At 73.3% G+C, this 55,647-nt stretch carries 51 protein-coding genes (2 of these 51 only partly in view); 23 read left to right on the plus strand and 28 right to left on the minus strand.

Annotated elements, in window-relative coordinates:
* Together D3273_RS02375 and D3273_RS02380 are read left to right on the plus strand one after the other, a co-directional pair.
* Positions 1 to 1,170 carry the 3' portion of a DHA2 family efflux MFS transporter permease subunit gene (locus D3273_RS02375; protein WP_129223135.1) on the plus strand. The gene continues 414 nt to the left of window position 1, outside the view, so the window shows 1,170 of its 1,584 coding nt (coding positions 415–1,584); the start codon falls outside the window, past its left edge; the stop codon is at positions 1,168 to 1,170.
* A gap of 2 nt (positions 1,171 to 1,172) precedes the next feature.
* Entirely contained in the window at positions 1,173 to 2,759 is a 1,587-nt protein-coding gene (locus D3273_RS02380; protein WP_129223137.1) for an efflux transporter outer membrane subunit, read from the plus strand.
* Positions 2,760 to 2,777: 18 nt separating this feature from the next.
* Here D3273_RS02380 and D3273_RS02385 read toward each other — a convergent pair whose 3' ends face one another.
* Positions 2,778 to 3,026 (minus strand): hypothetical protein, encoded by a 249-nt coding sequence (locus D3273_RS02385; protein WP_129223139.1) that lies wholly within the window; start codon positions 3,024 to 3,026, stop codon positions 2,778 to 2,780.
* 172 nt (positions 3,027 to 3,198) lie between these two features.
* Between D3273_RS02385 and D3273_RS02390 the strand changes: the two genes are divergently transcribed.
* Positions 3,199 to 5,316, plus strand: coding sequence for a PA5441 family protein (locus D3273_RS02390; RefSeq protein WP_129223141.1), 2,118 nt, complete (start codon positions 3,199 to 3,201; stop codon positions 5,314 to 5,316).
* Positions 5,313 to 6,044 (plus strand): DUF3142 domain-containing protein, encoded by a 732-nt coding sequence (locus tag D3273_RS02395; protein ID WP_245500949.1) that lies wholly within the window; start codon positions 5,313 to 5,315, stop codon positions 6,042 to 6,044. Before D3273_RS02390 ends, D3273_RS02395 begins: the two co-directional genes overlap by 4 nt.
* A gap of 19 nt (positions 6,045 to 6,063) precedes the next feature.
* On the opposite strand, the gene leuC is transcribed toward D3273_RS02395, so the two are convergent.
* The 4 genes from leuC to D3273_RS02415 all read right to left on the minus strand — a co-directional run bounded on the left by leuC (position 6,064) and on the right by D3273_RS02415 (position 10,610).
* Positions 6,064 to 7,494, minus strand: coding sequence for a 3-isopropylmalate dehydratase large subunit (gene leuC, locus D3273_RS02400; protein ID WP_129223145.1), 1,431 nt, complete (start codon positions 7,492 to 7,494; stop codon positions 6,064 to 6,066).
* Between the two features lie 161 nt (positions 7,495 to 7,655).
* Positions 7,656 to 8,081 (minus strand): 50S ribosomal protein L19, encoded by a 426-nt coding sequence (gene rplS / locus D3273_RS02405; RefSeq protein ID WP_129223147.1) that lies wholly within the window; start codon positions 8,079 to 8,081, stop codon positions 7,656 to 7,658.
* A gap of 72 nt (positions 8,082 to 8,153) precedes the next feature.
* Positions 8,154 to 9,395 (minus strand): MFS transporter, encoded by a 1,242-nt coding sequence (locus D3273_RS02410; RefSeq protein ID WP_129223149.1) that lies wholly within the window; start codon positions 9,393 to 9,395, stop codon positions 8,154 to 8,156.
* Between the two features lie 6 nt (positions 9,396 to 9,401).
* Positions 9,402 to 10,610 carry an MFS transporter gene (locus D3273_RS02415; protein WP_129223151.1) on the minus strand — a complete coding sequence of 403 codons (1,209 nt, stop codon included), beginning with the start codon at positions 10,608 to 10,610 and terminating at the stop codon, positions 9,402 to 9,404.
* Between the two features lie 202 nt (positions 10,611 to 10,812).
* On the opposite strand from D3273_RS02415, the gene D3273_RS02420 reads away from it, so the two are divergent.
* Positions 10,813 to 11,052 carry a hypothetical protein gene (locus tag D3273_RS02420; RefSeq protein ID WP_129223153.1) on the plus strand — a complete coding sequence of 80 codons (240 nt, stop codon included), beginning with the start codon at positions 10,813 to 10,815 and terminating at the stop codon, positions 11,050 to 11,052.
* Between the two features lie 46 nt (positions 11,053 to 11,098).
* On the opposite strand, the gene D3273_RS02425 is transcribed toward D3273_RS02420, so the two are convergent.
* The 6 genes from D3273_RS02425 to D3273_RS02450 form a co-directional block, all read right to left on the minus strand.
* Complete coding sequence (locus D3273_RS02425; RefSeq protein ID WP_129223155.1) at positions 11,099 to 11,395, minus strand: hypothetical protein; 297 nt, start codon at positions 11,393 to 11,395, stop codon at positions 11,099 to 11,101.
* 278 nt (positions 11,396 to 11,673) lie between these two features.
* The gene (locus D3273_RS02430) at positions 11,674 to 11,910 is read right to left on the minus strand and encodes a hypothetical protein (protein WP_129223156.1); all 237 of its coding nucleotides are present in this window, start codon (positions 11,908 to 11,910) and stop codon (positions 11,674 to 11,676) included.
* A gap of 338 nt (positions 11,911 to 12,248) precedes the next feature.
* Positions 12,249 to 13,712: an MFS transporter gene (locus D3273_RS02435; protein ID WP_207210639.1), complete on the minus strand. Its 1,464-nt coding sequence runs from the start codon at positions 13,710 to 13,712 to the stop codon at positions 12,249 to 12,251.
* A 97-nt stretch (positions 13,713 to 13,809) separates the two neighbouring features.
* The gene (locus tag D3273_RS02440; protein ID WP_129223160.1) at positions 13,810 to 15,057 is read right to left on the minus strand and encodes an MFS transporter; all 1,248 of its coding nucleotides are present in this window, start codon (positions 15,055 to 15,057) and stop codon (positions 13,810 to 13,812) included.
* A 75-nt stretch (positions 15,058 to 15,132) separates the two neighbouring features.
* Positions 15,133 to 15,714: a DNA-3-methyladenine glycosylase gene (locus D3273_RS02445; RefSeq protein WP_129223162.1), complete on the minus strand. Its 582-nt coding sequence runs from the start codon at positions 15,712 to 15,714 to the stop codon at positions 15,133 to 15,135.
* Positions 15,711 to 16,220 (minus strand): DUF421 domain-containing protein, encoded by a 510-nt coding sequence (locus D3273_RS02450; RefSeq protein ID WP_129223164.1) that lies wholly within the window; start codon positions 16,218 to 16,220, stop codon positions 15,711 to 15,713. The genes D3273_RS02445 and D3273_RS02450 overlap by 4 nt, the downstream gene beginning before the upstream one ends.
* A 164-nt stretch (positions 16,221 to 16,384) precedes the next feature.
* Here D3273_RS02450 and D3273_RS02455 point away from each other — a divergent pair, with 164 nt between their 5' ends.
* Positions 16,385 to 17,728: a sodium:proton antiporter gene (locus D3273_RS02455; protein WP_129223166.1), complete on the plus strand. Its 1,344-nt coding sequence runs from the start codon at positions 16,385 to 16,387 to the stop codon at positions 17,726 to 17,728.
* Positions 17,729 to 17,768: 40 nt separating this feature from the next.
* On the opposite strand, the gene D3273_RS02460 is transcribed toward D3273_RS02455, so the two are convergent.
* Both D3273_RS02460 and D3273_RS02465 read right to left on the minus strand, forming a co-directional pair.
* Positions 17,769 to 19,562 (minus strand): ABC transporter ATP-binding protein/permease, encoded by a 1,794-nt coding sequence (locus D3273_RS02460; RefSeq protein ID WP_129223168.1) that lies wholly within the window; start codon positions 19,560 to 19,562, stop codon positions 17,769 to 17,771.
* Positions 19,563 to 19,703: 141 nt separating this feature from the next.
* Entirely contained in the window at positions 19,704 to 20,138 is a 435-nt protein-coding gene (locus tag D3273_RS02465) for a protein tyrosine phosphatase family protein (protein ID WP_129223170.1), read from the minus strand.
* Between the two features lie 161 nt (positions 20,139 to 20,299).
* On the opposite strand from D3273_RS02465, the gene msrP reads away from it, so the two are divergent.
* A complete protein-coding gene (msrP, locus tag D3273_RS02470; RefSeq protein ID WP_129223172.1) occupies positions 20,300 to 21,295 on the plus strand; it encodes a protein-methionine-sulfoxide reductase catalytic subunit MsrP in 996 nt (331 codons plus the stop codon).
* Positions 21,296 to 21,331: 36 nt separating this feature from the next.
* On the opposite strand, the gene D3273_RS02475 is transcribed toward msrP, so the two are convergent.
* The 6 genes from D3273_RS02475 to D3273_RS02500 form a co-directional block, all read right to left on the minus strand.
* The gene (locus tag D3273_RS02475; protein WP_129223174.1) at positions 21,332 to 23,659 is read right to left on the minus strand and encodes an FG-GAP-like repeat-containing protein; all 2,328 of its coding nucleotides are present in this window, start codon (positions 23,657 to 23,659) and stop codon (positions 21,332 to 21,334) included.
* A 217-nt stretch (positions 23,660 to 23,876) separates the two neighbouring features.
* Positions 23,877 to 24,986, minus strand: coding sequence for a helix-turn-helix transcriptional regulator (locus D3273_RS02480; RefSeq protein WP_129223176.1), 1,110 nt, complete (start codon positions 24,984 to 24,986; stop codon positions 23,877 to 23,879).
* Positions 24,987 to 25,093: 107 nt separating this feature from the next.
* Complete coding sequence (locus D3273_RS02485) at positions 25,094 to 27,190, minus strand: hypothetical protein (protein WP_129223178.1); 2,097 nt, start codon at positions 27,188 to 27,190, stop codon at positions 25,094 to 25,096.
* Positions 27,191 to 27,275: 85 nt separating this feature from the next.
* Positions 27,276 to 30,149 (minus strand): DUF4159 domain-containing protein, encoded by a 2,874-nt coding sequence (locus D3273_RS02490; RefSeq protein ID WP_129223180.1) that lies wholly within the window; start codon positions 30,147 to 30,149, stop codon positions 27,276 to 27,278.
* 9 nt (positions 30,150 to 30,158) lie between these two features.
* The gene (locus tag D3273_RS02495; RefSeq protein ID WP_129223182.1) at positions 30,159 to 31,079 is read right to left on the minus strand and encodes a DUF58 domain-containing protein; all 921 of its coding nucleotides are present in this window, start codon (positions 31,077 to 31,079) and stop codon (positions 30,159 to 30,161) included.
* A 5-nt stretch (positions 31,080 to 31,084) separates the two neighbouring features.
* Positions 31,085 to 32,101, minus strand: a complete 1,017-nt coding sequence (locus D3273_RS02500; RefSeq protein WP_129223184.1) for an AAA family ATPase — start codon at positions 32,099 to 32,101, stop codon at positions 31,085 to 31,087.
* A 140-nt stretch (positions 32,102 to 32,241) separates the two neighbouring features.
* On the opposite strand from D3273_RS02500, the gene D3273_RS02505 reads away from it, so the two are divergent.
* The 13 genes from D3273_RS02505 (at position 32,242) to D3273_RS02565 (ending at position 43,614) form a co-directional block, all read left to right on the plus strand.
* A complete protein-coding gene (locus D3273_RS02505; protein ID WP_129223186.1) occupies positions 32,242 to 32,850 on the plus strand; it encodes a DUF1285 domain-containing protein in 609 nt (202 codons plus the stop codon).
* Entirely contained in the window at positions 32,843 to 33,511 is a 669-nt protein-coding gene (locus D3273_RS02510; RefSeq protein WP_245500950.1) for a CoA pyrophosphatase, read from the plus strand. The genes D3273_RS02505 and D3273_RS02510 overlap by 8 nt, the downstream gene beginning before the upstream one ends.
* Positions 33,511 to 33,771 carry a DUF6111 family protein gene (locus D3273_RS02515; RefSeq protein WP_129223188.1) on the plus strand — a complete coding sequence of 87 codons (261 nt, stop codon included), beginning with the start codon at positions 33,511 to 33,513 and terminating at the stop codon, positions 33,769 to 33,771. The genes D3273_RS02510 and D3273_RS02515 overlap by 1 nt, the downstream gene beginning before the upstream one ends.
* Before the next feature lie 156 nt (positions 33,772 to 33,927).
* The gene (locus D3273_RS02520) at positions 33,928 to 34,362 is read left to right on the plus strand and encodes a YbaK/EbsC family protein (protein ID WP_207210641.1); all 435 of its coding nucleotides are present in this window, start codon (positions 33,928 to 33,930) and stop codon (positions 34,360 to 34,362) included.
* A 90-nt stretch (positions 34,363 to 34,452) separates the two neighbouring features.
* Positions 34,453 to 35,628 (plus strand): oxidoreductase, encoded by a 1,176-nt coding sequence (locus tag D3273_RS02525; RefSeq protein ID WP_129223192.1) that lies wholly within the window; start codon positions 34,453 to 34,455, stop codon positions 35,626 to 35,628.
* Positions 35,629 to 35,813: 185 nt separating this feature from the next.
* Positions 35,814 to 37,154 carry a sn-glycerol-3-phosphate ABC transporter substrate-binding protein UgpB gene (gene ugpB, locus D3273_RS02530; protein WP_129223194.1) on the plus strand — a complete coding sequence of 447 codons (1,341 nt, stop codon included), beginning with the start codon at positions 35,814 to 35,816 and terminating at the stop codon, positions 37,152 to 37,154.
* 13 nt (positions 37,155 to 37,167) lie between these two features.
* A complete protein-coding gene (locus D3273_RS02535) occupies positions 37,168 to 38,049 on the plus strand; it encodes an ABC transporter permease subunit (protein ID WP_129223196.1) in 882 nt (293 codons plus the stop codon).
* A gap of 121 nt (positions 38,050 to 38,170) precedes the next feature.
* Positions 38,171 to 38,995 carry a sn-glycerol-3-phosphate ABC transporter permease UgpE gene (gene ugpE, locus D3273_RS02540; protein ID WP_129223198.1) on the plus strand — a complete coding sequence of 275 codons (825 nt, stop codon included), beginning with the start codon at positions 38,171 to 38,173 and terminating at the stop codon, positions 38,993 to 38,995.
* Positions 38,995 to 40,071, plus strand: a complete 1,077-nt coding sequence (locus D3273_RS02545) for an ABC transporter ATP-binding protein (RefSeq protein WP_129223200.1) — start codon at positions 38,995 to 38,997, stop codon at positions 40,069 to 40,071. The genes ugpE and D3273_RS02545 overlap by 1 nt, the downstream gene beginning before the upstream one ends.
* 207 nt (positions 40,072 to 40,278) lie before the next feature.
* The gene (locus tag D3273_RS02550) at positions 40,279 to 40,641 is read left to right on the plus strand and encodes a winged helix-turn-helix domain-containing protein (RefSeq protein WP_129223202.1); all 363 of its coding nucleotides are present in this window, start codon (positions 40,279 to 40,281) and stop codon (positions 40,639 to 40,641) included.
* Positions 40,642 to 40,740: 99 nt separating this feature from the next.
* Positions 40,741 to 41,748: a TRAP transporter substrate-binding protein gene (locus D3273_RS02555; protein WP_129223204.1), complete on the plus strand. Its 1,008-nt coding sequence runs from the start codon at positions 40,741 to 40,743 to the stop codon at positions 41,746 to 41,748.
* Between the two features lie 19 nt (positions 41,749 to 41,767).
* Entirely contained in the window at positions 41,768 to 42,334 is a 567-nt protein-coding gene (locus tag D3273_RS02560; protein WP_129223206.1) for a TRAP transporter small permease, read from the plus strand.
* Entirely contained in the window at positions 42,331 to 43,614 is a 1,284-nt protein-coding gene (locus D3273_RS02565; protein ID WP_129223208.1) for a TRAP transporter large permease, read from the plus strand. Before D3273_RS02560 ends, D3273_RS02565 begins: the two co-directional genes overlap by 4 nt.
* Positions 43,615 to 43,630: 16 nt before the next feature.
* On the opposite strand, the gene D3273_RS02570 is transcribed toward D3273_RS02565, so the two are convergent.
* From D3273_RS02570 to D3273_RS02580, 3 genes are all read right to left on the minus strand, one after another.
* A complete protein-coding gene (locus D3273_RS02570; RefSeq protein ID WP_129223210.1) occupies positions 43,631 to 45,136 on the minus strand; it encodes a sensor domain-containing diguanylate cyclase in 1,506 nt (501 codons plus the stop codon).
* Positions 45,133 to 47,313, minus strand: coding sequence for a putative bifunctional diguanylate cyclase/phosphodiesterase (locus tag D3273_RS02575; RefSeq protein WP_129223212.1), 2,181 nt, complete (start codon positions 47,311 to 47,313; stop codon positions 45,133 to 45,135). Before D3273_RS02575 ends, D3273_RS02570 begins: the two co-directional genes overlap by 4 nt.
* A 340-nt stretch (positions 47,314 to 47,653) precedes the next feature.
* Complete coding sequence (locus D3273_RS02580) at positions 47,654 to 48,418, minus strand: class I SAM-dependent methyltransferase (RefSeq protein ID WP_245500951.1); 765 nt, start codon at positions 48,416 to 48,418, stop codon at positions 47,654 to 47,656.
* A gap of 93 nt (positions 48,419 to 48,511) precedes the next feature.
* On the opposite strand from D3273_RS02580, the gene D3273_RS02585 reads away from it, so the two are divergent.
* Positions 48,512 to 49,294 (plus strand): helix-turn-helix transcriptional regulator, encoded by a 783-nt coding sequence (locus D3273_RS02585; RefSeq protein ID WP_129223214.1) that lies wholly within the window; start codon positions 48,512 to 48,514, stop codon positions 49,292 to 49,294.
* Positions 49,291 to 50,559, plus strand: a complete 1,269-nt coding sequence (locus D3273_RS02590) for a CCA tRNA nucleotidyltransferase (protein WP_129223216.1) — start codon at positions 49,291 to 49,293, stop codon at positions 50,557 to 50,559. Before D3273_RS02585 ends, D3273_RS02590 begins: the two co-directional genes overlap by 4 nt.
* Before the next feature lie 54 nt (positions 50,560 to 50,613).
* Here D3273_RS02590 and D3273_RS02595 read toward each other — a convergent pair whose 3' ends face one another.
* From D3273_RS02595 to D3273_RS02605, 3 genes are all read right to left on the minus strand, one after another.
* Positions 50,614 to 51,069: a host attachment family protein gene (locus tag D3273_RS02595; RefSeq protein ID WP_207210643.1), complete on the minus strand. Its 456-nt coding sequence runs from the start codon at positions 51,067 to 51,069 to the stop codon at positions 50,614 to 50,616.
* A 112-nt stretch (positions 51,070 to 51,181) separates the two neighbouring features.
* Complete coding sequence (locus tag D3273_RS02600; protein WP_129223218.1) at positions 51,182 to 51,712, minus strand: GNAT family N-acetyltransferase; 531 nt, start codon at positions 51,710 to 51,712, stop codon at positions 51,182 to 51,184.
* Between the two features lie 58 nt (positions 51,713 to 51,770).
* Positions 51,771 to 52,265 (minus strand): NUDIX domain-containing protein, encoded by a 495-nt coding sequence (locus D3273_RS02605; protein ID WP_129223220.1) that lies wholly within the window; start codon positions 52,263 to 52,265, stop codon positions 51,771 to 51,773.
* A gap of 185 nt (positions 52,266 to 52,450) precedes the next feature.
* Here D3273_RS02605 and D3273_RS02610 point away from each other — a divergent pair, with 185 nt between their 5' ends.
* On the plus strand, positions 52,451 to 53,347 hold the full coding sequence (locus tag D3273_RS02610; RefSeq protein ID WP_129223222.1) for a metallophosphoesterase family protein: 897 nt from the start codon (positions 52,451 to 52,453) through the stop codon (positions 53,345 to 53,347).
* A gap of 63 nt (positions 53,348 to 53,410) precedes the next feature.
* On the opposite strand, the gene D3273_RS02615 is transcribed toward D3273_RS02610, so the two are convergent.
* The 3 genes from D3273_RS02615 to D3273_RS02625 all read right to left on the minus strand — a co-directional run.
* Positions 53,411 to 54,520, minus strand: a complete 1,110-nt coding sequence (locus D3273_RS02615) for a GNAT family N-acetyltransferase (protein WP_165359350.1) — start codon at positions 54,518 to 54,520, stop codon at positions 53,411 to 53,413.
* A 161-nt stretch (positions 54,521 to 54,681) separates the two neighbouring features.
* Positions 54,682 to 55,341, minus strand: a complete 660-nt coding sequence (locus tag D3273_RS02620; protein WP_129223226.1) for a hypothetical protein — start codon at positions 55,339 to 55,341, stop codon at positions 54,682 to 54,684.
* Positions 55,342 to 55,392: 51 nt separating this feature from the next.
* On the minus strand, positions 55,393 to 55,647 hold the end of the coding sequence (locus tag D3273_RS02625; protein ID WP_129223228.1) for a mannitol dehydrogenase family protein. The gene runs 1,227 nt beyond the window's last position; the window shows 255 of its 1,482 coding nt (coding positions 1,228–1,482); its start codon lies off the right edge, out of view — the gene reads right to left on this strand; the stop codon is at positions 55,393 to 55,395.

Below are 55,647 nucleotides of genomic sequence, written 5' to 3' on the forward strand. Positions count from 1 at the left end.
AAGCGCGGCGCCGCCTTCGCGGTGACCGCCATCGCCACCATCGTGGCGCCGGTGCTCGGGCCGACGCTCGGCGGCTACCTCATCGAGCACCTCGACTGGCGCTGGATCTTCTTCGTCAACATCCCCTTCGGCGCCGTGGCGGTCTTCGCCAACTTCGTGCTCGTCGAGGACCCGCCGTGGGAAAAGGAGAAGGCCAAGAAGAAGGGCCGCGGCATCGACTACGTGGGCCTGGCGCTCATCTCGCTCGGCCTCGGCTGCATGCAGATCGCGCTCGACCGCGGCGAGGACGACGACTGGTTCGGATCGCGCTTCATCGTGATCATGTCGGTGCTCGCCTTCATCGGCATCTTCGGCGCCATCTGCTGGCTGCTCACCGCCAAGAAGCCGATCATCGACCTCGACGTGTTCAAGGACCGGAACTTCGCCATGGGCTGCGTGCTGATCGCCGCCATGGGCATGATCCTCTACGCCTCCGCGGTGCTGATCCCGCAGTTCTCCCAGCAGGAGCTCGGCTACACGGCGCTGCTGTCCGGCCTCATCCTGTCGCCGGGAGGCATCGTGGTGATCATGCTGATCCCCATCGTGGGGCGGCTGATGAAGGTGGTGCCGACGCGCTACATCGTGATGACGGGTTTCACCATCATGGGCTTCGCGCTCATGTATTCGAGCCGGCTCGTCACCTCCATCGACTATTGGACGCTGGTGAAGATGCGCTCGGCGCAGACGGCGGCGCTGGGCTTCCTGTTCGTGCCCATCTCCACCATCGCCTACCTGACGCTGCCGCAGAAGTACCGGTCGGACGGGGCGGCGCTGTTCTCGATGTTCCGCAACGTGGGCGGCGCGGTGGGGATCTCGGTCGCCACCGCGCTGGTGACGGAGCGCCGCCAGGCCGACCAGGCCCACCTGTCGAAGTTCATGACGCCGCTGAACCAGGGCTACAACGAGTTGATCCAGAAGTCGGAGGCGACGCTGCGCACGCTCGGCCGCGCCGCGGGCTCGGTCCACGACGAGGCCGTGTCGCACACCTATCAGACGTACATGCACCAGTCGGCCGTGCTGGCCTACAACAACGTGTTCCAGTATTCGGCCGTGGTGGCGTTCCTGGTGGTGCCCCTGTGCTTCTTCATCTCCAAGAAGACCGCCCAGGGCGGCGGCGGCGGGGGCCACTGACGATGACCGAGCGTTTCCGCCTCCTGTCCGCCCTCCTCGTGGGGTCCACCCTCGCGGGCTGCACGATGGGCCCCGAATACGTGTCGCCGCTGCCGCCCATCGTCGACGCCAAAAGCTACGTCGACAACGGCACGAAGGTGAAGGTGCCGCTGAAGGTGCTGGCCGGCACCACGGCGGCCGAGCCCGACGCCGAATGGTGGCGCGTGTTCCGCGACCCCATCCTGTCCAAGCTCGAGGCCCGCGTCGCCGAGCAGAACCTCGACGTGCAGACGGCCTCGCTGCGCCTGCGCGAAAGCCGCGCGCAGCTCGGCACCGCCGCCGCGGCGGCGCTGCCGAGCGTCAACGGCGCCAGCAGCGCCTACCGGCAGCAATACAGCCAGAACGGCATCATCAGCCTGATCCCGTCGAACGTGCTGAACGGCGGCTCCTCCGGCACCGGTTCCGGCGCCGGCACGTCGCTCGGCAACCCGTTCGAAAGCTACACGGCGGGCTTCGACGCCTCGTGGGAGCTCGACCTGTGGGGCCGCGTCCGGCGCAACATCGAGGCTTCCGAGGCCCTGGTGGACGCTTCGGCCGAAAGCCGGCGCTCGACGCTCGTGTCGGTGCTGGCGGAGCTCGCGCGCGACTACGTGCAGCTGCGCGGCATCCAGGAACAGATCCGCATCCAGCAGGCCAACGCCAAGGTGAACCAGGACATCCTGGACATCGTGCAGACGCGCGCCAAGGGCGGCCTCGTCACCGGGCTCGACGTGGCCAGCGCGGCCCAGCAGGTGGAAGGCATCCGCGCCAACATCCCGCAGCTCCAGCAGCAGGAGATCCAGGCCGTCGACGCCATCGGGCTGCTGCTCGCCCAGCCGCCGCTGACGCTGAGCCAGGAGCTGGTGCCCTCGAAGGCGATCCCGCCCGTGCCGCCCAAGGTGCCGGTCGGCGTGCCGTCGAGCCTGATCATCCGCCGGCCGGACATCCGCATGGCGGACGCGCAGCTCCACGCCGCCGTGGCGGAGATCGGCGTGGCGGAGGCGGAGTTCTTCCCCACCGTGACCATCACGGGGTCGCCGTCCTTCAACGCCCTCGACCCCAACAAGGTGTTCCGCGGCAACTCGCTGCAATACATGAACGTCGGGCCGGCGATCTCCATCCCGATCTTCGACGGCGGCCGGTTGAAATCGAACCTCGTGCTCACCCAGGCGCGCCAGCAGGAAGCCGCCATCGCCTACCAGAAGGCGGTGCTGCAGGCCTGGCACGACGTCGTCAACGGGCTCGCGGCGCTGAAGGGCGACGAGGGGCGACGCTCCTTCCTGCTGAAGCAGGTGGCCGACGCGCGGCGCGGCCTGTCCCTCGCCCGCACGCGCTACAGCCAGGGCGTCGACACCTTCACGACCGTGCTGCAGAACAGCCAGAACGTGCTCAGCGCCGAGGTGAACCTCAGCCAGGCGACCGCCAATATCTCGACCGACTTCGTGGCGCTCTACAAGGCGCTGGGCGGCGGGTGGGAAACCACCTTCCCGGACAAGCCCGTGCCGCAGCTCGACCTCGCCGACGTCACCATCCCGCAGGGAGACCTCGCGCTCAAGCCCGACGGGCCGTGAGCGCCTGAGGGCCGCCGCTCAGGCAGCGAGGCGGGCCGCGGAGGACCGCGCCCGGGCCAGCAGTTCGGGATCGGCGATGACGGCGGCGATGTCGTCGCCGACCGCGCGGGTCACCTCGGGCGTCGTCGGGATGCCGAGCACCCGCAGGGCGATGACGGCCTGGCCGAGCGCGACGTCGGCCAGCCGAGCCGGATCGCCGCCCTCGTTCCAGGCGACGGATTCGAGGGCGATGCGGGCGAGGACGCGGTCCTCGACGACGGTGATCATGGGATGCGGCTCCGGCGCTCTGGTCTTCGTCCCATCAAACGCCGCCAGGGTTAACGGATGGTGGATGCGGCGGGGCGCGGACCATCGGGGCGTGTGCCGCCCGGCCGGGCTCCCGGCGGAGGTTGCGCCCGGCGCGCGCCCGAGTAGCATGGCGGGCGTCCCCGAGGGATCCATGACCGCACCGCGCCGTTTCGCCGCCCTGCTCGGCCTCGCCTTCCCGCTCGGGTGGCTGGCCGCCTCGCCGGCCTGGGCCAGCGGCGACCTGTGCGAGCCGCGCTGGCGCATCGAAACCGCATCGCTCGGCGAATGCGACACGGTCGCGGCCCTGACGCCGGGCAACGACACGCGCGCCAACCTGCTGATGCTGCTCTTCGACCGGCATGGCCTTCCCGCGTCGCCGCCGGCCGCCACGGCCAAGCCGATCCTGGGCTGGCGCGATTACCGGGACGCCTTCGCGCCGGGAGGACCGCCGAACGGGAGCACCTATGCGGCGGGCGAGGGCTCGCGATGCCGCACCAACGACGGAGGCACCGCCACTTTCGACGCCGCGGTCGACGCCACGGCCGCCCTGCCCCCGGAGGAGCGCGTCGCCCTGGCCTCGGCGCGCGCGTCCCTGAAGCCGGATTGCGCGGCGGCACCGGCTTCGGGGGCGCCGGCCGCCGCGCCGCCCGTTTCGTCCCCGGTCGCCGCCCTCACGGCGGCCGTCCGCTCGGAGGCCGGCCGCGGCTTCGCCACCTATCTCAGGGGGACGGAAGCCTTCTATGCGGCGCGGTTCGACGACGCCGAGCGGGCCTTCGAGCTCGAGCGGACCAGCCCGCTGCCCTGGCTCGCCGACACCGCCGCCTACATGGTGGCCCGCACCGGGGTGAACCGGCTGCAGGCGGACGCCTTCGACGACTACGGCACGCTGAAGGACGGCTTCGTCGCCGAACCGGCCGCGGCGGCGCGCGTCGAGGCCAGCCTCGACGCCTACCTGGCGGCCCATCCGGACGGGCGCTACGCCGTGTCGGCGCGGGGGCTCCTGCGCCGGGTCGACTGGCTGGCGGGGTGGACCGAGAAGCTCGCGGGCCGCTATGCCGCCCTGCTGGCGCGGCCCGCCGCAGCCCGGGGCATCGACGACCTGTCCCTCGTCGAGGAGATCGACGCCAAGCTGTTGCCCCGGCTCACGCCGGCGATGACGCGGGATCCGCTGCTCCTGGCCGTGATGGACCTGAAGGCGATGCGCCGGCTTGGCGCCAAGCCCGGCGCCCCGCCCGTCCGGCCGGACCTCGACGGCCAGCGCGACGCCTTCGCCGCCCTGCCGGCGCTCCACGCGTTCCTCCTGGCGTCCGCGGCCTTCGCCGTCGACGGCGCGACCGCCCCGGTCCTCGGCGGGCTGCCCGACGACACGCGGCGGCGGGACGGCGATTACCTCTGGTTCAGCCGCCAGTTCCTGCGCGGCCAGGCTCTCGAAGCGGCGGGGGACCGCAACGCCCGCGGCTTCTGGCGAGAGCTCGTCCCCGGGGCGGGGCGCCCGCTCACCCGCTCGCTCGTCGAACTGGCCCTGGCGCTCCACGACCAAGCGCGGGGACGGCTCGACGACGTGTTCGCGCCGGACTCGCTCGTCACCGACCCCACGATGCGGGCCATCCTGCTCGAGCGCGTCGCCGGCCCGGCGCTGTTGCGCGCGCGGGCGCGGGACAGCGCGGGCCCGGAGCGCGAGCGCGCGGTCGCGCTCTTCACGCTGCTCTACAAGGGCGTGACGCGCGGGGCCTACGCGGATGTGCTCGGCGACCTCGCCGACGTTCCCCCCGCCGCGGCCGTCGCGGGCGACACGTCGCCGGGCGTGGATGCGACGGAGGTCCCCCCGCTCGGCGTCTTCGCCCGGGGCGAGTCGGCCGGCGAGATCGGCTGCCCACCGCTGCCCGCCACCGTGGCGAAGCTCGCCGCCGAACCGGACTCCGTGCGCGACCGCCTGTGCCTCGCGGAATTCGTCCGGCTGAACGGCATGGACGGGGACAGCCTCGACCGGCCGCTCCCGAAGGGCGACCTCGGCGGCGTGCCCAGCGCCTTCCCGGGAAAGCCCTACGCCCGCTCGGCCACCTATGCGGCGATCATCGCGGACCGTGCCGCCCCCGCCGACGACCGCGCCTACGCGCTCTACCGCGCGGTGCGGTGCTACGAGCCCTCGGGAAATACGCAATGCGGCGGCCCCGACGCGCCCAAGGCGACGCGCCACGGCTGGTACGACGCCCTGAAGCGAGACTATCCCGGCTCCCGTTGGGCCAAGCGCCTGTCGCTCTGGTGGTGAGGGGAGCGGCCCGGGCCGCCGCGGCGCTGGCCGTCGCGGCCTGCTCGGCGGCGGCGTCCCCCGGTGCCGGGCCGCCCGCAGCGCCCGAGATCGTCGAGGCGGGCCGCTACCGCGCCTTCTGGCTCTGGGCGGGCGTGCGCCCCCAGCCGGCGCTCGCCGGGGCCGAGGCCGTCTACCTGCTGCAGGGCGAGGTCGAGGACGGGCCGGTCGTGCGCCTCGCGTCGCGCCGCGCGGCCATCCCGCATGTCCGGGGATCGGACGTGTGGCTGGTGGTGCGGGCCGCGACCCTCGCCTGGCCCCCCGCCGTCTACGCGCAGGTGCTCCGCGCCCTGGCGGACTGGCGCGCGGCCGGGGACCGCGTCGTCGGGGTGCAGATCGACTTCGACGCCCGCACCCGCGGCCTGGCCGGCTACGCGGCCTTCTTGAAGGACCTGCGCGGGCGCCTGCCGGCGGACTGCCGGCTCGGCATCACCGGACTGCTCGACTGGAGCGCCAACGGCGACCCGGCCGGGCTCGCCGCTCTGGCCGGCACGGTCGACGAGGTCGTGCTGCAGATCTACCAGGGCCGGCACGTCATCCCGGGCTACGCAGCCTACCTCGGCACCCTCGGCCGCATGACGGTGCCGTTCCGCATCGGGCTGCTGCAGGGCGCCGAATGGCGCCCCCCCGAGGGGCTGGAGCGACGGCCGCTGTTCCGCGGCTACGTCGTGTTCCTGCGCAACGGGTGACGGGGGCGGCGTGCCCTCGTCAGTGGGCCGACTGCATCTCGCGCACGTCGACGAAGTGCCCCGCGATCGCGGCCGCGGCCGCCATGGCGGGCGACACGAGGTGGGAACGGCCCTTGTGGCCCTGGCGACCCTCGAAGTTGCGGTTCGAGGTCGTGGCGCAGCGCTCGTAGGGGCTGAGCTTGTCGGGGTTCATGCCGAGGCACATGGAGCAGCCCGGCTCGCGCCAGTCGAAGCCGGCCTCCTTGAAGATGCGGTCGAGCCCTTCGCGCTCCGCCTGCAGCTTCACGAGGCCCGAGCCCGGGACGATCATGGCGCTGACCGAGGACGCGACGCGCTGGCCTTCCACGATGCGGGCCACCGCCCGCAGGTCCTCGATGCGCCCGTTGGTGCAGGAGCCGATGAAGACGCGGTCGAGGTGGAGGTCGGTCATCCGCTCCCCGCCCTTCAGCCCCATGTAGTCGAGCGCCCGGCGCATGTTGTCGCGCTTGGTTTCGTCGGCGATCTCCTCGGGGTGCGGCACCGTGCCGGCCACCGACACCACGTCCTGCGGGCTCGTGCCCCAGGACACGATGGGCGGCAGGGCGGCGGCGTCGAGGCGCACGACCTTGTCGAAATGCGCCCCCTCGTCCGTGTGCAGCGTCGACCAATAGTCGACGGCCGCGTCCCAGGTGTCGCCCGTGGGGGACTTCGGGCGGCCCTTGAGATAGGCGAAGGTCTTGTCGTCGGGCGCCACCAGGCCGGCGCGGGCGCCGCCCTCGATCGACATGTTGCAGATCGTCATGCGGCCTTCCATCGACAGCGCGCGGATCGCCTCGCCCGCGTATTCGATGACGTAGCCGGTGCCGCCGGCGGTGCCGATCTCGCCGATGATGGCGAGGATGATGTCCTTGGCGGTGACGCCGGGCGGCAGCTGCCCGTCGACCTGGACCAGCATGTTCTTGGCCTTGGCCTGGATCAGCGTCTGGGTGGCGAGCACGTGCTCGACCTCGGAGGTGCCGATGCCGTGCGCCAGCGCCCCGAAGGCGCCGTGGGTCGAGGTGTGGCTGTCGCCGCACACGATGGTGGTGCCGGGCAGCGTGAAGCCCTGCTCGGGGCCGATGATGTGGACGATGCCCTGGCGCGCGTCGAACTGGTCGTAATATTCGATGCCGAACTCGCGCACGTTCTCGGCCAGCGTTTCCACCTGCAGGCGGGACTCCGGCTCCTTGATGCCGCCCCGGCGGTCGGAGGTCTGGATGTTGTGGTCGACGACTGCCAGCGTGCGGGACGGCGAGCGCACCACCCGCCCCGTCATGCGCAGGCCCTCGAAGGCCTGCGGGCTCGTCACCTCGTGGACGAGGTGGCGGTCGATGTAGAGCAGGCAGGTGCCGTCGGCCTGCCGGTCGACCACGTGGTCGTCCCAGATCTTGTCGTACAGGGTGCGGGGCTTCCGCGGCGCGTTCTCGTCCATGGTCTCGTCCCCATGGCCGTCGTGTCAGACGACCGGCCGGGCAGACCGGTGTCGGGTCTGCCCGGCCGGTCGCCGATGTTCCAGATAAGGGTGCCGCTCACTCGGCGGCAGTGCCGAGGATGCCGCCGCTCACTCGGCGGCGGTGCCGAGGAAGCCGCCGCTCACTCGGCGGCAGTGGTCTTCGCGTTCTTCTGCTTGGCCTTGGCGAGGTTCTTGGCCTTGGCCACGGTGTCGACGCGCTCGGCGATGCGGGCCGACTTGCCGCGGCGGTCGCGCAGGTAATACAGCTTGGCGCGGCGCACCTTGCCGCGACGGACGACCTTGATGGAGTCGATGTTCGGCGAATAGACCGGGAAGACGCGCTCGACGCCCTCGCCGTAGGAGATCTTGCGGACCGTGAAGGACTCCTGGAGGCCGCCGCCGGTGCGGGCGATGACGACGCCCTCGTAGGCCTGCACGCGGGACCGCTCGCCTTCCTTGACCTTCACGTTCACCACCACGGTGTCGCCGGGCTGGAACTCGGGGATGGTCTTGCCGGCGGAAACGCGCTGCATCTCCTCGGCGTTGATAATCGCGATGATGTCCATGGATCGTCCTTCGCCGGAGGCCGCCTTGAGGCAGCCGCGTTTCGGCTCGCTGTTATGAGTTGAGGGCGCGTCCTACAACGGCGACGATGGCTTGTCGACCGGTTTCGCTGGCCGGGACGCGCCGCGCGGACCTGCGCCGCGCCCCAGCCCCGGCGCCAGGACCAGCGCCAGCCCGCACAGCGCCGCCATGACCCAGAAAGCGCGGATGCCGAGGCCCGCGTAGAGGTAGCCCGACGCGAAGGTCAGCGCCGCCGAGGCCACGCCGAGGGCGATGTTGCCGTAGACCGCCTGGGCGGTGGCGCCGAGCCGCTCCGGCACCGCCGTGCCGATGACCTTCATGGCGCCGAGATGCAGCAGCGCGAAGGTGAGGCCGTGCAGCGCCTGCACGGCCACCAGCGCCGGCAGCGCCACCGTGGCGCCCATCACGCCCCAGCGCAGCACCCCCGCCCCGGCCGAGATGGCGGCGGCGCCCGCCGGGCCGACGCGGTCGATGATCCAGGGGCCGGCGACGAAGAACACCGCGACCTCGGCCAGCACGGATTCCGACCACAGCAGGCTCACCGCCGTGCCGCCGTAGCCGGCGCCGCGCCAGGTGATGACCGCGAAGGCGTCGTTGACGGCATGGCTGCCGATGACCAGCGCGGCGACGAGGAGCAGCGTGCGGTAGGCTGGCATGGCGAGGAGGGCGCGCGCGGCCGCCAGCGTCCCCCCGCGGTCGGGCTCGCCCGCCGCGTCCGGCGCGGCGACGCGGTTCGCCGACAGCGCCATGGCGAGGAACAGCGCCGAACTCGCCCCGATGATGCAGCCGAGCCCGAAGCGGTCGACGAGCTGGCCCGACAGCAGCGTGCCGGCCACGAAGGCGGCCGAGCCCGTGCCCCGCACCCAGCCGTAGCGGAAGCCGCCGCGCGCCGCCGAGGCCGCGACCGCCAGCGCGTCGGACAGGGGCGCCAGCGTGGCCTCGGTGCAGGAATGCGCCAGGCACACCAGCAGCAGCGGCACGAGGCCGTAGGCGCCGAGGTAGAGCGTGCCGATCAGGCCCGACAGCAGCGCCGCGGCGGCCAACACGCCGCGGCGCGCGCCCAGGCGATCCGCGAGCCGCCCCGCCGCGGGGCCGGACACGATGCGGACCAGCGTGCCGGCCGACAGCACCATGCCGATGCTCCGGTCGGCGAGCCCGTGGCTCTGGAAGAAGGACGGGAGATACGCCGATTCCGTGCCGTAGGCGGAATACAGCGCCGCGTAGAGCAGCAGGAAGGGCGGCAGCGCCGAGGCGGCGGGCCGAGGCGGGGGGCGCGCGTCGCTCGGGGCCGCCATGCTGTCCTACCCCTTCGCCGGATCGGCCCCGGCCGCATCGGGGGCGGGTTCGCCCCGCGTCGCCATCCGCCACCCCACGACCCAGGACACCAGACCCGCGACGGCGACGCAACCCAAGGTCAGGAACGCGACGGGGAAGCCCGCGTGCTGGGCGACGAAGCCCGCGAGCAGCGGGCTGACCGCCGCCCCGGCGCCATAGGCCGTCATGACGCCGCCGAGCCCGGCGTTGGCGTGGCCGGTCTTCGACATGATGTCGATGGCCAGCGCCGGGATGGCCACGCCGGCGAAGCCCATGGAGATGCCTTCCAGCACCTCGACGACGCCGATCATCGGCAGCGCCTGGGTCCAGACCAGCAGCCCGGCCCGCACGGCCACGAGGCCGATGCCGACCGCCAGCACGGCGACGTTGCCGAAGCGCTTGCCCAGCCACGGCACCGCCGCGGCGGCGCCCACCATTACCACCTGCACCGTCACCGTCATGGCGCCCGTGACGAGGCTCGGGTCCCGCCCCGCCTTGACCAGCGACTGCGCCAGGAAGGGTAGCATGGCGCCGCTCGATGCCATGAAGGCGAAGGCGGCCAGCCCCAGCACCAGCAGCGGCCGGCTTTCGACCAGCGCCCGGAAGGCGGACTTCGAGCCGGGGTCGCCGCCCCGCGCTTCCTGGTCGTCGATGGTGCCGGGGTCGATGCGCGACACCACGCCGACCGTGGCGCCCGCCATCACGGCGATGGCCAGCGCCACCCAGCCGAGGCCGAGGAAGTAGCCGAGCGCCGCCGACAGCGCCGCGTTGACGGCGTTGCCGCCGTGGTTGAACGTTTCGTTGCGGGCCACCTGGGCGGCGTAGCGGGCGCGGCCGACGATGCCGAGCGTGATGGCCGACACCAGCGGGGCGAGGCTGGTGTCGGCGACGCCGATCAGCACCTGCCCGGCCGCCACGACCCAGAGCGACTTCGTCAGCACGATGAGCCCGGCGCCGGCCGCGATGGCCACCACCGCGATCCCGACGGCGCCGCGCTTCGTGTGGATGCGGTCGACGAGCGCGGACAGCGGCGTGGTGGCGACCACACCGGCCACGCCGGCCAGGCTCATGGCGATGCCGGTCGAGGCGGGGTCGAACCCTTCGTGCTGGAGATAGACGCCGAGGAAGGGCCCGAAGCCCTCCCGGGCGCCCGCCATGGCGAAATTCAGGGCTTCGAGGCCCAATGGCAAGATCATCCGTGTACCGTCCCACGTCGCGCCCTTGTCCTACATATCGCGCGGAGGTCGCGCGGTCAGGGGGCCGGGGCTGCGGCGGATGGGCGATGGCCGACCGCCGCGCGGTGCGGCCCGGCGGCGGGGACGCCGCGGTGTTGCCCGCAGCGCCGGACGGGCGCATCGTCGCGGCGGCGCGGGCGGGATCCTGGCCGCCGAACCTGGGATGACGACGATGAAGGCCTACACCTGCCAGATCGGCCGCGAGGTCGACGGCGAGCTGACCGAGGGCGCCTACGCGGAGGCCCTCCACGCCTACAGCCTGATCGAGGCCATCGACAGGGCCAAGGCCATCGTCAAGACCCACGCGTTCCGCGTCGGCGACGACACGGTCCGCCTCGTCGACCCCGAGGCGGAGCTGAACGTCGTGTGGACGCGGCCCCTGGCCGAAGTCCGCGACGCTTGACGCGCCGGACGGCGGTCACCCGCCGTCCGTTCGCCGGGAGCGCGGATCAGTCGTCCTTGCGGTGGCCGCGGCCGTGCTGGTCCTTGAGGGCGCCCTTCTGCGCGGCTTCCTCCTTCTCGGCCTTGCCGACCACGCCCTCCGTGGTGCCGTCGTCGCGCGCGCCCTCGGCGTGGGCGGCCGAGGCGGAAGCCTTGGGCTCGCCCTTGCCTTCCTTCGGGTGCGGGACCTTGCCGCCCTCGGTCACGGGGCCGGGCTCGCCGGCCCGCGACGGCGCCGTCTCGGTCGGCATGGCCTTGGCGCCGGCGAGCGACGAGCCGTCGTCGGAATGGGGATGGCTGGACATGGCGGGTGCTCCTCGTGAGGCCCCGTCAAGGCGCGGTCACGGTCGGGGGTTGCCCGGCTGCGGCCATCGGTCCGCCACCGAGTGGTCCGGCACCTGCGCAAGGGATGGCTGATCCGTGTGCGGACGAGGAGCCGCGGTGTTCCGATCCCCGCCAACCTCGACCCAACCCTTCTTCCTCGAACTCCGGGAGGGTCGCTGCCGTCAGGCCTGCTTGAGCATCCGTCTGAGCACGGTTCGCGCCTCGGCGAGCTTGGCCGTCACCGCGTCCGGCCACAGCTTCAGCCCGGCATAGAAGAATGCCCCGACCACGCGCGCCATGCGCGCACGCTGTCGTAGGGGACGATGTCGACGACCTTCCGGGCGAGCCAATCGCCGCGATACATGGCCTCGATCTGGCCGCGCCCGAGGTCGAAGACCGTGAAGGCGTCGTGGGCGGCTTTGTCCTTGCCCGCGCCGAGAGAGGCCGCGAGGTTGGACAGGCTGTCGCGCACGCCCGCGCCAAAGGAGAGAGGCATGGTGCGGCTCTCTGATATGAGGAGAGGGCGCACGACGGCCGCCCGCGGCTCACGAGAGCGGCGGGGGGCGGCCGGCGCGGGTGTGTTCAGGGCATGGGGAGCGCGGCGCTTCCCCTCATCCGGCGCTGCGCGCCCCCTTCTCCCGCAGGCGGGGCAAGGGCCTGCCCTGAGCCTGTCGACGGGAAGAGCGCATGAAAAAGGCCCGTGGGCGAAGCGCCCCGGGCCGGATGGCAGTTGTGCGGTCGACCTGTTCAGGCCCGATCAGGCGCCCGAAGTCAAGAACAGGTAATGAACAAAGAAGGGAAGGGCAGGGCCTGCAAGACGACCCGCCCCATCCCTCAGCCCGAGATCTCTTCCAGCGGCCGGTCGAGCGTGCGGGGACCCCACACGCCGATCGCCAGCACCACAATAGCCATGGCGCCGGCGATGAAGGCGAAGACCGCGCCGACGCCCTCGCGCGCCAGCAGCGCCGAGATGACCAGCCCCGCGAAGGCGCCGGACAGCCGGCTCCACGAATAGGTGAAGCCCACCGCCCGCGCCCGCACCCGGGTCGGGAACAGCTCGGCCTGGTAGCCGTGGAAGGCGAAGGACATCCAGTTGTTGCTGAGCGTCACCAGCACGCCGAGCAGGATCACCGGCCAGAACCCGCCCGCCTGCCCGAACAGGAGGCCGAAGCAGGCCGCCGCCACCGCGGCGGCGCAGATCTGCCATTTCCGCTCCATGCGGTCGGCGACCAGCATCCCGAGCAGCGGCCCGAAGGGGTTCACCACCGCGATGGTGAAGGAATATTGCAGGCTCTTGGTGACGTCGATGCCCTTGGCGATGAGCAGCGTCGGCACCCAGGCGGCGAAGCCGTAGAAGCCGATGGTCTGGCAGAACTGGAACACGCTCATCATCACCGTGCGGGCGCGGTAGGGCGGGCTCCAGATCTCGGCGAAGGAGGCCCGGCCCTCGGGCGCCGGCGCGGTCGCGACGGCGGCCGGCGCGGGCAGCGCGCGGCCGAGATCGTGCTCGGCCCGGCGCTCGAAGGCGCGGACGACGCGCTCGGCGGCGTCGAGCCGGCCTTGGCGGGCGAGCCAGCGCGGCGATTCCGGCACGCCGCGGCGGATGAACCACACCGCGACGGCGCCGAGCGTCCCCACCAGCACCACCCAGCGCCAGCCGTCGACGCCCAGCGGCGCGGTGGGCACGAGCAGCCAGGCGAGCAGCGCCACGATCGGCACCGCCAGGAAGGTGACGACCTGGTTCAGCGCGTAGGCGCGCCCGCGCACCCCGGCCGGCACGATCTCGGCGATGTAGGTGTCCACCGTGACGAGCTCGACGCCGAGCCCGATGCCGGCCACGAAGCGCGCGAGGTCGACGCCGAAGCCGCTGGTCTGGACCGCCAGCGCCAGCGTGGCGAGCGAGTACCACACCAGCGACCAGGTGAAGACGACCCGCCGCCCGTAGCGGTCCGCCACGCCGCCGAAGGCCGTCGTCCCCACCCACAGCCCCGCGAAGGTGGCGAAGACGAAGGTGCCGAAACCCGTGACGCCGATGCCCGCCAGGGCGTCGAAGGGGCCGAGGCTCGCGGGCGTGAAGAGGCCTGCCTTCGCCATGCCGGGCGCCACGTAGGCGGTGTAGAAGAGGTCGTAATATTCGAACAGGGCGCCGAGCGACAGCAGCCCCACGGTGGCCCACAGCGAGCGCGTGGCGGGCAGCCGGTCGAGCCGCGCCGCGAGCCCGGCCGCCGCGAGCGCCTGGGACGCCGCATGGGCGGCGGGGTCGTCGCGGTGCCCCGCCGTCGTGCCCGCCTGCGCCATCGTTCCGCCCTCCGTCCCCTCCGCCGCGGGAGCGGCGGCGCGCGTTCGCGCTTGCCGGCGCCCCCGTCGCGAGGGAAGCCGGGTGTTCCCCTGGGGTCTACCCCGGCGCATGGGCCTTGGCGAGGTCGTCGACATCGCGCAGCGCCGGGAACATCCGGCTCCACAGCAGCGCCACCACCACCGTGCCGACCCCGCCGATCACTACGGCCGGCACGGTGCCGAACAGCGAGGCGGTGAGGCCGGATTCGAACTCGCCGAGCTGGTTCGACGTGCCGACGAACATGGAGTTCACCGCCGACACCCGCCCCCGCATGGCGTCGGGCGTCTGCAGCTGCACCAGCGACGAGCGCACCACCATGCTGAGCACGTCGGCGGCGCCCAGCACCGCCAGCGCGACGAGCGACAGCGGGAACGAGGTCGACAGGCCGAACGCGATCGTGGCGACGCCGAACAGCCCGACGGCGAGGAACATCTTCACCCCGGCGCGGCTCGTCAGCGGGCGGCGCGCGAGGGCGAAGGAGGTGAGCAGCGCCCCGGCGGCGGGCGCGGCGCGGAGCACGCCCAGGCCCACCGGCGTGGTGTGGAGGATGTCCTGCGCGTAGACGGGCAGCAGCGCCGTGGCGCCGCCGAGCAGCACGGCGAAGAGGTCGAGCGAGATGGCGCCGAGCACGATCGAGTGGTCGCGGATGTACACGAAGCCGGACAGGAGCGACTTCACGGTCGGCGGCTCGCGCTTGGGCGGGGCGCGCTCGAGGGCGATGCCGCCGACGAGCAGGCTCGCCAGCGCGAAGACGGCCGCGATGGCGGCGTAGGCCAGGGGCGGGCCGGCGATGTAGAGGGCGCCCCCGACGGCGGGGCCGACGATCGTGGCGGTCTGGATGGCGGACGCCGACAGCGCGAAGGCGGAAGGCAGCGACGCCGCCGGCACCACCCCCGGCAGCAGCGCCGACACGGTGGGGCTTTCGAAGGTCCGCGCCGCGCCGATCACCGCCACGGCGGCGAAGATGCCGTGCGCGCCGAGCCACCCCTGATAGGAGCCGACCGCCAGCGCGGCGGCGGCCAGCGCCTCGACGGCCTGGCAGGCGCGCACGATGGTGCGGCGGTCGTATTGGTCGGCGACGTGGCCGGCGGGGATCGTCAGCAGGATCATCGGGATGAACTGCATCAGCCCGATCAGGCCGAGCTCCAGCGTCGAGTTCGTCAGCGTGAAGATCTGCCAGCCCACCACCACGGCGGTGATCTGGAAGGCGCCGGTCGACAGCGTGCGGGCGAGCCAGAAGCGCAGAAAGGCGGGCTGGCGCAGGGGGGACGGGACGGGCGGCGGGACCTGGTCGGGGGCGGGCACGGGGCGGCGGTTCTCCGGGGGGACTCGGGCCCTTGTAGGCCCCCGCGGGCGCGGGGGCGGCTTAAAAAGTCTTTTTTATCGCGGGGCGGCCCGCGGGAAGGGCTTGCTGAGGCAGCGCGAGCCCGGGAGGCCGAAGCGCCACGGCGCGTCGGCGTTGCGGCTGATGCCGATGCGGGGCCCCACGAGGGGCGCCGGCACCTCGGCCCCGAAAGCCAGGGCGAAGGGCGGCCGGCCGAGGTCCAGGCCGTCGTGGGACGCGTCGAGGCCCAGCGCCTGGGCGAGGCGGCCGGGCCCGGCGCAGAGCAGGCGCGGGTCGTCGAGGCGCCGCCGCGCCCGCATGCGGTCGAGCCCCTGGGTGGGCTCCAGCGCGCGGACCAGCACGGCGCAGCCCGGCTCCCCGCCCCCCACCACGTTGAAGCACCAGTGGATGCCATAGGAGCGGTACACGTAGGCGCGGCCCGCGGGCCCGAACATGGCGCGGTTGCGGGGCGTCGGGCCGCGGCAGGAATGCGAGGCCGGGTCGTGGCGCGCATAGGCTTCCGTCTCGACGATGACCCCGCCGACGCCGTCGACGAGCAGCGTCGCCCCGACCAGCGCGCGGGCGAGGTCGACGACGGGGCGGGCGAAGGGGTCGGCCGGGTCCGCTGGCCCCGTCATGCCCGCCGCTGCACGCTGAGCTGCCCGTTGGCCTCGACGCAGGCGCGGCGCACGGCGGCGACGTCGTGCACGCCCTGCAGACGGAGCTGGGCCATCAGGTCCTCCTCCGTCATCAGGTCGCGGCGCAGCGCGCGCGGGTCGATCCGCCCGTCGCGGACGAGCAAGCCCGGCGCGGGCACGAGCACCGGCCGGAGCCGGGGAAAGCGCACCGGCAGCCATTCGAGCAGCCAGGACCAGAAGAAGATGGTGAGGGCCAGCGTCAGGCCCTCGGTGACGCTGTGGTAGTCGCTCGCCATGCCGTTCTGCACTGCGTCGGCGATGAGCACGATGAGCAGCACGTCGGATGTGCCCATCTCGCCCGAATGGCGGCGGGTGACGCGCAGCATGGCGAAGAGCACGAGGTAGATGATCGTGCCGCGCAGCACGATGTCGAGCAGCGCGACATGGGGATTGAAGCTCCTGTGCCAGTCGATGGCGAGGATGTTGCGATAGATCCAGTCGCCCATGCGGCCCTCCCGAGCGCCCGACCCCGCCGAGGCGTCGTCCGCGGCCCCGAAAGAAAGCGACGAGGAGCCGGGCGGGTTCATCGCAGCCGCGACGGCCGGGGGGCGTTGAAGCAGCTCTGCTTATCGCCGATAGGTCGCGTCCCCGCCCCGGACCGCGAGCCCCCATGATCCCGAGCCCCGCCGCCGGCGCGCCTTCCCTCCTCTACGGCCTCCCCTTCGCGGGGCTGCTGCTGTCGATCGCCCTCATGCCGCTGCTCGCCCCGCACTGGTGGGAGAAGCGCTTCCCCCTCGTCACGCTCGCCTGGGCGTCGCTCTTCGCCCTGCCCTACGCGGCCCTGCACGGGGTCGAGGAGGCCGGCACGGCGCTGCTCGGCACGGTGGTGCACGAGTACCTGCCCTTCATCCTGCTGCTGCTGGCGCTGTTCGTGGTGGCGGGCGGCATCCGGGTCGCCGGCAACCTCGTCGGCACGCCGAACACCAACCTCGCCCTGCTGGGGCTCGGCACGCTGCTGGCGAGCCTGCTCGGCACCACCGGGGCCGCCATGCTGCTGATCCGCCCGCTGATCCGCGCCAACGGGGACCGCCGGCACCGCACGCACGTCTTCGTGTTCTTCATCTTCCTCGTCGGCAACATCGGCGGCTCGCTGACGCCGCTCGGCGACCCGCCGCTGTTCCTGGGCTTCCTGCGCGGGGTCGACTTCGGCTGGACGCTGCGCGCCATGGCGGCGCCGATGCTGCTGTCCTCCGGGCTGCTGCTGCTCGTCTTCACCGCGATCGACCGGTGGCATTGGCGGCGCGAGCCCGTGACGGTGCCGAGCCACCTGCCCCGGCGCGTGCGGATCGAGGGCGGATACAACGCCGCCTTCCTGCTCGTGGTGGTGGGGGCCGTGCTGCTCAGCGGGCTGTGGCGCCCGGGCCGCTCCGTGCCGCTCGGCCTCGGCGTCAGCGTGAGCTGGCAGGGGCTGGCGCGCGACACGCTGCTGCTCGCCGCGGCGGTGCTGTCCTATGCGGTGACCCCGGCGCGCGTCCGCATCGAGAACGCCTACACCTGGGTGCCGATCCGCGAGGTGGCGATCCTGTTCGCAGGCATCTTCGTCACCATCGTCCCGGTGCTCGATGCCCTGAAGGCGGGGCCGGCGGGGCCGTTCGGCCCGCTGCTCCACCTCGTCGACCGGCCCGACGGCACGCCGGTCGTGGCGAGCTATTTCTGGCTGTCGGGCGCGCTGTCCTCCGTGCTCGACAACGCGCCCACCTACCTCGTGTTCTTCGACATGGCGGGCGGCGACCCGGCGCGGCTGATGGGGGATGGGGCGGCGACGCTGCTCGCCATCTCGTGCGGCGCGGTGTTCATGGGCGCCAACACCTACCTCGGCAACGCGCCGAACTTCATGGTCAAGGCGATCTGCGAGGAGGGGGGCATCCGCATGCCCGGCTTCTTCGGCTACATGGCCTGGTCGGGGCTGGCGCTGCTGCCGCTGTTCGGGCTGCTGACGCTGGTGTTCTTCTGATATCGGAGCCGAGCCCGCACGGCGGGCCCGGCCCGGCGCCCTATTCCGCCGCCTGGGGCAGCGCTTCGCCCGCCTGGAACAGGCCCGACGGCCCCTTCGTCATCTCGATGCGCCGGTTGTGGAGCGCGTCCAGCGTCGGGCGGTGGGTGATCGACACGATGCCGGCGTCCGGCAGGCGCTCGATCAGCGTCCCGTAGAGCGCCGTCTCGCCGGCCTCGTCGAGCGCCGAGGTGGCCTCGTCGAGGAACAGCCAGTCGGGCTTCGACAGGATGGCGCGGGCCACGCCGACGCGCTGCTGTTCGCCGCCCGACAGGCGCTGCGGCCAGTTGTCCGCGGTGTCGAGCTCGTCGCCGAGCTGGCCGAGGCCGACGGCCGTCAGCGCTTCGCGCACCGCGGCGTCCGGATAGGCTTCCAGCGTCCTGGGATAGCTGATCGCCTGGCGCAGCGTGCCCTGCGGCAGGTAGGAGCGCTGCGGCAGGACCAGGGTCCGCGTGCCCTCCGGCACCTCGATCCTGCCTTCGCCGTAGGGCCATACCCCCGAGAAGGCGCGCAGGATGGTGGTCTTGCCGGCGCCGGAGCGGCCGGACAGCAGCACGCGGTCGCCGGCGCGCAGGCTGAAGGCCGGCACGGACGACAAGGGCGTGCGGTCGGGCAGGCTCACCACCACGCCTTCGGCCGCGAAAGCCTCGCCCGACGCCCTGCGGGTGGCGATGTTGGGCAGGGCCGCCGCGGCGGCGTCGCTGCGGGCCATCACCTCCTCGAACGACACGAGGCGCTGAACGATGGCACGGTAGTTGGCGAGGAGCTGGAACGAGTCGGCGAACCAGGTGAGGCCGTCCTGCACGCGGCCGAAGGTGCCCACCGCCTTCATCAGCACGCCGTAGGTCGCGGTGCCGAAGAAGAAGGCCGGGCCCAGCAGCAGGAAGGGGAAGATGTTGGAGAACAGGCCGAAGAACTGCGAGAAGAAGGTGAGGTTGAGCTGCAGCCGCACCACGCCGTAGACGTTGGCGAGGATGGAATCGTAGCGCTCGCCCAGCGCCGCCCGCTCGGCCGTTTCGCCGCCGAGCAGGGCGATCTGCTCGGAATTCTCGCGGATGCGGGCCATGCCGAAGCGGAAGTTCGCTTCGAAGCGCTCCTGGTTGTACTTCAAGCTCACCAGCCGGCGGCCGATCACGTAGGTGATGGCAGTGCCGGCGCCGGCGTAGAGCACGGCGAGCCAGACGAGGTAGCCGGGGATGTTGAAGCTGAGCCCGAAGCTCGTCATCGGGAATGCGGTCGACATGGCCCACAGCACCTGCAGGAAGATGGCGAGCCGCAGGAAGTTGCCGAAGAAGCCGATGCCCAGCACCATCGTGTTGCCGACGAACTGGTGGATGTCGTCCGAGATGCGCTGGTCGGGGTTGTCGGCCGGGCCGGCGACGAGGCGCATGCGGAAATGCTGCGCGGGCGACAGCCAGCGGCCGACGAAGTCGTCCGTCATGGCCTTGCGCCAGCGGATCTGGAGCACCTGGTTGAGGTAGTTGTTGAAGGCCGCCACGAGCACGAAGGGCACCGCGATCATGCAGAACACGGCGAGCGACCACAGGAAGCCGTGCCAGTCCTTCTGCTGGATGGAGTCGCCGAAGCCTTCCTGCCAGTTGTTGATCAGCTTCGACATGTAGGAGGCGCCCACCTCCAGCCCCACCACGCAGGCGAGCAGGCCGATGCCGATCCAGTTTTCCGGCATGCGCACCGGGCCGACCAACCACAGGTGGATCTCGCCGGGCGTCTTGCGCCTGAAATACGGGAAGGCGAGGCGCCAGATGTCCTTCACGTCCTGGACGAAATGCGTCATCGGTCGACCTTTTGCGGCCGGGGCGCATCCGGCCTTGTTGTCAGGTGCGGGCGGGGCGTCCCGGCGGGCGGGGAGCGCCCGTCTAGTCCGGGCGGATCAAAGCGGAAAGATGTCCGCCCGGCACGTGAAGCTTCGGCAATCCTAAGCCTTCGCGGCGGCGGCGTGCTGACGCAGCCAGCCCGCGGCGCCCGATAGGTCGAGGCCGATCTGGCGCGACAGCGGCCCGAGGTCTTCGACGGCCATGCGGCCGTCCAGCACCTCGCCGATGGCCCACAGGTTGGCCGAGCGCGTGCCCGAGCGGCAGTGCACGAAGGCGGGGCCCGAGGCCCCCTTCACCACGGACTGGAAGTGCCGCACCGTGCTTTCCGTCACGGGCCCCATGGGGATGTGGGCGTAGGCGAGGCCCGCCGCGTCGCAGGCCTCCTCCTCGGCTTCCGAGCCCGGCTGCGTCGGGTCCTCGCCGTCCGGCCGGTTGTTGATCAGCAGCACGTAACCCTCGGCCGCGATGTCGCGAAACTCCGACAGGTCCGGCTGGCTCGCCACGGTGACGTCGGCGGATAGCTTGACGGTATGCATGGCGTCCTCGAACTCGCGTGTCGCCGTGCAGCCTAGCCCAGATGCGGGCGGCGCCAAAGGGCGCGGGAAATCGGGGGTCGGGGCGGGCGCTCGCGCGTCCCAGCCCCCATATGCAAGCCAGCGACCACGCGGCCGCGCCGCACCATCGGGAGATCGAGGCCATGCTGATCCGCCATCGTCGGTCCTGGGAGATCCCGGAGCGCGACGCCACACCCGAACACGTGTTCCTCCACCGCCGCGCCTTCATGGCGGGCTCGGCCGTGCTCGGCGCCGGCGCGCTGGCGGCCGGCCCGGCGCGGGCCTTCGGCCTGTTCGGGGGCGACGCCGCCCCGGCGGCCCCCGAAGCGCCGGACCCGTCCGCCTCGCTCTACCCCGCCGCGCGCGACCCCGCCTACACGATCGCCGGGCCCGTGACGCCCGAAGCGACGAACGTGAACTACAACAACTTCTACGAATACGGCACGTCGAAGCACGTGGCCGACGCCGCCCAGATGCTGCGCATCCGCCCCTGGACGGTGAAGTTCACCGGCCTGGTGGAGAAGCCGCAGGAGGTGGGCATCGACGACCTGCTCAAGGCCATGACGCTGGAAGAGCGGCTGTACCGCCATCGCTGCGTCGAGGCCTGGGCCATGCAGGTGCCGTGGACGGGGTTCCCGTTGAAGAAGCTCGTCGACTTCGCCAAGCCGCTCGGCTCGGCCAAGTACATCGTGATGAAGACCTTCAAGGACCCCAAGATGGCGCCGGGCCAGAGGAGCTTCATCCTCAACTGGCCCTATGTCGAGGGTCTCACCATGGCGGAAGCCACCAACGACCTCGCCTTCATGGTGACGGGCGCCTACGGCAAGCCGCTGCCCAAGGTGATGGGCGCGCCGCTGCGCCTGGCCGTGCCGTGGAAGTACGGCTTCAAGTCGGTCAAGTCGATCGTCGAGATCTCCTTCACCGACAAGCAGCCCGACACGACCTGGGCGGCGCTCGCGCCCGACGAATACGGGTTCTGGGCCAACGTGAACCCGGAGGTGCCGCATCCGCGCTGGAGCCAGGCGTCCGAGGAGGTCATCGGCACCGGCGACCGGCGCCCGACCGTGATCTACAACGGCTACGGCCCGCAGGTGGCGTCGCTCTACGCCGGCATGGCGAAGGACAAGCTCTTCATGTGAGCTGCGCCCCGCTCCGGCGCACCGGGGGCGGGGCCGTCAGGCCAGGGTCGCGGTCCAGCCTGCGCCGGGCGTCGCCACCGCGTGGGTTCGGCCGATCTGCCCGTGGCTCACGTCGGCGATGGCTGCCGCCCCCGTGGCGGCGTCCTCGAACAGGATGCCGTCGCGCCCCGAGCCGTTGAAGGCGCCTACGCCCGTCGCCTGCCAGCCGGCGCCGAGCGTCGACGACAGCGCCGTCGCGGAGGTCACGGCCGCGCCGGCCATGGCCCACAGGTCGAGGGCGCCGGTGGCGGCGTCCTGCAGCAGGATGTCGGCCTTGCCGTCCCCCGTCATGTCGCCCGTGCCGACCACCGTCCAACCCGCGCCGGGGTTCGTGGGGAGCTGCAGTTCGGAGGCCACCGACGTCCCGTCCATGATCCACACCGCCAGGGCCCCGCTGGCGTTCCGCCACAGGATGTCGGATCGGCCGTCGCCGTCGAAGTCGCCGATGCCGGCCGCCGTCCAGCCCGCGCCGGGGCCGTCGATCGCCGTGCGGGACTGAACGGCGGTGCCCTTCATCGCCAGGAGGTCGAGGTCGCCGGCCTTGTTCTGCAGGAGGATGTCGCTGTCGACGCCCCCGCCGAAATCCCCGGTGCCGACGACGTCCCACTGCGCGCCCGGGTCGCCCACCAGGGTTTCCGCGGTTTCGGCGGCGCCGTCCATCGCGTCGACGACGAGCCGGCCGTCGCCGTTCCGCCACAGGATGCCGGATTGTCCGGCCGTGCCGGAAAAGTCGCCGGTGGCGACCGCCGACCAGCCGCTCCCGGCGGGGGGCGCGACCGACGCGGTGCCGAGTTCCGCGTCGCCTTCGACCTGGGACAGCCGCGCCGCGCCGCCGCCGTCCTGCCACAGCAGCGCCGATTGCCCGTCGCGGAACAGGTCGTCGTGGATCGAGGTGTTGCTTTCCGCCGTCAGCGCCAGGGCGGCCCCCTCCTGGACGAGGCCCGAGCCGGACTGGGCGGCGCTGCCGAAGGGCAGGGCCGAGGCCTTCAAGGCGCTTTCGATCTCGCCCGCGTCGAGCGACGGGTTCGCACCCTTCATCAGCGCACCCACGGCCGCCACCGCCGGCGTCGCGCAGGATGTGCCGTAGAACGGGGCGAGGTCCGAGGCGGGCAGCGAAGTCGCGATGCCGTCCGGCCCGCTGACGTCGACGGCGTGCAGCGTCCTGGCGCCGGCGAGCGCCGTGCCGGTGTCGCCGAAGAGCTCCTCGCCGGGCCCGGCGGCGCCGAAGGCTTCCGAGCGAAGCGTTCCGCCGTAGGCGGGCGTGTCCCGCGCGTCGACGGCCCCCACTGTGATGGCAGCGGGATCCATGTTGTGGCCGATCACGGAGCCGCTGCCCTTCGATCCCGCGAAGACCGCGGCCGCGGACGCGTCGTCGTTCGCCACGATCTTGAACGTGCCGCCGGGGTCCGTGCCGCCGTTGACCGTGACCGCGACCGCGTAGGTGCCGCTGACCGACGGGGTGAAGCAGCCCGACTGGACGGGGTCGCCGCCGACCTGGTCGGCGGCAAAGGTCTTCACGAGGTTTCCGCTCGGGTCGTAGATCGCCACGGCGAGGCTGTAGGCCGAGCCGGCCCCGTCGATCGAGGCCCAGGGCTGGGCCCATTGCAGGTCGATCGTCGTGGTGCGGCCGGCCGTCAGGGTCAGCGCGTCGGTGAACCGCGGCGCCGCCGCGGTGCCGAAATTCATCGCCGTCGCGCTGCCGATGCCCGGCAGGGTCGCGGCCGTGCCGGAGAAGGCCGCCTCGTAGGAGCTGTCGGGACCGGCGTTCGAAGCCGCCGTGAAATACACGCCGCCCGCCGACGTGAAGGCCGAGATGGCCTTTTCGGCGGCGTCGCCCATCTGGAAGAAGGGCTCGTCCGCGTAGGTGGTGTCGTCGCAGATCACCGTGCAGCCGGCGGCCTCGAGCGACGCGATGGCCGACGCGAGCCCGGCGACGCTGCCGCCGGCGGCGCAGAAGGCGATGTCGGCGCCCGGCGCCACGCCATGCGCCACCTCGGCCATGGCCCGCCCCTCGTCGCGGCCGGAGCCGCTGTCCTTCAGCACCTGCACGCCCGCCGGCAGCGTGCCGTCGGCCTCGTCGGTCCCCGCGGTGCCGAGCGCGTCGAAGCTGTCCGAAACGATGCCGATCTTGACGCCCGCGCCGGTGAAGCCCGTGGCCGCCGTCGCGGCATCGGCGCCCAGCGCGACCGCCGCCGCGGCGGCGCCCGTCGCCGTGGCGGCCGTCGCCGTGGCGGCCGTGACCTGCACGGACGATCCCGCCGTCGCCGACGCGTCGCCGACCCTGTTTTTCTGGAGGTCGTGGGAACCGATGCCCGGGACGGCCATTTCACTTCCGTCCTGCCCACGACGCCCTTCCCCGGGGGAAACGTCGTTCGAAGTCGCCGCGGACGATCGGTGGCGTCGTCCGGTCAACCAGGCCAAGGCAGACATTCGAGATCCCATGCTGACGTGCCGCTTCCGCTAAGGGCCGGCGGTGGCTCCTTTGTGTCGATCCGGGGAATTGCACGGGCCTTGCGGTGGCGACGGCGGGGCCTGGGCCTCGTCAGGACGTGGCGTCGACGCTTTTCAATCGCGTGAAGAGCTGCGTGAGCTCCGCCTGCCGCGACACGTCGAGCTTGCTGAACACCCGCTTCAGGACCGAGCGCACCGTTTCCTCGGCGAGATCGAGCTTCGCGGCCGCTTCGCGCGGCGTGACCCCGGCCCCGACCAGCGCCGCGACGCGCGCCTCTCCCAGGGTCAGCCCGTACACGTCGCGCACCAGGCCGGGGTCGAGCGGCGCCCCCTGCGCGAGGTCCAGGGCCAGCACCACGGCATGGGGGCCGGCGGCGGCGAGCCCCGACGCGGCGCCGTCGAACGGGAACACGTAGACGGCCGATCGGTCCGCGCCCCCCTCGACCACCATCGGCGAGGTCGCCCGGCCGGGCCGCCCGGCCGCGTCCAGCAGGGCGTGGAAGCGGTCCCCCTGGATCGGCGACCGGCACGTCAGCCGGCCGTCGCGGATCGCGAAGATCGTGCCGGCGAGTTGCCGCGCCCTCCCGTTGCAGAAGACGACGCGGTGGGATGCGTCGACCACGAAGACGCCGCTCGCCAACCGCGCCAGCGCGTCGCCGAGCCCGAGGCTCACGGCTTCGGCCTCGACGATGCGCAGGCCGAGGCGCAGGGCCTGCTCGGCATGGCGCCCGAGGTCGGCGACGGCGTGCAGCTCGTCGTCGGTGTAGGGATCCCCCGCGATCTCGCGAAACACGCTGAGTCCCACCTGCGTGCCGGCGGTCGGGGACACTTCCACGCTCGCGGTCCAGCGCAGGCCGAGCGGGGCTAGGAAATCGGTGTAGATCGGATGCGTGAGCACTTCCTCGTCGGTGACGCAGTGGCGGTCGGTCAGCGCGGCGCCGGCGGCCGCGGCGTAGTGGTGCTGCATGGCGCGCGCGGCCCGGATGTCGTGGCGCCACCACACGGTCTCGTAGAGCTCGACGCAATGCCGCAGGGCGGGCGACACCACGGTGGCGAGGCCGCCGTCCTCGCGCCGGTGGATGAGCAGGGCGCCGACATCGCCGAACACGTCGGCGATGCGCTGGAGCGCGTCGGGCCACCGCGCGGGCTCGGTGGCGCAGGCGTAGATGGCGGCGATGGCGTCGGAGGGCGTGCAACGCATGGCGGTATCCGGAGCCGGGCGGGATCACCCTACCGACAGTTCCGCGACACGACAACGCAGGGGCCGCGGGCTCCGGCCGCCTCCGACGAAGGCGGGCCGGGACGGCGTCAGCGCGCCCGGCGGAAGCCCCGTCCTTCCGCCACCCAGGCCAGCACGGTCGAGCCGAGCAGGGCCAGCAGGCCGATCGCCCCCACGGCCAGCGGCAGCAGGCCGATGCCCGCCACCGTGCTGCTGTCCGTGCGCTTGATGCCGATGTAGTCGGATCCGCCGTAGCTCGACGCTTCGTGCATGGCGACGAGCCGCGGCATGGCGATGTCGTCGCCGTTCCCCGTGCCGATCCGGCGCGCGCTGCCGCCCGTGGCTTCCGCCAGCGGCCGGAGCTTCTCGGTGGTCGACACCACCTCCTGGAACTCGCGCGGGTTCTCCGGCCCGACGTTGAGCAGCACCGAACTGGTGCCGTCCGTCAGGCGGTACAGGCCGAGCTCGTCGGCCTTGACGGCGCCCCGCGACAGGCCCGGTTCGGCGGCGGCCAGGTCGACGCTCGCCGTCGCGCCCGACGGCGCCGTGACGGTGACGGGCGCCGTGACGCCCTTCACGCTCTGCCGTTCGATCGCGATGTCGCGGCCCCGCGCGGTGGCGCGCAGCGCTTCCTCCTCGAGGTCGGGCTCCTTCATCAGCCAATGGGCGAGGCGGCGCGTCAAGTCGAGGTAGGGGCCGCCGTCCTCGAAGCCCCGCGCCCACAGCCAGATCTGGTCGCTGAGCATCTGCGCCACGCGGCCCTTGCCCTCGCGCGACAGCACGACGAGCGGCCGCCCTTCCGCGCCCGACATCACGGGCGTGCCCTTCACGGCGTCGCCGTCGACCTGGCGGAACCACAGGCTCCAGGCCGGCGGATCCTGGTCCGAGCCGGCGAGGCCCCGGGTGACGGGGTGCTTCTCGCCCTCCGGCGTCACCTTGGCCCGGAACGGCGTCTCGATCACGCGTCCGTCGGGCCGCGTGGGGGAGATGGCGCCGAGCGGCGTGTAGAAGAGCCCGTCCGGCCCCGAATAGTCGGGGCCGACCGCCATCAGCAGCGCGCCGCCGTTGCGCACGTAGCGGGCGATGTTCTCGAAATACGCATAGGGCAGGATCGACGACTGGTTCGAGTAGCGGTCGAAGATGATGAGGTCGAAGTCGCCGATCTTCGAGCCGAACAGCTCGCCCGTCGGGAAGGCGATCAGCGCCAGTTCGTTGATGGGCGTGCCGTCCTGCTTCTCGGGCGGGCGCAGGATGGTGAAGTGCACGAGGTCGACGTTGGCGTCCGATTTCAGGATGTTGCGCCACATGCGCTCGCCCGCGTGGGGCTCGCCCGACACCAGCAGCACCCTCAGCTTGTCGCGCACGCCGTCGATCGTCACCACGGCCTTGTTGTTGAGCGCCGTGAGTTCGCCCGGCAGCGTCGGCACGTCGACCTCGACGACGTTGGGACCCGCGTGGTCGACGCGCACCGGCACGTCGATGCGGGCGCCGACGCGGGCCTGGCGGCGCGCCACCTCGACGCCGTCGCGCCGCACCGTGACGGCCACGGGCTCGCCGCGGTCGTCCGTGTCGAGCACCCGCAGGCTCACCGTCTGGTCCTTGCCGACGATGCCGAAGCGCGGCGCCTCGACCAGCTCGACGCGGCGGTCGCGCTCGCCGGCGTGCCCCGTCACCAGCACGTGCAGGGGCGCCTTGAAGCCGAGCGCCCCGGCATCCGCCGGGATGTCGTGGACGACGCCGTCCGTCACCAGGATGGCCCCGGCGACCCGCTCCGGCGGCACGTCGGCCAAGCCGTTCGACAGGGCCGCGAACAGGCGGGTGCCGTCGTTCTCGGCGTCCGAGCGGCCGCTGTCGATGAAGCGCGGCTCGACGTTGCCCAGCGCCGCCAGGTCCTTGGCGATGGCGGCGCGGGCCTTGGCGGTCTGGGCCGAGCGCTCGCCGATGGTCTGGCTTCCGCTCCCGTCGATCACCACCGCGACCACGTCCTTCTCGCCGTGCCGGTCCTCGCGCACGAGGTCGGGGTCGGCGAGCGCCACGAGCAGCAGGGCGAGGCCCAGCGCGCGCAGCGCCGTGCCGCGACGGCGGCCGAGGATGCCGAGCAGGACGACGGCCACGGCGGCGAGGCCCAGCGCCCAGATCAGGGCCCCGGGCACCAGCGGCGTGAACGACAGGGCGAAGCGCGTCATGGGTTATCCCGCGGCCGTCGTGCGATGATCGTCCCCCGTCGGGGGAGGGGGAGGATGCGCCCGTCCTGGACGGTGGACGGGCCGCTCAATGCGCCAGCCTTTCCAGCAGCTGCTTCGCGTGGACCTGGTCGGCCTTGTAGTTGCCGGTCAGCGTGTAGATCACGAGGTTGACGCCGCCGCGGATCGCCATCTCGCGCTGGCGCTGGCCGCCCGGCACCAGCGGGTAGAGCGGGTCGCCGTCGGCGTCGGACGCCCAGGCGGCGGCGAGGTCGTTGCCGGTGATGACGATGGGCGACACGCTGTCGCCCGAGCGCGCCGGCTGGTCGGCGGCGTCGGGCGGCACCGGCGGCAGCGCTTCAACCCAGGTCGGCGCCGACGTGTAGCGGCCGACGAAACCGTCGAGCAGGTAGAAGGTCTTGGTGATGACGTGGTCGCGCGGCACGGGTTCGAGTTCCGGCACATCGACCCCGCTCAGCAGCGCGGCGAGCCAGCGCGCTTCGGGCGTCTGCGGGCCGTCGACGCGGGCCGACAGGGCGTCGCGCGTGTCGAACAGCACCGTGCCGCCGTTCTTCATGAAGGCCGACACCTTCGCCACCGCGGTCGGCGACGGCTGGGGCGCCGTCGCCACCACGGGCCAGTAGAGCATCGGGTAGAAGGTGAGGTCGTCGCGCGCCGGGTCCACCGCCACGGGCTCGCCGGGGTCGAGCGACGTGCGGTTGCTCAGCGCCCGCGACAGGCCGCGCAGCCCGTCGCGGCTTTCCGCGTCGACGGCGGGGTCGCCCGACGCCACGTAGGCGAGGCGCGTGCGCAGGGCCGCCTCCATGTCGCGCTTCGGCACGCCGTCGCGGGCGAGGGCCGCGCCGGCGGCGGGCGGGATGCCGTCGGCCGCCCGGGCCGGGCCCGGCGATCCCGTCAGCGACGCCAGCAGGACCGCGAAGGCCAACCCGGCCGCGGTGGTGCCGGCCGAAGCGCGCGCGCGCCGGCCGAGGCCGGTGAAGCCGCCGCCGAGCAGCGCCGTCGCCACCGCATCGGCGAGGAACCCGAGCATGGCCAGCACCAGCAAGGCGGCGCGGAGGTCGACCGGCTCGGCCGCCTTCAGCGCCCGGGCGCCGAGCCCCAGGCCGGACAGGTCGGCCGGCATCAGCGCGGCGCCGGGGTTCAGCGCGTTGACGGCGAGCAGCGCGTCGGCCGGGCCGTAGAAGCCGGGCGGGTGGTCGGCGGTGCCGGGGCCGGCGAAGCCCGCCGGCACGGGCTTGGCGGTGGCGGGCGGCGCGCCGAGCGCGCCGAAGCCGTCGAGGATGCGGGTCGGCGGCAGGGCTGCCGCGGCCTCGTTCGGCTTCGCGGCGGCGCCCGGTGCCGCCGCGCCGTCGGGGGTCGCGGCGGCATCGCCGCCGAGCGCGACGACGCGGCGCAGCATGTCGACGAAGAGGCCGGACAGCGGCAGGTTCGACCATGTGGTGTCGCCGGTGACGTGGAACAGCACGATGACGCCCTTGCCGCGGCGGTCGGCGGTGACGAGCGGCGTGCCGTCGTCGAGCGCCGCCCAGGTGTGGGCCGGCAGGCCGGCGTCGGGCTCGGCCAGCACCTGGCGCGACACCGTCACGTCGCGCCGGTCCGGGAGACCGAAGAAGGGGCTCGCCCGGTCGAAGGGCGCCAGGGCTTTCGGCTTGTCCCACGACAGGGCCCCCCCGAAGGTGCGGCCGCCGCGGCGCAGGTTCACGGGTTCCAGGTCGTCGGCCGGCGCGCCGGCGAGGCGCGAGCCGGCGAAGCGCAGCAGCACGCCGCCGCCGTCGACGAAGCGGGCGAGCCGGTCGTGGTCCGCCCCCGCCACCTGGCCGATGTCGGCCAGCACCAGCACGGAAGGGCGCTCGTCGAGCGCCGCGCCGATGGGGTCTGCGGTGTTGGACGGCACGTCGCGAACGTCGGCGAAGGGCGCCAGCGCCTTTCCGATGAAGTAGCCGGGGCTGAGCAGCGGCTGCTCGACGTCGGCGGTGGCACCCGACACGATGTCCACGCGCCTCCGCTTCCAGCGCCCGTCGAGCAGCGTGGCGGCGCCGGCCGAAGCTTCGCCGAGCACGTCGACCCGCGCCACGTCGTTGCGCAGCTCGACCGGGAGGGTGAAGGAGGCCGTGGCGCTCGTGGCGCCGCCCGCGAAGGCGAAGGGGGCGTCGCCGACGGCGAGGCCCTTGAGGTCGTAGGCCCGCACCGTGCCCGAGCCGGCCGCGCGGCCGTCGGCGCGCAGCACCGTCACGGCGAGGGCGTCGGGCCGGTTCTCGGCGCCAGCCAGCGCCAGCGGCGCGGAAGGCGCGGACAGCACGGTGGCGGGACGGGCGAGGGCGAGCCCGCCCAGCCCTTCGGCGAAGGCGCGGGCGCCGCCGTTCTCGAGCCCGTCGGCGATCCACACGATGTCGGCGTCGGGATGGGCGGCGGCGAAGTCGCGGACCGCGGGCAGCGCCGCGGCGCGGTCGACGAGGTAGGGCGCGGGCTTCAGCGCCCGCAGCCGGTCGAGCGCCGCCGCCGCCGTCCCGGGCACGAGGGCGCGCGGGCCGTCCGACAGGGCCGCGAGGGCGGCGGGGCGGCCGGCGCGGCCGGCTTCGCCCAGGCGCTCGCCCGCGGCGGCGACCCGGAGGTCCCAGTCGGGCGCCGCCGCGAAGCCGTCGTCGACCAGCAGGACCAGGGGGCCCGCGCCGCCGAGGCCGGGCGGCGGCGGGTTCCAGATCGGCCCCGCCATGGCGAGCACGATCGCGGCCGCGACCGCGAGCCGCAGGGCGAGCAGCCACGGCGGCGTGCGGGCCGGCGTCTCGTCCTTCGGCCGCTGGTCGGCGATGAGGCGCAGCGGCGGAAAGGATTGGCGCCGCGGCCGGGGCGGCGTCACGCGCAGCAGGAACCACAGCGCGGGCAGCAGGGCGAGCGCGCCCAGCACCGCCGGCACCGTGAAGGCGAGGGGAAGTCCCAGCATCGGCGCGCCCTATGGTGCGGAAGCGGACGGGCCGCCGTCCGCCAGCAGGGTCGCGAGCCGCAGCAGCGCTTCCGTGGCGGGCCGGTCGGTGCGGTGGACCGCGAAGGTCCAGCCCTGGCGCCGGCAGGCTTCGGCGATGCGGTCCCGGTGGGCGGCGAGCTTCGCCAGGTAGGTGCCGCGCAGGCTGGCGGCCTGGCCGAGGCGGAGCCTCGCCGGCCCGTCCGTGTCGGCGAACTCGACGTGGCCCGCGAAGGGAAAGGTTTCCTCCACCGGGTCGCAGATGGCGACGACGTGGCCGAGCGCGCCCGCGGAGCCGAGCAGCGCCAGCCGGGACGCCACGTCGTCGGCCCCCGACAGGAGGTCGGACACGACGAGGGCGCGGGAGCGGGCCGGCAGCGGTTCGGGCGGGGGCAGCTCGTCGGCGGCGGAACGGGCGCCGTCCGGCCCCGCCAGCACCTCGGCGAAGCGGTCGACGACGTTGCGGGCCGCGATCGGCCGGGTCAGCCCCATCAGGGCCACGCGCTCGCCGCCGCGCACCAGCAGGTCGGCGGTGGCGAGGCCGAGCACCGTCGCGCGGTCGCGCTTCGACGCGCGGGCGAGGTCGGACGCGAAGTCCATGGACGGCGAGCGGTCCACCCACACCCACACGGTCTGGGCCGCTTCCCATTCGCGCTCGCGCACGTAGGTGCGGTCGTCGCGGGCGGAGCGGCGCCAATCGATGCGCGACGCGGACTCGCCCATGGTGAACGGGCGGAACTGCCAGAAGGCTTCGCCGACGCCGGAGCGCCGCCGGCCGTGCACGCCGTGCATCACGCTGGCGGCCGCTTCCCGCGCCGACACGGCGAGGTCGGGCAGGCGGCGGGCGAGGTCCAGCGCCGATTTCGCGTGGGACGCGCTCGCGGCGCGGTCGGCGGCGGCCGCCCCTGCCATCCGGGTCAGCCGAGCCGCGCCACGAGGCGCTCGACGATGGCGGGCACGGTTTCGCCGTCGGCGCGGGCCGCGAAGTTGAGCGACATGCGGTGCTTCAACACCGGCAGGGCCAGGGCGGCGACGTCGTCGAGCGAGGGCGACAGCCGGCCCTGGATGAGCGCGCGGGCCCGGCTGGCGAGCATCAGCGCCTGGGCGGCGCGGGGGCCGGGGCCCCAGGCGATGTGCTTGGACAGCGCCGCATCCTCGCCCGGCCGGGCCGAGCGCACGAGGTCGAGGATGGATTCCACCACGGAATCGCCCACCGGCAGGCGGCGCACGAGGCGTTGGATGCCCATCAGCTCCTCGGCCGTCATGGCGGGGCGGGCCACGGCGTCGCGGTCGCCCGTGGTCTCGATCAGCACGCGCTTTTCGGATGCGCGGTCCGGGTAGGGCACGTCGATCTGCATCAGGAAACGGTCGAGCTGGGCTTCGGGCAGCGGGTAGGTGCCCTCCTGCTCGATGGGGTTCTGCGTGGCGAGGACGTGGAAGGGGCGGGGCAGGTCGTGGCGCTCGCCCGCCACCGTGACGTGCCGCTCCTGCATGGCCTGGAGCAGCGCCGACTGGGTGCGGGGGCTGGCGCGGTTGATCTCGTCCGCCATCAGGAGCTGGCCGAAGATCGGCCCGCGCACGAAGCGGAAGGCGCGGCGGCCGTTCTCGGCCTCCTCCAGCACCTCGGAGCCGAGGATGTCGGCGGGCATGAGGTCGGGGGTGAACTGCACGCGGCGGGCGTCGAGCCCCAGCACGGTGCCGAGCGCGTCGACGAGGCGCGTCTTGGCGAGGCCCGGCAGGCCGACCAGGAGCCCGTGCCCCCCCGACAGGATGGACACCATCACCTCCTCGACGACCCGCTCCTGGCCGAAGATGACGGTGCCGACGGCGGCGCGCGCCGCCGCGATGGAGCCGAGCGCCGCCTCGGCGGCCTGGGCCGCATTCTCCTCGAGCGAGATGACGCCGGCGTTCTCCGCGTGGTCCTGAGCCGGCATGGAGCCATGTTCCCGATGGGCCCCGACGCGGGGAGCATCGGGACAGATTACGCCGGATCGGCCCCTTGTCGATATGCGGACCTGTCGCATAACTCTTCGGGGTGCCGGCCCGGCCGGCGGGGCCGCAATGGCGTGCGATGATGGCGAAAGCAAGTGACGGGCCGATCGGCGACTCCCCTGCGCTGTCGTCGCTGATCGCCGATGCGGCGGCGCGCCGGGGCCCCCCGCCCGTGCACCTGTGGAACCCGCCCTTCTGCGGCGACATCGACATGCGCATCGCGCGCGACGGTTCCTGGCACTACGGGGGTTCGCCCATCGCCCGGCCCGCGCTGGTGAAGCTCTTCGCGTCCGTGCTGCGGCGCGACGCCGAGCGCTTCGTGCTGGTGACGCCGGCCGAGATGGTCGGCATCGCGGTCGAGGACGCGCCTTTCGTGGGCGTGGAGCTGTCCGGGGATCCGCAGGGGGGCCTCCGGATCCGCACCAACCTCGACGAATGGGTGGAGATCGGCGACGCGCACCCGCTGCGCTTCGAGCCCGGGCCCGCGGGGGCGCTGAAGCCCTACGCGCTGGTGCGGGGGGACCTGTGGGCGCTGGTGGGCCGCCCGGTCTTCTACGAGCTCGCCGCCCTGGGCGAGGTGCGGGAGCGGGACGGCAAGGACGTGTTCGGCATCGCATCGGGGCCGAGCTTCTTCCCCATGATGGACGCGGCGGACCTCGGCGCCGTCGGGCCGGATCCCGCGCTTGGCTGAGGCTTCCGCCGGCGTCGCGGCCGCGATCACGGCCGCCGACATCGAGGCGCGGGCGCGGGCGCGGCTGTGCTTCGACCTGCCCGAGCGCTGGGCCGAGATCGACGGCGCCGGCGGCCTGTCGGGCGGCGGCGACCACGTGCTCGACGGCCGCGCCTTCTTCACCGGGGTGCCCCGCGCCGCCGCGGTGCTGGTGGGCATCGTGACGCACCACCCCGTGCCGACCGTGCTGCTGACGACGCGGCTGGCGAGCCTGCGCCAGCATTCGGGCCAGGTGGCCTTCCCGGGCGGCAAGGTGGACGCCTCCGACGCGTCGCCCCTGGCCGCGGCCCTGCGCGAGGCCGAGGAGGAGGTGGGGCTGGACCGCGCCGCCGTGACGCCGCTCGGCTACCTCGACACCTACCTCACCGGCACGGGCTTCATGGTGATGCCGGCCCTGTGCCTGATCCGCCCGCCGCTGCGCCTCCGCGTGAACCCGGCCGAGGTGGCGGACGCCTTCGAGGTGCCCCTGCCCTTCCTGATGGACCCCGCCAACCACCGCAGGGAAGCCCGGGAGGTGATGGGCCGGGCGCGGCACTTCTACGCCATGACGCACGGGGACCGCACGGTGTGGGGCGCCACCGCGGGCATGCTGCGCAACCTGTACGAGAGGCTCTACGGCTGATGGGCCGCGCGCTGCTCGACGTGCTCGTGCCGTTCCTGCTGCCTTTCGCCGGCTACGCCGCCTACCTCGTGCTGCGCCGGCGCTACCCCTTCGTGCTGTCCGCTTGGTCGCGCGGGCCCCTCGCCGGGCTGGTGGTGGGCGGGCTGGCCCTCGTCGTGCTGTCGCTGCTGGCGGCCGGGCTCTTCGGCCACCGCGGCCGGGGGGACTACGTGCCGGCCCATCTCGAGAACGGGGTGCTGGTGCCCGGAAGGATGGAGTGAGGCAGGGGAGCGATACGCGTTACCCTGCCTTCTCGTCCTCACCCGCCTCGGGAGACGCCCCTGCCCCGCCTCGACCTCGCCCCCTTCGTCGTCCCGCCCGAGCGCCACGCCCTCCACCTGCCCGCTTTCGTCCGCGCCGCCCTGCCGCCCACGGGTGTGACGGTCTTCACCGTGCCGGAGGACGCGTCGGACACGGCGGCCTTCAGCGCCCGTTACGGCTTCGCCCTCGACGACTGCGCCAACACCATCGTGCTGCGCTACCGCCAGGGCGGGGTCGACCGTCATGCCGCGGTGGTGAGCCTCGGGTCGCTCCGGCTCGACGTCAACGGGGCCGTCCGGGGGCATCTCGGCGCCAAGAAGGCGTCCTTCGCGAGCCGCGACGACGCGACGGCGCTGACCGGGATGGAGTTCGGCGGCATCACCGCCTTCGGCCTGCCCGAAGGCTGGCGGGTGCTGGTCGACGGCGCCGTGACCGAGCGGGCCGAGGTCGTCATGGGGGCAGGCCTCCGCGCGGCCAAGCTGCTGCTGCGGCCCGCCGTGCTCGCCGCCCTGCCGGGCGTGGAGGTGGCGGCGCTGACGGCGCGGGGATGAGGGAGGGGGCGTGTGGAGGGCGGAGCGGCCCGTCCTGGCACGCGTCTTGAAAGCCGTCTCGCCAAGCCAACCCCGACGCGAGCCCGCCCCATGCCCGACCTGTTCAGCCCCTACACGCTCAAGGGCGTGACGCTGCGCAACCGCATCGCCATGTCGCCCATGACCATGTACAACTCGGTCGACGGCAAGCTCGACGACTACCACGTGAGCTACCTCGGCGCCCGCGCGGCCGGCGGCTTCGGCCTGGTGTTCGGCGAGCAGATGGCCATCACGCCGGACGGCCGCACCACCACCTCCTGCGCCGGCATCTGGGACGACGCGCAGATCGAGGGCCACGCCCGCGTCTGCTCGATCATCGAGCGCATGGGCGGCGTGCCCGCCATCCAGCTCGGCCACACCGGGCGCAAGGGCAGCGAGCTGCCGCCCCACAAGGGCACCAACGAGCAGGGCACCTGGAAGCAGCTGCCGCCCGACCACGAGCACGGCTGGGAATGCGTGGCGCCGTCCGCCATCCCCTACGGCGGCGGCGGCCACATCTACCCGGTGCGCGAGCTTTCGATCGACGACATCCACGCGCTGCACCGGTCCTACGCCGACGCGGCGAAGCGGGCGCTCGCGGCCGGCTACAAGTGGCTGGAGATGCACTATGCCCACGGCTACCTCGGGGCGTCCTTCTTCTCTCCGCTCGCCAACCAGCGCACCGACCGGTACGGCGGCTCGGTCGAGAACCGCGTCCGCTTCCACCTCGAAGCGCTCGACGCGGTCAGGGCCGTGTGGCCGGAAGAATACCCCCTGACCATGCGGCTCGGCTCGGACGACCTCCACCCCGAGGGCGTGCAGTTCGACGACTCGATCCTCGCCATCCGCATGATGAAGGAGCACGGGCTCGACCTCGCGGACCTCAGCCTCGGCTTCAACACCGACGAGATGACCAACCCGCCGATGAACGAGGTCGGCTTCATGCTGAAGCGCGCCAACCGGGTGCGCGAGGAGGTCGGCATCCCGGTGGCGACGAGCTGGAACCTCGGCGTGCCCGCCAACGCCGACCGCGCGGTCCGCGAGGAGCTGATCGACCTCGTGTTCCTGGGCCGGCCCGCGCTCGCCAACCCGCACTGGCCCGTGTGGGCGGCGCGCGAACTGCGGCACGAGGACCCGTTCCACCTCGTGCCGCAGGACTGGGCCTGGTGGCTGCGCAACTTCCGCGGCCACGGCCCTTCCATCGGCCTGCCCCCCGCCGGAGGGGAAGCGGAAGGCCGGGCGGCGTGAGCGGCGACGTCGCCGCTGCGGCGCAGCAAGAATAGGCGACCGTCACATCACTGACATGGACCGCCTCCTGGCAGTCTCGTCCATGGTTATCGCAAGCAAAGCCGCGCTCCGGCGCTTGCGGGCGCACGGCATTTCGCTATGACTCCGCCGCGCGGCGAATCGTCTTCGCCCGCGGGAGACACGCCATGGATCGTCGCAACCTGATCGCGGGAGCCGGCACCCTCGCCGCCTGGGCGGCCCTGCCGGGTGTGGCCCGCGCCGCCGGCGAGCCCACCCGCATCACGTTCTGGCACGCCATGCCGGCCGCCAACGGCGAAGAGGTCAACCGCATCGTGCGGGACTTCAACGCCAGCCAGTCCGACGTGGTGGTGGACGCCGTGTTCAAGGGCACCTACCCCGAAACGCTGACGGCCTCCATCGCGGCCTATCGCGCCGGGCAGGCGCCGCACATCGCCCAGGTCTTCGAGGTCGGCACCGGCACGATGCTGCAGGCCGGCCCCGCCATCAAGCCGGCCTGGAAGCTCGCCGAGGAGACCGGCTTCGCGCTCGACCCGAAGAGCTACGTCCCCGGCGTGCGCGGCTATTACAGCCTGCCCGACGGCAAGCTCGCCTCCATGCCGTTCAACTCCTCGACGGCGGTCATGTGGTACAACAAGGACGCCTTCGAGAAGGCCGGCCTCGACCCCGAGAAGCCGCCCGTCACCTATGCGGAGTTCGACGCGGTCGCCCGCACCCTGGCGGCGAAGGCGCCGACACCCATCGCCACCACCACGGCCTGGATGCCCTGGATCCAGTTCGAAGAATTCGCCGCGATCCAGAACCTCGCCTACGCCACCGAGGGGGATGGCTACGATGGGCTCGGCGCGCAGCTGCTCGTCAACGGGAAGCCCTTCGTGGCGCAGCTGCAGCGCTTCCTCGACCTCAGCAAGGAGGGCGCCTTCAAATACACGGGCCGCGACTCCGCTCCGGACATGACCTTCTATTCCGGCCAGGCCGCCATCGGCTTCGGCTCCTCCTCGGGCCGCGCCGACATCGTCAAGAACGCGAAGTTCCGGTACAGCGAGGCCCTGCTGCCGACGGACCCTTCGCTGAACCCGAAGCCGAACAATTCCATCATCGGCGGCGCCAGCCTGTGGGCGCTCACCGCCCCGAACCGCACCGAGGCCGAGTACAAGGCGGTGGCGAAGTTCTACGCCTTCATCTCGCAGCCCGAGCAGGTGGCGCTCTACGCCCAGCACACCGGCTACGTGCCGGTGACCACGGCCGGCTACGCCGCCACCAAGCAGGCGGGCTACTACGAGAAGAACCCCGGCACCGAGGTGCCGGTGCAGCAGTTGGAGCGCGGCGAGCTCACGCCGAACTCGCGCGGGTTGCGCCTCGGCCGCCTGCCCGAGATCCGCGCCGTCATCTACGAGGAGATCGAGAAGGCGCTGCAGGGCCAGCAGGGCGCGCAGGCCGCCCTGGACGTCGCGGTGGAGCGCGGCAACAAGGTGCTGCGCGACTTCCAGAAATCCGCGCGCGGCTGACCCGCCGCCGCCCATGGAACGCCGGACGCTTTTCCCGGGGCGGGCGCTGCCCGCCCTGCTGATCCTGCCGCAGCTCGTCCTGACGGCGGTGTTCTTCCTGTGGCCGGCCGCCCAGGCCATCTGGCTCAGCACCCGGCGCGAGGACGCCTTCGGGACCAGCACGGCTTTCGTCGGCCTGGAAAACTTCGCCGACCTGTTCGCCGACCCGCTCTACGTGGCGGCGGCCGGGCGCACCGCGCTGTTCTGCACGGCCGTCACCGCGCTGGCCATGGGGGCCGCGCTGCTGCTCGCCGTCTTCGCCGACGCCGAGATCCGCGGCCGCGCCTTCTACCGCACCATGCTGATCTGGCCCTACGCGGTCGCGCCCGCCATGGCGGCGGTGCTGTGGGTGCTGATGTTCCAGCCGCAGATCGGCCTCGTCGGCGCTTGGCTGAACCGGGTCGGGATCCGCTGGGACTACAGGCTCGACGGGACGGAGGCGATGGCGCTGGTGATCGGGGCCGCCGCCTGGAAGCAGGTCAGCTATAACTTCATCTTCTTCCTGGCGGGGCTGCAGGCCGTGCCGAAGACGATCATCGAGGCCGCCCGCATCGACGGCGCCCGCGGGTTCCACCGCTTCCGCACCATCGTGCTGCCGCTGCTGATGCCCACCGTGTACTTCCTGCTGGTGGTCGACGTGGTCTACGCGGCCTTCGACACGTTCGCGACCGTCTACGCCCTCACGCAGGGCGGCCCCGGCCAGTCCACCCAGACGCTGGTGCTCAAGGTGTACCTCGACGGCATCGTCAACGCCGACGTCGGCTCCTCGTCGGCGCAGTCGGTGGTGCTGATGGCGGGGGTGATCCTGCTGTCCTCGCTGCAGTTCAGGTTCCTCGGACGGAAAAGCGCGACGTGACCATGGTCCACGGCGGAACATCGTGTCCCTCCCCCACCCCGAGCGGGGCGCGGATCGCCCGCGTCGAAGCACGGGACGGCGCTCCCGTTCCCCTTCCGCGTCCGGCCACGGGCGGGCGGCCATGACCTCCCGCCTCCTCCCCCACGCCGTGTTGGTCGCGGCCCTGCTCGTCTTCGCCCTGCCGATCTGGATCGCGGTCGTGGGCGCTACGCAGGAGTCCTCGGCCATCGCGCGGGGCGAGATGTCGCTGCTGCCGAACCTGTCGGGCTTCGGCGTCTTCGGCGACGTGCTGATGAACGGCGCCACCGGGACCGGGCCGGTGTGGCGCGAGCTGCTGGTGTCGGCCGGGATGGCGCTCGCCATCGCGCTCGGCAAGATCGCCGTCTCGATCCCCTCGGCCTATGCGGTGGTGTTCTTCCGCTTTCCGTTCCGCATGACGGCCTTCTGGCTGATCTTCCTCACGCTGATGCTGCCCGTGGAGGTCCGGCTCATCCCGACCTTCCAGGTCATGTCGTCGCTGAACCTGATCAACAGCTTCACGGGCCTCACGGTGCCGCTGATCGCTTCCGCCACGGCGACGCTGCTGTTCCGGCAAACCTTCGCGACCCTGCCCGACGAGCTGGTCGAGGCGGCGCGGATGGACGGCGCCGGGCCGCTGCGGTTCCTGTTCGACGTGGTGATCCCCATGTCGGCCGCCAACATCGCGGCGCTGTTCGTGATCCTCTTCGTCTACGGCTGGAACCAGTACCTGTGGCCGCTGCTGGTCGCCACCGACCCGCACCTCGACACGGTGGTGATCGGCATCGTCAAGATGATCGGGCTCGACCGCGAAACGGAGTGGAACAAGGTGATGGCCACGGCCGTGCTGGCGCTGGTCCCGCCCGTGGCGGTCGTGCTCCTGATGCAGCGCTGGTTCGTCAAGGGCCTCACGGAAGGGGACAAGTGATGGCCGGGCTGACCCTGCAGGACCTGCGCAAGAGCTTCGGCGGCACCGAGATCCTGAAGGGGGTCGACCTCGACCTCCCCGACGGGGAGATGCTGGTGATCGTCGGCGCGTCCGGCTGCGGCAAGTCCACGCTGCTGCGCCTCGTCGCCGGGCTGGAAACGCCGACGGCGGGCCGCATCCTCATCGACGGGCGCGACGTGACGGGCGTCGACCCGTCGGCGCGCGACATCGCCATGGTGTTCCAGAACTACGCGCTCTATCCGCACATGAGCGTGTTCGACAACATGGCCTACGGGCTGAAGATCCGCGGCCTGTCGCGCGCGGACATCCGCGCCAAGGTCGACGAGGCGTCGGCGCTGCTGGGGCTCGACGCGCTGCTCGCCCGCAAGCCGCGCCAGCTGTCGGGCGGACAGCGCCAACGGGTCGCCATGGGGCGCGCCATCGTGCGCGATCCGAAGCTGTTCCTCTTCGACGAGCCGCTGTCCAACCTCGACGCCAAACTGCGGGTGCAGATGCGCGGCGAGATCCGCCGCCTGCAGCGCCGCCTCGGGGTGACGAGCCTCTACGTCACCCACGATCAGGTCGAAGCCATGACGCTCGGCGACCGCCTGCTGGTGATGCACGACGGCGTTCCGGTGCAGTTCGCCACCCCCATGGACGTCTTCGAGCGCCCGGCCGACACCTACGTGGCGGGTTTCATCGGCTCTCCGGCCATGAACCTCCTGCCCGGCATCCTCGAGCGCGACGGCTCCGCCGTGACGGTCGGCGGCGTCACGATCCCCCTCGCCGGGCGGCGCTTCACCGGCGCCGGGGGCCACCCCGTCACGGTCGGCATCCGCCCCGAGCACGTGGTGGTCGACCCGGCCGGCGCCGAATGGCCCGTCGAGCTGGTCGAGCCGCTGGGCTCGGAAACGCTGGTCCACGCGGCCCGGCCGGGCGGTGCGACGCTGACGGTGAAGCTCGCGGGGGGCGGCACCGACGTGGGCGGCATGGTGCCGGTGCTGTTCCCGCCCGAACACCTGCACGTCTTCGATCGGAACACGGGGCGGCGGATGGAGCCGGCGAACGCGGCCTGACGGGGCGGCCGCACCGCGGACGACGCTTCGCCCGGCCTTCCCGGACGCCGGCGGATTGACAAGCCGCCGCCGCGGCGTGTTCGCTCGCCCGTCCCGCATCGTCGGGACGGGAAACCGCCGGACGTCCATGGTTGAAGCGCGCTGCATCGATCTGCCCGGCCCACGGCCCCGCCCGCCGTCCGCGGCGGCCGACGCGCGGGGGCCGTCGTGGCGTCGCTGAGCCTGCGCATCGACCTCGACCCCGGCGGACGCATCGGCCCCGGCAAGATCGAGCTCCTGGAAGCCATCGCGGCCCTGGGCTCCATTTCGGCGGCCGGGCGCGCCATGGACATGTCGTACCGCCGGGCGTGGACGCTGGTGGAGGAGGTCAACGCCATCTTCGGCCGTCCGGCGGTCGAGAGCCAGGCCGGCGGCCGGCGGGGCGGCGGGGCGCGCCTGACGGCCCTCGGGGTGGCGCTGGTGAGCGGTTTCCGCGCCGTCGAGCGGGCCGCCGCGGAGGCCGCAGCCGAACACCTCGCGGCCCTTCAGGGCGAGGTCGCGCCCCCCGGCCCGGACGCGCCGGAGCGGTAGCCCGCGGCGGCCCGTGCGGCTTGACGCCGCCGCCGGGCCGCGCCAGCCTGCACGCATAGCGGCCGACAGAGCCGCGGACCTGCCCCCGGGGGAACCGCCATGCGACGCCTGATCCTCAAAGCCGGCCTGGCGGCCGCGCTGCTCGCGGCCGGCGGCCTCGCGGCGCGGGCCGAAGGCCCCATCGTCATCAAGTTCAGCCACGTCACCACGGCGGACACGCCGAAGGGCAAGGGTGCCGACAGGTTCGCCGAACTCGCGGCGAAATACACGGACGGCCGGGTCAAGGTCGAGGTCTACCCCAACTCGACGCTGTACAAGGACAAGGAGGAGGTCGAAGCGCTGCAGCTCGGCGCCGTGCAGATGCTGGCGCCCTCGCTGGCGAAGTTCGGCCCCCTGGGCGTCAAGGAGTTCGAAGTCTTCGACCTCCCCTACATCCTGCCCGACAAGGCGGCGCTGCGCCGCGTCACCGACGGCGAGGTCGGCCGCAAGCTGCTCGGCAAGCTCGACGCCCACGGCATCCATGGCCTCGCCTATTGGGACAACGGCTTCAAGATCATGAGCGACAACAGGCCGTTGCGCGATGTGGCCGATTTCCGCGGGCAGAAGTTCCGCATCCAGTCGTCGAAGGTGCTGGAAGCGCAGTTCAAGGCGCTCGGCGCCCTGCCCCAGGTTCTCGCCTTCTCGGACGTGTACCAGGCGCTGCAGACGGGCGTGGTCGACGGTTCCGAGAACACGCCCTCCAACATGTACACGCAGAAGCACTACGAGGTGCAGAAGTACGCCACCCTGTCGGACCACGGATACATCGGCTACGCGGTGATCGTGAACAAGGCGTTCTGGGACGGGCTGCCGGCGGACGTGCGGGGCGGGCTGGAGCGGGCCGTGTCGGAAGCCACGCTCTACGCCGACGGCGCCGCCCAGAAGGACAACGACGACGCGCTGGCGGCCATGAAGGCGTCGGGCAGGACCGAGTTCATCGCGCTGACGCCCGAGCAGAAAGCGGCCTGGCAGAAGGCGCTGGAGCCCGTCACGGCCGAAATGTCGTCGCGCATCGGCAAGGACACGATCGAAAGCTTCAGGAAGGCCGCCGCCGGCGCGACGAACTGACCCCCGGCCGGCCCGCCCCATGCTCCTGCGCATCCTCGACCGGCTCGAGGAAACCCTCATCGCCTCCCTGATGGCCGGGGCGACGCTCCTCATCTTCGCTTCCGTGGTGCAGCGCTTCGCCGCCGGCACCGCCCTGCTCTACCCCTACGCCAGCGGCTTCGACCTCACCTGGGCGCAGGAGCTGTGCATCTTCATGTTCATCTGGATGGCCAAGTTCGGCGCCGCCTACGGGGTCCGCACCGGCATCCACGTCGGCGTGGACGTGCTGGTGATCAAGCTCCCGCCCCGCGCCAGGACGGCGGCGATCCTGTTCGGCCTCTTCGCCGGGGCGCTCTTCACCGCCTCGGTGGGCACCATGGGGGCGCGCTTCGTGTACGGGCTGATGGGCACGGACCAGACCACGCCCGACCTCGAATGGCCGAGCTGGACCGTGTACCTGTGCATCCCGCTCGGCTCCTACCTCATGTGCTTCCGCTTTCTGCAGGCCGCCTGGGGCTTCTGGCGCACGGGAGCGCTGCCGCACCGCGACCTCGGCCGCGTCGCGGGCGTGCCGGACGCCGCCGACGCGCTGGAGGCCCACCCGTGACCGCCGCGGTCATCTTCGGGCTGCTGGTCGCGCTGCTGCTCACCGGCATGCCGGTGTCGATCGCGCTGGGCCTCACCGTGCTGTCGTTCCTGTTCGTCGCCACGACGGTGCCGATCGAGAGCGTCGGACTGAAGCTGTTCACCGGCCTCGACAACTTCGCCATCATGGCGATCCCGTTCTTCATCCTGGCCGGGACCTTCCTGACCCACGGCGGGGTCGCGAAGCGCATGATCCGCTTCACCACGACGCTGGTCGGGCATTGGCCGGGCGGGCTCGGGCTCGCGGGCGTCGCCGCCTCGGCGCTGTTCGCCGCCGTGTCGGGGTCGAGCGTCGCCACCGTGGTCGCCATCGGCTCCATCATGCTGCCCGCCATGGTCGAGGCCGGATATCCCAAGCGCTTCGGCGCGGGCGTCATCACCACCTCGGGGTCGCTCGGCATCCTGGTGCCGCCGTCCGTCATCCTGGTGCTCTACGGCGTGTCGACCAACACCTCCATCGGGGCGCTGTTCATGGCGGGCGTGGTGCCCGGCATCCTGCTGGCGCTGGTGCTGGGCGGCCTCACCGCCGCCATCGCGTGGCGGCGCGGCTACCCGCGCCTGCCCCGCGCCACCTGGGGCGAGCGGTTCCGCGCCTTCCGCGACAGCTTCTGGGGCCTGGCGCTCATCGGCATCGTGCTCGGCGGCATCTACGGCGGGGTGTTCACCCCCACGGAGGCGGCCGCGGTGGCGGCCGTCTACGCCTTCGTGGTGTCGGTCTTCGTGTATCGCGACATGGGGCTGAAGGACGTGCCCCGCGTGCTGCTCGCCGCCGCCAACACGTCGGCGATGCTGCTCTACATCATCGCCAACGCCATCCTGTTCTCCTTCCTGATGACCAGCGAGAACATCCCCCAGGCCATGGCGGCCTGGATCGTGGCGCAGCACTTCGGGGTCGGGACCTTCCTCATCGTCGTCAACCTCGTGCTGCTGCTCGCCGGCAACGTCATGGAGGCGACCTCCATCCTGCTCATCATGGCGCCGATCCTGTTCCCCATCGCCAAGGGCCTGGGGGTGGACCCGGTGCATCTCGGCGTGCTGATGGCGGTCAACATGGAGGTGGGCCTGTGCCACCCGCCGGTGGGGCTGAACCTTTACGTGGCTTCCGGCATCACCCGCATGGGCATCACGGAGCTGACCGGCGCCGTGTGGCCCTGGCTCGTCGCCATGCTGGTCTTCCTGGCGTTCGTCACCTACGTGCCCGCGGTGTCGCTGGCGCTGCCGCACCTGCTCGGGATGAGGTGAGGGTGGCGCGGCGCCTTCACGCCGCGCGCAGCCCGTCCGCGGGGAGCGCCCGGCAGCGGTTGCGGCCCTCGGCCTTGGCCCCGTAGAGGGCGGCGTCGGCTCCCGCCACGAGGTCGCTCGCCACGCCGCCGGCGGACGGGCGGCCGGAAGCCACGCCGAGGCTGATCGTCACGACGCCGCCGATCCCCAGCGGATGCGGCAGGGCGAGGGCCTCGACGGCGGCGCGCAGGTCCTCGGCGACGAGCAGCGCCCGCGCGTCGTCGCAGCCCGGGATCAGCACCACGAACTCTTCGCCGCCGCAGCGGCAGGCGAGGCCGCCCCGCCCGCGCGCGCCGGCGTCGAGCCGCCCCGCGATGGCCCGGAGGACGCCGTCGCCCGCCGGGTGCCCGAACAGGTCGTTGTAGCTCTTGAACGTGTCGGCATCGATCATCAGCAGCGCCAGCGGCTCGTCCGCCTCGGCGGCGTGGCGCCATTCGTCGGCCAGCACGGCTTCGAAGCGGCGGCGGTTGGCGAGGCCCGTCAGCGCGTCCGTCCCGGCGAGCCGCGACAGCTCCGCTTCCGCGGCGGAACGCCGGCCGAGCTCGCGGGCGAGCGCCAGCGACAGCCCCAGCACGCCGAGGCACAGCAGCGTCAGCAGGCCCGCCACCGCGGCGGCGCGGCGCCACCAGCCCGCGTAGTCGCCCTCGCCCGCCACTTCGACGGCCTGGATCAGCGGCAGGTCGCCGACGCGGTGATAGGAGATGATGCGCCGGCGGCCGTCGATGGGGGACTCGCCCTCGAAGGTGCCGTCGTGCGACGAGCGCATGCGGTTGAAGCTGTCGCCGCCGCCGGCCCACAGGCGCACGTCGGACTGCACGAAGGGCTCGCGGGTGATCACCGTGCCGTCCGTGCGGAACAGCGTCACGGCGCTGTCCGGCCCGATGCGGAGCGCGGCGTAGAGCTTGCCGAGGTAGCTGAGGTCGAGCGTGCCCATGGCCACGCCGGCGAAGGCCCCGTCCGCGCCGGCGATCCGGCGGCTCAGCGCCACGATCCAATGGCCGGACAGGCGGCTGCGGAACGGCTTGGACACGTAGAGGCCCACGCTGGTGGTGCCGGCATGGACGCGGAAGTAATCGCGGTCGCTGAAGTCGGTGCCGATCTGGACGGCACCGCTCGACTGCCCGACGACGCGGCCGTCGCCGTCGAGCACCATGACGGTGCCGAAGCCCGGCGCCCGCATGGCGTTGTCGAACAGCATCAGGTCGCGCAGCCGCGGGGCGAGGCCCTGCACGTCGGGCATCTGCCATTGTTCGGCGACGCCCTGCAGCGAAAAGTCGAGGAGCTCGATGTTGCGGTCGACCTCCCCGGCCACCGCCGCCGCCACGGTTTCCCCCGAAGCGCCGAGCACGCGGCCGACGTCGCGGTGCCATGCCGCCATCACGAAGGTGAAGACCAGGCAGATCGCCACCAGCACGAGCGCCGTGAGGGCCGGCAGGGCGGCCCGCCCCCCGCCCAGGCGGGGCGGGACGCGCGGCGCCCTCACGCGCTCTTCCGGGGTGGCGGCGCGGCGCGGCACGCGGCGAAGTCGGCCATCGGCATGGGTTTGCCGAACAGGTAGCCCTGGGCTTCGCGGCACCCGAACCCCACGAGCGCGGAGGCCTGCTCGGGCGTTTCGATCCCTTCCGCGATGACGTCCAGGCCCAGGCTGGCCCCGAGCGCGATCACCGCCTTGACGATGGCGGCGTCGTCCGGGTCGGTTCGGAGGTCGCGCACGAACTCCCGGTCGATCTTGAGCCGCGTCAGCGGGTAGCGCTTCAGCAGGCTCAGCGATGCGTAGCCGGTGCCGTAATCGTCGAAGGCCACGCCGACGCCGAGGCCGCGCAGGCGCCGCAGCGGCGCGATGACGCTTTCGTCGAGGCCCAGGACCGTGGTTTCCGTGATCTCCAGCTCGCACAGCGGCCCCGGCAGGCCGGTCGCCGCCAGCGCGTCGGCCACGACGTCGAACAGCCCCGGGTCGCGCAGCTGGGCGGCGAACAGGTTGATGCCCATGCGCAGGGGAACGCCGCGCGCGTCCATCAGGGCCGCGAAGGCGCAGGCTTCCCGGATGATCCACCGGCCGACCGGCACCGCCATGTCGCTGGTTTCCAGCACCGGCAGGAAGGCGGCGGGCGACAGGAGGCCGCGCTCCGGATGGCGCCAGCGCAGCAGGGCTTCGGCGCCCACCAGCCCGCCGCCGGGCAGCTGGACCTGCGGCTGGACGTGGAGCTCGAACTCGCCGCGCTCCAGCGCGCCCCGCAGCTCCCCCTCGATGCGGTGCCGCTCCTCGGCCCGCTCCCCGAGTTGCGGCTCGAAGACCTCGAAACGGCGTCCCCCCGCCATCTTGGCCTGCTGCAGCGCCAGCAACGCCCGCTTGAGCACGCAATCCGCCCCCAGGGCGACGGACGGGTCGGGGGCCAGCACCACGCCGACGCTGGCGCCGAGGTGGCACAGGGCGCCGCCGACCGGGAAGGGCTCCCCGAGCCGCTCGACGAGGCTCCGGGCCAGGGCGGCGGCGAGCGCCGCGGCATCGGCGCCCGCCACCAGCACGCCGAACTCGTCGGCGCCGAGCCGCGCCACGACCGCCGCCGCGCCCACCGCCGCGCGGACGCGCCCCGCCGCGGCGACGAGCACGCGGTCGCCGGCCGCGGTGCCCAGGGTGCCGTTCACCGCCTTGAAGCGGTCGAGCCCCACCTGCAGCACGGCGAAGCGGTCGACGGTCGACAGCGCGTGGTCGACGCGCTCGAGGAACTGCGCGCGGTTCGGCAGGTCGGTGAGCCGGTCGAAATGGGTGAGGTGGCGCACGCGTTCCCGGGTCCGGTCGCGTTCGGACAGGTCGCGGATGATGGATCCCACGTTGACGTGGTCGCCGTCCCGCCAGGTCGCCAGCGAGATCTCGATGGGAACACGGGTTCCGTCGCGGCGAAGGCCGATCGCCTCGACGGTCCGGGGGGCGGCATCCTCGCCCTCGGCGAAGCGGCGCGCCATCAGCTCCCGGTGACGCGGCCGGAACTCGGCGGGGACGAGCGTGGCCAGGGGCCGGCCCACCATCTCGTCGCGGGTGTGCCCGAAGATGCGCTCGGCGGCGGCGTTCCAGAAGGTCACCGCGCCGGCGTCGTCCGAGCACACGATGGCGTCGGGCGTGGCCGCCGCCATCCGCATGGCGGCGCGGCGCATCGTGTCGAGCCGCCGCTGCTCGAGCTGGTCCATGACGATCCGGGCCAGGCTTCGGAGCAGCCCGCATTGACGCTCGGTGAGGGGTGGGCGGGGGACCGCGTCGATCACGCAGATGGCGCCCAACCGATGCCCCTTCGGGGTGACGATGGGCACCCCCGCGTAGAAGCGGATGAAGGGCTCCCCCGTCACCATCGGGTTGTGGCGGAACCGCGGGTCGTCCAGCGCGTCCGGCACCACCATGACGTCGCCGCGGGCCATGGCGTGGGTGCAGAACGACACGTCCCGCCTCGTCGCGCGCCCGTCGAAGCCGACGCGCGCCGACGCGACGAGCTGCTCGCACCCGTCATCGAAGGACACCAGCGCGGTCGGGACCTCGAACAGGTCGGCGGCCAGGCGAACGACATGCTCGAAGGCCCCCTCCGGCGCCGGCCCGTCGAGGCTGTAGCTCTTCAGGACGTCGAGCGTCGCGCGTTCGGCATCGCGAGGACGGGGGGTGTCAGGCTGCATGTGGGAGACCGGACCATCGGGTTTCTCGGAAAGATTGCAGCAACTCGCTACCAACGTCTTTCACGCGACACGATGGACGCTCCAGGGCGCGAGTTCTTTCCGCCCGGGGTTCGGGAGCCTGTGGCGCCTCTGCCCTGTCGTCCGCCGCCGGATGCGCGCCGGCGACGGCGGCACCTGTCGCGCTTTCCGGTCGGGAAGGGGCGTTCGCGCCGCCTTCGGCCCGCGGAGCTCGCCCACGCGATCCTGCTTTTCGCCCCTGTGAGGGAAGGCGGACATGCGCGGGCCAACCCAACGACCGTCAGCTCGGGCGGCGAACGGGCGGGACGCCCGGCCGCCGAACTCACCCGGCCCGCGCCACCATCGTCGCCGTGTCGAGGTCGAAGCTGCCGTCCGCCTGGATCGCGAAATGCGCCCGCACCGCCGCCGAAGCGCCGTCCTGCAGCGCCCGGATGGCCGCGGCGGTGGCGGGCGGCACGGACGTGCGGGCGATCCAGGTCGGGAACACCATGCGGAGCTTGCGCCGCGTGGCGCGTTCGACCGCGAAACCGGCGCGGGACAGCATGGCAAGCCATTCGGCCACGGCGTAGTCCCGGACGTGGGACGCATCGCGCAGCAGTTCCACGGCCTGGAGGTGGGTGTCGGCGGCGCGGTCCGGCGGCGCCACGACATCCATGAACACCGCGAGCCCGCCGGGCTTCAACACGCGCCGGGCTTCCCGCAGCCCGGCCTCGACGTCCGACCAGTGGTGCGCCGTGAAGCGGCACAGCACGGCATCGAAGGCGTCCGCGTCGAAGGGCAGGGCTTCGGCGGCGGCCTGCCGGGTTTCGACGTTGGCGAGGCCGCGCTCGGCCGCCGTGCGGGCCACGGCGTCCAGCATGGCGGGGGTGACGTCGCAGGCCACCACGGATCCGGCATGCGGGGCCGCGCGGTAGCTGACGTGGCCGCCGCCGCAGCCGAGGTCGAGCACGCGGCCGAGGCCGGCGCCGCGGATGTGGTCCTCCATCTCGTCGAGGTCGGCGCCCTGGCTGTGGTCGCGGCTGTCGACATAGGCCTGGGCGCGGGGCGCGTAGTGGCCGGCGGTGAAGCTGTTCTGCGTGCGGGACAACGGGTGCTCTCCGGGGAACGGGTGCGGCCCTTCTGCCCGCCGCGGGCGACCGCTATAAGGCCATGACTCATCCTGTGATCCGCGGTTCCCCCCATGCTGCTCCCGGCCGAGCGCCGTCGCCTGCTCGGCATCTTCGTGCGCTCCCGGCGCGAAGCCCTGCCCCCGACGGCGGGGGGACGCCGCCGCACGCCGGGCCTGCGCCGCGAGGAGGTGGCGGCGCGCTGCGGCATCTCCACCGCCTGGTATGCCTGGGTCGAGCAGGGCCGCGACATCGCGCTGTCGCCGGGCACGCTCGGCCGCCTCGCCGGCGCGCTCGCCCTCGCCCCGGCGGAGCGGGCCTACCTGTTCGAGCTGGCGCTGCAGCGCGACCCCCACCCCGGGGCGCCGGGCTCCGACGCCGTCCCGCCCGCGCTCGAGGCCGCCCTCGCCGCGATGGCGGCGCCCGCCTACCTGCTGGACCGGCTGTGGCGCGCCCGCGCCTGGAACGAGGCCGCGGCGCGGCTGTTCGCGCCCTGGCTCGGCGGCTCCGAACCCTGCCTCCTCGCCTTCGTGTTCCGCGATCCCGCGGCGCGGGGCCTCATCGTCGATTGGGAGGAGCGGGCCCGCCGCGTCATCGCCGAGTTCCGCGCCGACACGGCCCGGGCGCCCGACGACCCGGCGCTGCTCGCCCTCGTGGCGGGCCTGCGCGCCGACAGTTCCGATTTTTCGCGCCTGTGGGACGGCCACGCCGTGGCGGCCCGCGACGGCGGGGCGCGGCGCTTCCGCCATCCGGAAGACGGGATCCTCGACTATGAGCAGGTGACCCTCGTCCCCGCCGCGCACCCGGACCACAAGATCGTGATGCTGCTCCCCCGCCCCACCCCTTCCGCCGCATGACGGACCGCCCCCTCCGCCTCGCCGCCGACGGCCGCCTCGAACCCCGCCCCGACGGCACCCCCCTACTCGACGACCCGCGCCTCGCCCGCGTGCTCGACCTGCTCGACCGCGACGGCGAGGAAGCGCGCGTGGTCGGCGGCGCGGTGCGCAACGCGCTGCTCGGCCTGCCGCCCGGCGACATCGACGTCGCCACAACCGCCCTCCCCGCGGCCGTGACGGCCCGCGCCAAGGCGGCGAAGGTCCGCGCCATCCCGACCGGCATCGCGCACGGCACCGTGACGCTGGTCAGCGGCGGCCTTCCCGTCGAGGTGACGACCCTGCGCGAGGACGTCGAGACCGACGGGCGCCACGCGGTGGTGAAGTTCGGCCGGGACTTCGCGCGCGACGCCGAGCGGCGCGACTTCACCGTCAACGCCCTGTCGCTGGGCCGCGACGGGCGCGTGCACGACACGACGGGCGGGGTCGCCGACCTCGCGGCGGGGCGCCTGCGCTTCATCGGCGACGCGGCGACGCGCATCCGCGAGGACTACCTCCGCATCCTGCGCTTCTTCCGCTTCCACGCCACCTACGGGGTCGGCCCGCTCGACGCGGACGGGCTCGCCGCCGCGGTGGCGGGGCGGGACGGGCTCGACCGCCTGAGCCGCGAGCGGGTGCGCGGCGAGATGCTGAAGCTGCTCGCCGCTCCGGGCGCCGTCGGCGTGCTGCGGACGCTGGACGCGACGGGGCTGCTCGCCCGCATCCTCGGCGCCCCGGGCGACGTCGGCCGGCTGGCGCGGCTCGGCGATGCCGACCCCGCCCTGCGCCTGCACGCGCTGGCGGTGCGGGACGGCGCCGACGTCGAGCGGCTGCGCGACGGGTTGAAGCTGTCCAACGCCGAGCGGGACCGCATGCTGGCGGCCCTAGCGGCGACGGCGTCGGACGCGCTGTCGGGGGGCGGCCCGCCGTCTTCCCGATCCGTCCGCGCCCTGCTGTTCGACCACGGCCGGGCGGCGGCGCGGGACGCGCTCCTCCTGGCCGCGGCCCGTGGCGAAAGGTCGGAAGGCTGGCGCGTCGCGCTCGACGCCGCCGAGGGCGACATCCCGGCGATGCCGTTCTCCGGCAAGGACGTGGTGGCGAGGGGCTTCAAGGGGCCGGCGGTCGGCGAAGCCGTGGCACGCTTCCGCGCGGCCTATCGCGAGGCGGGCTTCCCGGACGACGAGGCGACCCGCGCGGCCCTGCTCGAGGCGAGCCTCGCCGCCCCGGACGGCGCCCCCCCTCCCCCCTGACGGGAAGGGGGAGCCCTGGGCCGCGAAGGCGGGTGCGACCCCGCCTCCGCGTGCTCACATCGCGTGGGCGGCGAGGAGCTTCTCGATCTCGGGGATCGGGTGGTGGGTGTAGTCCTTCGCGATCTCGCACACGACGCGCTTCCGCGCTTCCGCGCTGAGGTCCTTGCGGATCTCCGCCAGGCACTTCGGCGGGGCCACGATCACCAGTTCACGGAAGCCGTTCTCGTGGGCGGAAGCGTTGATGCGCTGGGCCACGTGGGCGGCGAAGCGGTCCTCCTCGACCTGGTGGAAGTCGGTCCCGCCCATCGAGCCCACGCGGGTCCCGTTGGCGGCGTGGCCGCGGCCCGGCGCGTCGCTGCCCTGGTCGCGGGTGGCGGGGTTCTTCTGCTGCTCGACGTCGAGGCGGCGCAGGTTGAGGATCTCGTGGTCGCCGTCGTTGTGCAGGAAGAGCGCCTTCTTGCCGTCGCCGACCAGCACCCAGGCGCCGTAATGGACCTTCAGCGTCGCCATCTCGGTCTTCTTTCTCGAATCGGGCGTCGGGCCGCATGTCCGGGTCCGACGATCGCCCCCGCGGCCTCCCGCCGTTGCGGGTAGGGCTCCAACGGCGTGACGTGCCGATTGTTCACGCCGGCGGGACGGCGCCGCGTCGCGCCCCCACGGGCCCGGACGCCGCCGCCGACGCGCCGGGCGCGAGTTCGCACCACAACACGCGGGCGGCGTCGACCGGCCCCGGCATCTGCAGACGCCCCGCGGGGGCGCGGGCGAAGCCGAAGCGCCGGTAATAGGGCTCGTCGCCCACCAGCATGACGAGGCCGTGGCCGGCGGCGCGCGCCGCGTCCAGCGAGCGCACCACGAGCCCCGCCGCGATGCCCCGGCCGCGGAAGGCCGGGTCCACCGTCAGCGGCCCGAGCATCAGCGCGGGCGCGTCGCCGATGCGGATCGGCGTCATGCGGTTCGCGCCGACCAGCAGCGTCGACACCCGCGCCACGAAGCACAGGTCCCAATCGGGCTCCGCCACCTCGCGCAGCCGGTAGGCGGTGCGGGCGAAGCGCCCCGGCCCGAAGGCGCGCTCGGCCAGGCGCTCCACCGCGGCGGCGTCGGCCGCCGCTTCCCGCACCACGACGACGGACAGGCTGAGGGAGGATTCGGTCATGGAAGCGCTCATGCGGGGGATCATACAGCCGCCCGCCCGGCCGTCGAGCGGGCCACGCTCACCAGTCCGCCGTCGGCTCGCGCCCGTCGTAGATCTCGCCCAGGCGCGCCCGCGTGGCCGGGGTGGTGCCCTCGGGCAGGCGCGAGCGCGGGAAGAACCCGGCCTCGGCGATCTCCCAGTCGGCCCGGCGGGGCGCTTCCACGCGGAACCGGCGCACGCGGTACAGCGCGACGTGGTCGCGCCGCGACGCGCGGCGGTTGAAGTAGAGGCCGACGAGCTCCGGCGGGCCTTCCACCGCGATGGCGCATTCTTCCCGCACTTCGCGCAACACCGCCTCGCCGGCGGTTTCGCCGACCTCCACGGCGCCCCCCGGCAGGTGCCAGCCCGCCACGTAGGTGTGCCGCACCAGGAACACCTCCGCCCCGTCCGGGCCGTCGCGCTCCACGGCGGCCCGCACCCCCATGGTGAGGGGGCGCACGAAGCGCGCGCTCCCGTGGATCAGCCGGGGCATGAGGCGCTGCACGCCGCCCGGCACCCGAACGCTCCACCCCATGCCGCACCTCCACGTCGCCCCGGCCCCTGTAGCACGGGCCGCCCCGCCTTGACGCGGGACGAGGCGCGGGCGACAGGGACCGGCGGCGCTCCCCCGCCGGCGTCGGCCGGGAGGAGGGCCGCGAGCCCGCGCGATGCCCGGGCGGAGCCCGTTTCCGCATCGCGAAGCGGTCCAACGGAAACGGAATGAGCTATCTCCTCGCCCATCTGTCCGATGCCCACATCGGGCCCCTGCCCCGCCCGCGCCCGCGCGACCTGCTGGGCAAGCGCATCACCGGCTTCCTGAACTGGCGGCGGCGGGGCAGGCTGCACGACATGGCGGTGCTGGCCGACCTCGTCGCCGACCTGAAGGCGCGGGCGCCCGACCACGTCGCCATGACGGGGGACATCCTCAACCTCGGCCTGCCCGACGAATTCCCCTTCGCCCGCGCTTGGCTGCACACGCTGGGCCCGACCGAGGGCGTGTCCTTCGTGCCCGGCAACCACGACGCCTACGTGCGCTCGTCGCTGCCCCACCTCGCCGCGACCTTCGCGCCCTGGGTGGTCGAGGCCGGCACGGCGGACGGCATGCCCTTCGCCTTCCCCTACCTGCGGCGGCGCGGGCCGCTGGCGCTGATCGGGCTCAGCTCCGCCATCCCCACGGCGCCGCTGCTCGCCTCGGGCGCGCTGGGGGCGGCGCAGCGCGACGGGCTGGCGCGGCTGCTCGACGAGGCGGGGGCGCAGGGCTTGGCGCGCGTGGTGATGATCCACCACCCGCCGCACGTCACCGGGGCGAAGCGCGGGCGCGGGCTGCGCGACGCCGCCGCCTTCGAAGCCGTGATCGCGCGGCACGGCGCGGAATTGGTGATCCACGGCCACAACCACCGCACGTCCGTGGCGCCCCTGCCCGGGCCGCGCGGGCCCGTGCCGGTGGTGGGTGTGCCGTCATGCTCGGCGGTGCCCGGCAGCCACGGCCACCTCGCCGCCTACCACCTGTACCGCTTCGCCGAGCGGGCCGGCGGCGGCTACGACATCACCGCCGAACGGCGGGGGCTGGCGCCCGGGCGCGACGGCATCGGCGACCTCGGGCCCCTGGCCCTCTGAGGGGGAACCGGGAACCGGGCGGGCGGAGCGCGCGGCGGCGGACGCGAGCCCGCCGAAGCGCCGTCACGCGAAGTCGAAGTCGATCGCCTCGAAGCGCGACGGGGCGAACGGCGGCGCGCCTTCGGTGAAATCGCGCAGCTGCAGGATCATCGGCGACGGGCGGAGCCGGCCGGGGAGCAGCATGCCGGGCAGCGGGACGCCGCCGTTGATCCCCGCGTAGACGAAGAGCGGCCGGCGATGCAGGCGGCAGGCCGCCGACACGACCGCGCCCACGTCCCTCCGGGCCGGCGTGGCCCCCGGCCGCGGCAGCAGGGCGCAGAGCAGCGTGTGGGCGGCGCGGCGGTCCCGGCGCGGCGCCGACACGAGCAGCAGGTCGTCCGTGGCGTGGAGCGCGTAGCCGGCGCCGGGCTTCGACAGCCGGTCCCACATCCGCGCCCCGGTCCACAGCAGGCTCCCGGGCTCGGTCCCGCAGAAGCGGTCGAGCAGGGCGCGGCCGTCCGCGGGGTCGAGCTCCGCGACGCTGCGGCTGTCGACGCGGCGGCCGAGCCCGCCGAAGCCGCCGAAGCCCACGCGGATCTCCAGGCGCGCCGCTTCGACGAGCGACAGGTAGCGGACGTTGACGCCAGCCGCGTTGCCGTTCGGCACCGCCACGATGAAGCGGATGCCCTCGTCCCGGCAGAAGCGCTCCACCGCGCCGTAGAGCGCCGCCATGGCGGCCTTGGAGCGGAACGCCTTGATGATGAACAGGTCCATCAGCGCCACCGCCCGTTCGGGGCCGGCCGGCATGGTCACGGTCTGGTGGACGAGCGCGATGTGGCCCACCTTGCGCCCGTCCGCGTGGGCGGCCAGCACGGTCGTGCCGTCGGTGAAGGCGCGCTCGTAGAGCCAGCGCAGGCCTTCGGCCGTGAAGGTGCCGGGTGCGGCGCCGAAGCCCTCCTCGGCCAGGGCGGCGGTGGCGGCATAGTCGATGTCCGGCTCGCGGCGCACCTCGACGGCGGCCCGGCGCGCGCGGCGGGGCGCGGCGGGGTCCGGGGTAGGGTCCGGGGCGCGTTCGGGACGGGGCGCGAAGCCCGCGGCCTCCAGGGCACCATGGAGGGCGTCGAGCCCGGCCGGGCGGGACGGCGCGGGATCGGCGGTGGAAGCTTCGGCGACCCGGCTCGGAGCTGCTGACATCCCACCATCCCGTTCGCGCCAGGCTCCGGGGCGGCAGGCCCCGGGCGGCCGATGCGCCACGCTGCCACGGCAACCCTGAAGGATCCGCTAACGCCGAGCGACGGACCCGCCGGCGCATCGCCGTCGCGTTGCGCCGCGCCGGCGGCGGCGCGCGTCCGCGCTCACCAGCCCGGCAGGCGGCCGTGGGCGTAGTGGATCCCCAGCCACAGGATGGCGCCCAGCGTCGCCACGCCGAGCCCGTCCACGGCCAAGCGCGCCGCCCTGAACAGCGCGTGCGCCGGACGGGGGCGCGGCGCTGGCGGCGGCGGGACGGGCGGCGGCGGGGGCACGCGGCCCATGGAAGCCAGGAGCTGCTCGCGCTCGACGAGGCGGCGGGCGACATAGGCGGTGACGGCCGCCACGGCGGCGCCGACGCCCTCGCCCTCGTGCAGCACCGTGCGGGCGTGGAGCCGGTCCTGGACCAGGCGGTAGCTGCGCCGGTCGCGCGCCATCTCGACGAAGCACACCATGTCGATGAACAGCCGCGGGTGTTCGCCCGGCACGAGGCCGGTGTCGAACAGGTCGACCCCGGACGGCACCTGGGCCAGCACGGGTTCCAGCATCTCGCGCAGCAGTTCGAGGCGGGCCAGCTCGGCGTCGCGCAGGTCGCCGAGCGCCTGGGCGCGGTCGGCCACCTCGGCGCGCGCGACGCGGATCGCCGCCGACAGGCTCGGCAGCCGCGCCGGCCTGTCCGTCCCGTCCCGCTCGGCGGGCGCCTCGTCCATGCGGGTCCCCTGCTCGTCCATCAGGACTGGATAGCAGGCGCGATGGACGTGGTCCATTTCGGGACGCGCCGCCGCGGGTCGGACGCGGCGGCGCGCCCGCGGCGGACCCTAGCCCGCCGCGACGGCGGCGAGCAGGTCCTTCAGCGTGGCGCCGGCGCCCTTCTCCTGGATCGATGCGCGATAGCGCGCGTAATCCGACGCGAAGCCTTCGTGCTCCGCCACGCCCCAGCCCTTGAAGGCGCCGAGGCCGAGGCCTTCGCGCAGGTCCGGCTTCGCCGCCAGCGCGCGGTCGGCCTCCGTCACCATGGGCTCGACCACCGGGAAGCTGTCGCCGCGGTCGTCCACGCCGCGCAGGTATTCGGT

The sequence above is a fragment of the Lichenibacterium minor genome (genome assembly GCF_004137685.1).
Taxonomy (GTDB): Bacteria; Pseudomonadota; Alphaproteobacteria; order Rhizobiales; family Beijerinckiaceae; genus Lichenihabitans; species Lichenihabitans minor.

What these genes read in the sequence shown, in the direction of transcription:
- D3273_RS02380 (WP_129223137.1), top strand. Translation starts at nt 1,173, where the DNA reads ATGACCGAGCGTTTCCGCCTCCTGTCCGCCCTCCTCGTGGGGTCCACC.
- D3273_RS02385 (WP_129223139.1), bottom strand. Translation starts at nt 3,026, where the DNA reads ATGATCACCGTCGTCGAGGACCGCGTCCTCGCCCGCATCGCCCTCGAA.
- D3273_RS02390 (WP_129223141.1), top strand. Translation starts at nt 3,199, where the DNA reads ATGACCGCACCGCGCCGTTTCGCCGCCCTGCTCGGCCTCGCCTTCCCG.
- leuC (WP_129223145.1), bottom strand. Translation starts at nt 7,494, where the DNA reads ATGGACGAGAACGCGCCGCGGAAGCCCCGCACCCTGTACGACAAGATC.
- rplS (WP_129223147.1), bottom strand. Translation starts at nt 8,081, where the DNA reads ATGGACATCATCGCGATTATCAACGCCGAGGAGATGCAGCGCGTTTCC.
- D3273_RS02410 (WP_129223149.1), bottom strand. Translation starts at nt 9,395, where the DNA reads ATGGCGGCCCCGAGCGACGCGCGCCCCCCGCCTCGGCCCGCCGCCTCG.
- D3273_RS02415 (WP_129223151.1), bottom strand. Translation starts at nt 10,610, where the DNA reads ATGATCTTGCCATTGGGCCTCGAAGCCCTGAATTTCGCCATGGCGGGC.
- D3273_RS02420 (WP_129223153.1), top strand. Translation starts at nt 10,813, where the DNA reads ATGACGACGATGAAGGCCTACACCTGCCAGATCGGCCGCGAGGTCGAC.
- D3273_RS02425 (WP_129223155.1), bottom strand. Translation starts at nt 11,395, where the DNA reads ATGTCCAGCCATCCCCATTCCGACGACGGCTCGTCGCTCGCCGGCGCC.
- D3273_RS02430 (WP_129223156.1), bottom strand. Translation starts at nt 11,910, where the DNA reads ATGCCTCTCTCCTTTGGCGCGGGCGTGCGCGACAGCCTGTCCAACCTC.
- D3273_RS02435 (WP_207210639.1), bottom strand. Translation starts at nt 13,712, where the DNA reads ATGGCGCAGGCGGGCACGACGGCGGGGCACCGCGACGACCCCGCCGCC.
- D3273_RS02445 (WP_129223162.1), bottom strand. Translation starts at nt 15,714, where the DNA reads ATGACGGGGCCAGCGGACCCGGCCGACCCCTTCGCCCGCCCCGTCGTC.
- D3273_RS02450 (WP_129223164.1), bottom strand. Translation starts at nt 16,220, where the DNA reads ATGGGCGACTGGATCTATCGCAACATCCTCGCCATCGACTGGCACAGG.
- D3273_RS02455 (WP_129223166.1), top strand. Translation starts at nt 16,385, where the DNA reads ATGATCCCGAGCCCCGCCGCCGGCGCGCCTTCCCTCCTCTACGGCCTC.
- D3273_RS02460 (WP_129223168.1), bottom strand. Translation starts at nt 19,562, where the DNA reads ATGACGCATTTCGTCCAGGACGTGAAGGACATCTGGCGCCTCGCCTTC.
- D3273_RS02465 (WP_129223170.1), bottom strand. Translation starts at nt 20,138, where the DNA reads ATGCATACCGTCAAGCTATCCGCCGACGTCACCGTGGCGAGCCAGCCG.
- msrP (WP_129223172.1), top strand. Translation starts at nt 20,300, where the DNA reads ATGCTGATCCGCCATCGTCGGTCCTGGGAGATCCCGGAGCGCGACGCC.
- D3273_RS02475 (WP_129223174.1), bottom strand. Translation starts at nt 23,659, where the DNA reads ATGGCCGTCCCGGGCATCGGTTCCCACGACCTCCAGAAAAACAGGGTC.
- D3273_RS02480 (WP_129223176.1), bottom strand. Translation starts at nt 24,986, where the DNA reads ATGCGTTGCACGCCCTCCGACGCCATCGCCGCCATCTACGCCTGCGCC.
- D3273_RS02485 (WP_129223178.1), bottom strand. Translation starts at nt 27,190, where the DNA reads ATGACGCGCTTCGCCCTGTCGTTCACGCCGCTGGTGCCCGGGGCCCTG.
- D3273_RS02490 (WP_129223180.1), bottom strand. Translation starts at nt 30,149, where the DNA reads ATGCTGGGACTTCCCCTCGCCTTCACGGTGCCGGCGGTGCTGGGCGCG.
- D3273_RS02495 (WP_129223182.1), bottom strand. Translation starts at nt 31,079, where the DNA reads ATGGCAGGGGCGGCCGCCGCCGACCGCGCCGCGAGCGCGTCCCACGCG.
- D3273_RS02500 (WP_129223184.1), bottom strand. Translation starts at nt 32,101, where the DNA reads ATGCCGGCTCAGGACCACGCGGAGAACGCCGGCGTCATCTCGCTCGAG.
- D3273_RS02505 (WP_129223186.1), top strand. Translation starts at nt 32,242, where the DNA reads ATGGCGAAAGCAAGTGACGGGCCGATCGGCGACTCCCCTGCGCTGTCG.
- D3273_RS02515 (WP_129223188.1), top strand. Translation starts at nt 33,511, where the DNA reads ATGGGCCGCGCGCTGCTCGACGTGCTCGTGCCGTTCCTGCTGCCTTTC.
- D3273_RS02525 (WP_129223192.1), top strand. Translation starts at nt 34,453, where the DNA reads ATGCCCGACCTGTTCAGCCCCTACACGCTCAAGGGCGTGACGCTGCGC.
- ugpB (WP_129223194.1), top strand. Translation starts at nt 35,814, where the DNA reads ATGGATCGTCGCAACCTGATCGCGGGAGCCGGCACCCTCGCCGCCTGG.
- D3273_RS02535 (WP_129223196.1), top strand. Translation starts at nt 37,168, where the DNA reads ATGGAACGCCGGACGCTTTTCCCGGGGCGGGCGCTGCCCGCCCTGCTG.
- ugpE (WP_129223198.1), top strand. Translation starts at nt 38,171, where the DNA reads ATGACCTCCCGCCTCCTCCCCCACGCCGTGTTGGTCGCGGCCCTGCTC.
- D3273_RS02545 (WP_129223200.1), top strand. Translation starts at nt 38,995, where the DNA reads ATGGCCGGGCTGACCCTGCAGGACCTGCGCAAGAGCTTCGGCGGCACC.
- D3273_RS02555 (WP_129223204.1), top strand. Translation starts at nt 40,741, where the DNA reads ATGCGACGCCTGATCCTCAAAGCCGGCCTGGCGGCCGCGCTGCTCGCG.
- D3273_RS02560 (WP_129223206.1), top strand. Translation starts at nt 41,768, where the DNA reads ATGCTCCTGCGCATCCTCGACCGGCTCGAGGAAACCCTCATCGCCTCC.
- D3273_RS02575 (WP_129223212.1), bottom strand. Translation starts at nt 47,313, where the DNA reads ATGCAGCCTGACACCCCCCGTCCTCGCGATGCCGAACGCGCGACGCTC.
- D3273_RS02585 (WP_129223214.1), top strand. Translation starts at nt 48,512, where the DNA reads ATGCTGCTCCCGGCCGAGCGCCGTCGCCTGCTCGGCATCTTCGTGCGC.
- D3273_RS02590 (WP_129223216.1), top strand. Translation starts at nt 49,291, where the DNA reads ATGACGGACCGCCCCCTCCGCCTCGCCGCCGACGGCCGCCTCGAACCC.
- D3273_RS02595 (WP_207210643.1), bottom strand. Translation starts at nt 51,069, where the DNA reads ATGGCGACGCTGAAGGTCCATTACGGCGCCTGGGTGCTGGTCGGCGAC.
- D3273_RS02600 (WP_129223218.1), bottom strand. Translation starts at nt 51,712, where the DNA reads ATGACCGAATCCTCCCTCAGCCTGTCCGTCGTCGTGGTGCGGGAAGCG.
- D3273_RS02605 (WP_129223220.1), bottom strand. Translation starts at nt 52,265, where the DNA reads ATGGGGTGGAGCGTTCGGGTGCCGGGCGGCGTGCAGCGCCTCATGCCC.
- D3273_RS02610 (WP_129223222.1), top strand. Translation starts at nt 52,451, where the DNA reads ATGAGCTATCTCCTCGCCCATCTGTCCGATGCCCACATCGGGCCCCTG.
- D3273_RS02615 (WP_165359350.1), bottom strand. Translation starts at nt 54,520, where the DNA reads ATGTCAGCAGCTCCGAGCCGGGTCGCCGAAGCTTCCACCGCCGATCCC.
- D3273_RS02620 (WP_129223226.1), bottom strand. Translation starts at nt 55,341, where the DNA reads ATGGACCACGTCCATCGCGCCTGCTATCCAGTCCTGATGGACGAGCAG.